General features: G+C 56.3%; 50 protein-coding genes, 1 tRNA gene and 1 pseudogene. 24 read left to right on the plus strand and 28 right to left on the minus strand.

The window, feature by feature from the left end; translation table 11 throughout:
• Positions 1-184 (plus strand): hypothetical protein (locus RC85_RS28420; RefSeq protein ID WP_238383114.1); only part of this gene is annotated, 184 nt, incomplete at its 5' end.
• Between the two features lie 52 nt (positions 185-236).
• On the opposite strand, the gene RC85_RS09365 is transcribed toward RC85_RS28420, so the two are convergent.
• Positions 237-962, minus strand: coding sequence for a YggS family pyridoxal phosphate-dependent enzyme (locus RC85_RS09365; RefSeq protein ID WP_068261620.1), 726 nt, complete (start codon positions 960-962; stop codon positions 237-239).
• Positions 959-2,917, minus strand: coding sequence for a hypothetical protein (locus tag RC85_RS09370; protein WP_068261623.1), 1,959 nt, complete (start codon positions 2,915-2,917; stop codon positions 959-961). Before RC85_RS09370 ends, RC85_RS09365 begins: the two co-directional genes overlap by 4 nt.
• A 116-nt stretch (positions 2,918-3,033) precedes the next feature.
• Here RC85_RS09370 and RC85_RS09375 point away from each other — a divergent pair, with 116 nt between their 5' ends.
• The gene (locus tag RC85_RS09375; RefSeq protein ID WP_068261626.1) at positions 3,034-4,044 is read left to right on the plus strand and encodes a YdjY domain-containing protein; all 1,011 of its coding nucleotides are present in this window, start codon (positions 3,034-3,036) and stop codon (positions 4,042-4,044) included.
• Between the two features lie 162 nt (positions 4,045-4,206).
• Here the strand turns inward: RC85_RS09375 and RC85_RS09380 are convergent, their stop codons facing one another.
• Both RC85_RS09380 and mutL read right to left on the minus strand, forming a co-directional pair.
• Positions 4,207-5,097, minus strand: coding sequence for an aldo/keto reductase (locus tag RC85_RS09380; protein ID WP_068261629.1), 891 nt, complete (start codon positions 5,095-5,097; stop codon positions 4,207-4,209).
• Positions 5,097-7,112: a DNA mismatch repair endonuclease MutL gene (mutL, locus tag RC85_RS09385; RefSeq protein ID WP_068261631.1), complete on the minus strand. Its 2,016-nt coding sequence runs from the start codon at positions 7,110-7,112 to the stop codon at positions 5,097-5,099. Before mutL ends, RC85_RS09380 begins: the two co-directional genes overlap by 1 nt.
• 170 nt (positions 7,113-7,282) lie before the next feature.
• On the opposite strand from mutL, the gene RC85_RS09390 reads away from it, so the two are divergent.
• Positions 7,283-8,701, plus strand: coding sequence for a HEAT repeat domain-containing protein (locus tag RC85_RS09390; RefSeq protein ID WP_068261634.1), 1,419 nt, complete (start codon positions 7,283-7,285; stop codon positions 8,699-8,701).
• A gap of 151 nt (positions 8,702-8,852) precedes the next feature.
• On the opposite strand, the gene RC85_RS09395 is transcribed toward RC85_RS09390, so the two are convergent.
• Complete coding sequence (locus RC85_RS09395) at positions 8,853-10,544, minus strand: S41 family peptidase (RefSeq protein ID WP_068261637.1); 1,692 nt, start codon at positions 10,542-10,544, stop codon at positions 8,853-8,855.
• A gap of 148 nt (positions 10,545-10,692) precedes the next feature.
• Here RC85_RS09395 and RC85_RS09400 point away from each other — a divergent pair, with 148 nt between their 5' ends.
• Entirely contained in the window at positions 10,693-10,872 is a 180-nt protein-coding gene (locus RC85_RS09400) for a hypothetical protein (protein WP_068261640.1), read from the plus strand.
• Positions 10,873-11,245: 373 nt separating this feature from the next.
• Positions 11,246-11,318 (plus strand) — tRNA-Asn (locus RC85_RS09405).
• Here RC85_RS09405 and RC85_RS29160 read toward each other — a convergent pair.
• From RC85_RS29160 to RC85_RS09430, 5 genes are all read right to left on the minus strand, one after another.
• A complete protein-coding gene (locus tag RC85_RS29160; RefSeq protein WP_476707515.1) occupies positions 11,280-12,794 on the minus strand; it encodes a tyrosine-type recombinase/integrase in 1,515 nt (504 codons plus the stop codon). The two genes, RC85_RS09405 and RC85_RS29160, sit on opposite strands and share 39 nt — an antisense overlap.
• Complete coding sequence (locus RC85_RS09415; RefSeq protein WP_149752589.1) at positions 12,710-13,051, minus strand: hypothetical protein; 342 nt, start codon at positions 13,049-13,051, stop codon at positions 12,710-12,712. Before RC85_RS09415 ends, RC85_RS29160 begins: the two co-directional genes overlap by 85 nt.
• A 167-nt stretch (positions 13,052-13,218) precedes the next feature.
• Entirely contained in the window at positions 13,219-14,883 is a 1,665-nt protein-coding gene (locus tag RC85_RS09420) for a DUF3631 domain-containing protein (protein WP_068261648.1), read from the minus strand.
• Between the two features lie 9 nt (positions 14,884-14,892).
• Positions 14,893-15,951, minus strand: coding sequence for a primase-helicase zinc-binding domain-containing protein (locus tag RC85_RS09425; RefSeq protein WP_068261651.1), 1,059 nt, complete (start codon positions 15,949-15,951; stop codon positions 14,893-14,895).
• Positions 15,948-16,178: a helix-turn-helix domain-containing protein gene (locus RC85_RS09430; protein WP_068261654.1), complete on the minus strand. Its 231-nt coding sequence runs from the start codon at positions 16,176-16,178 to the stop codon at positions 15,948-15,950. Before RC85_RS09430 ends, RC85_RS09425 begins: the two co-directional genes overlap by 4 nt.
• A 632-nt stretch (positions 16,179-16,810) precedes the next feature.
• Here RC85_RS09430 and RC85_RS09435 point away from each other — a divergent pair.
• The 5 genes from RC85_RS09435 to RC85_RS09460 all read left to right on the plus strand — a co-directional run bounded on the left by RC85_RS09435 (position 16,811) and on the right by RC85_RS09460 (position 26,005).
• On the plus strand, positions 16,811-18,073 hold the full coding sequence (locus tag RC85_RS09435; protein ID WP_149752590.1) for a trypsin-like peptidase domain-containing protein: 1,263 nt from the start codon (positions 16,811-16,813) through the stop codon (positions 18,071-18,073).
• A gap of 213 nt (positions 18,074-18,286) precedes the next feature.
• A complete protein-coding gene (locus RC85_RS09440; RefSeq protein WP_068261660.1) occupies positions 18,287-20,020 on the plus strand; it encodes a hypothetical protein in 1,734 nt (577 codons plus the stop codon).
• A gap of 220 nt (positions 20,021-20,240) precedes the next feature.
• Positions 20,241-22,640: a site-specific DNA-methyltransferase gene (locus RC85_RS09445; RefSeq protein WP_200836741.1), complete on the plus strand. Its 2,400-nt coding sequence runs from the start codon at positions 20,241-20,243 to the stop codon at positions 22,638-22,640.
• Positions 22,640-25,324 carry a DEAD/DEAH box helicase family protein gene (locus RC85_RS09450; RefSeq protein WP_068261663.1) on the plus strand — a complete coding sequence of 895 codons (2,685 nt, stop codon included), beginning with the start codon at positions 22,640-22,642 and terminating at the stop codon, positions 25,322-25,324. Before RC85_RS09445 ends, RC85_RS09450 begins: the two co-directional genes overlap by 1 nt.
• Before the next feature lie 375 nt (positions 25,325-25,699).
• Positions 25,700-26,005, plus strand: coding sequence for a hypothetical protein (locus RC85_RS09460; protein ID WP_068261668.1), 306 nt, complete (start codon positions 25,700-25,702; stop codon positions 26,003-26,005).
• A 942-nt stretch (positions 26,006-26,947) separates the two neighbouring features.
• Here RC85_RS09460 and RC85_RS26735 read toward each other — a convergent pair.
• From RC85_RS26735 to RC85_RS09480, 3 genes are all read right to left on the minus strand, one after another.
• On the minus strand, positions 26,948-27,145 hold the full coding sequence (locus RC85_RS26735; protein WP_149752591.1) for a hypothetical protein: 198 nt from the start codon (positions 27,143-27,145) through the stop codon (positions 26,948-26,950).
• Between the two features lie 252 nt (positions 27,146-27,397).
• Positions 27,398-27,709 (minus strand): type II toxin-antitoxin system RelE/ParE family toxin, encoded by a 312-nt coding sequence (locus RC85_RS09475; RefSeq protein ID WP_068261676.1) that lies wholly within the window; start codon positions 27,707-27,709, stop codon positions 27,398-27,400.
• Positions 27,706-27,957: a ribbon-helix-helix domain-containing protein gene (locus RC85_RS09480; RefSeq protein WP_068261761.1), complete on the minus strand. Its 252-nt coding sequence runs from the start codon at positions 27,955-27,957 to the stop codon at positions 27,706-27,708. Before RC85_RS09480 ends, RC85_RS09475 begins: the two co-directional genes overlap by 4 nt.
• A 441-nt stretch (positions 27,958-28,398) precedes the next feature.
• Between RC85_RS09480 and RC85_RS09485 the strand changes: the two genes are divergently transcribed.
• Positions 28,399-28,596: a YbbN family protein gene (locus tag RC85_RS09485; protein ID WP_149752592.1), complete on the plus strand. Its 198-nt coding sequence runs from the start codon at positions 28,399-28,401 to the stop codon at positions 28,594-28,596.
• A gap of 30 nt (positions 28,597-28,626) precedes the next feature.
• Positions 28,627-28,965 carry a hypothetical protein gene (locus RC85_RS09490; protein ID WP_149752593.1) on the plus strand — a complete coding sequence of 113 codons (339 nt, stop codon included), beginning with the start codon at positions 28,627-28,629 and terminating at the stop codon, positions 28,963-28,965.
• Positions 28,966-29,003: 38 nt separating this feature from the next.
• Here the strand turns inward: RC85_RS09490 and RC85_RS28425 are convergent, their stop codons facing one another.
• Positions 29,004-29,183, minus strand: coding sequence for a hypothetical protein (locus RC85_RS28425; protein WP_235033169.1), 180 nt, complete (start codon positions 29,181-29,183; stop codon positions 29,004-29,006).
• Between RC85_RS28425 and RC85_RS29020 the strand changes: the two are divergent.
• The 5 genes and pseudogenes from RC85_RS29020 to RC85_RS09515 all read left to right on the plus strand — a co-directional run.
• Positions 29,127-29,288 (plus strand): annotated as a pseudogene (locus tag RC85_RS29020) (very short patch repair endonuclease); the annotation flags it as partial. The gene RC85_RS28425 and the pseudogene RC85_RS29020 overlap by 57 nt on opposite strands.
• A gap of 105 nt (positions 29,289-29,393) precedes the next feature.
• Complete coding sequence (locus tag RC85_RS28430; protein WP_068261687.1) at positions 29,394-29,609, plus strand: hypothetical protein; 216 nt, start codon at positions 29,394-29,396, stop codon at positions 29,607-29,609.
• Between the two features lies 1 nt (position 29,610).
• Positions 29,611-30,603 (plus strand): restriction endonuclease, encoded by a 993-nt coding sequence (locus RC85_RS09505; RefSeq protein ID WP_068261689.1) that lies wholly within the window; start codon positions 29,611-29,613, stop codon positions 30,601-30,603.
• 82 nt (positions 30,604-30,685) lie between these two features.
• Positions 30,686-31,825, plus strand: a complete 1,140-nt coding sequence (locus RC85_RS09510; protein WP_068261693.1) for an ImmA/IrrE family metallo-endopeptidase — start codon at positions 30,686-30,688, stop codon at positions 31,823-31,825.
• A gap of 2 nt (positions 31,826-31,827) precedes the next feature.
• On the plus strand, positions 31,828-32,343 hold the full coding sequence (locus RC85_RS09515) for a DUF4411 family protein (protein ID WP_068261696.1): 516 nt from the start codon (positions 31,828-31,830) through the stop codon (positions 32,341-32,343).
• A gap of 932 nt (positions 32,344-33,275) precedes the next feature.
• Here the strand turns inward: RC85_RS09515 and RC85_RS26755 are convergent.
• The 4 genes from RC85_RS26755 to RC85_RS26760 form a co-directional block, all read right to left on the minus strand.
• Positions 33,276-33,428: a hypothetical protein gene (locus tag RC85_RS26755; protein ID WP_157593907.1), complete on the minus strand. Its 153-nt coding sequence runs from the start codon at positions 33,426-33,428 to the stop codon at positions 33,276-33,278.
• Between the two features lie 93 nt (positions 33,429-33,521).
• Positions 33,522-33,833: a type II toxin-antitoxin system RelE/ParE family toxin gene (locus RC85_RS09530; protein ID WP_068261705.1), complete on the minus strand. Its 312-nt coding sequence runs from the start codon at positions 33,831-33,833 to the stop codon at positions 33,522-33,524.
• On the minus strand, positions 33,830-34,081 hold the full coding sequence (locus RC85_RS09535) for a ribbon-helix-helix domain-containing protein (RefSeq protein WP_068261708.1): 252 nt from the start codon (positions 34,079-34,081) through the stop codon (positions 33,830-33,832). The genes RC85_RS09530 and RC85_RS09535 overlap by 4 nt, the downstream gene beginning before the upstream one ends.
• A 51-nt stretch (positions 34,082-34,132) precedes the next feature.
• A complete protein-coding gene (locus tag RC85_RS26760; RefSeq protein WP_157593908.1) occupies positions 34,133-34,282 on the minus strand; it encodes a hypothetical protein in 150 nt (49 codons plus the stop codon).
• A 480-nt stretch (positions 34,283-34,762) separates the two neighbouring features.
• Between RC85_RS26760 and RC85_RS09545 the strand changes: the two genes are divergently transcribed.
• Positions 34,763-36,016 (plus strand): class I SAM-dependent methyltransferase, encoded by a 1,254-nt coding sequence (locus tag RC85_RS09545; protein WP_235033170.1) that lies wholly within the window; start codon positions 34,763-34,765, stop codon positions 36,014-36,016.
• 137 nt (positions 36,017-36,153) lie between these two features.
• Positions 36,154-36,669 (plus strand): hypothetical protein, encoded by a 516-nt coding sequence (locus RC85_RS09550; RefSeq protein WP_068261713.1) that lies wholly within the window; start codon positions 36,154-36,156, stop codon positions 36,667-36,669.
• A 20-nt stretch (positions 36,670-36,689) separates the two neighbouring features.
• On the opposite strand, the gene RC85_RS09555 is transcribed toward RC85_RS09550, so the two are convergent.
• The 5 genes from RC85_RS09555 to RC85_RS09575 form a co-directional block, all read right to left on the minus strand.
• Positions 36,690-37,385, minus strand: coding sequence for a metallophosphoesterase (locus RC85_RS09555; protein WP_068261716.1), 696 nt, complete (start codon positions 37,383-37,385; stop codon positions 36,690-36,692).
• 20 nt (positions 37,386-37,405) lie between these two features.
• Positions 37,406-38,704, minus strand: a complete 1,299-nt coding sequence (locus tag RC85_RS09560; RefSeq protein ID WP_068261718.1) for an MBL fold metallo-hydrolase — start codon at positions 38,702-38,704, stop codon at positions 37,406-37,408.
• 257 nt (positions 38,705-38,961) lie between these two features.
• A complete protein-coding gene (locus RC85_RS09565) occupies positions 38,962-39,327 on the minus strand; it encodes a hypothetical protein (RefSeq protein ID WP_068261721.1) in 366 nt (121 codons plus the stop codon).
• Entirely contained in the window at positions 39,324-39,674 is a 351-nt protein-coding gene (locus RC85_RS09570) for a hypothetical protein (RefSeq protein ID WP_068261723.1), read from the minus strand. The genes RC85_RS09565 and RC85_RS09570 overlap by 4 nt, the downstream gene beginning before the upstream one ends.
• Positions 39,675-40,113: 439 nt before the next feature.
• Positions 40,114-41,166: a helix-turn-helix transcriptional regulator gene (locus RC85_RS09575; RefSeq protein ID WP_068261726.1), complete on the minus strand. Its 1,053-nt coding sequence runs from the start codon at positions 41,164-41,166 to the stop codon at positions 40,114-40,116.
• Positions 41,167-41,378: 212 nt separating this feature from the next.
• On the opposite strand from RC85_RS09575, the gene RC85_RS09580 reads away from it, so the two are divergent.
• Together RC85_RS09580 and RC85_RS09590 are read left to right on the plus strand one after the other, a co-directional pair.
• Complete coding sequence (locus RC85_RS09580; protein WP_149752595.1) at positions 41,379-42,104, plus strand: hypothetical protein; 726 nt, start codon at positions 41,379-41,381, stop codon at positions 42,102-42,104.
• Positions 42,105-42,306: 202 nt separating this feature from the next.
• Positions 42,307-43,041, plus strand: a complete 735-nt coding sequence (locus RC85_RS09590) for a phytanoyl-CoA dioxygenase family protein (protein WP_068261735.1) — start codon at positions 42,307-42,309, stop codon at positions 43,039-43,041.
• A gap of 111 nt (positions 43,042-43,152) precedes the next feature.
• Here RC85_RS09590 and RC85_RS28235 read toward each other — a convergent pair whose 3' ends face one another.
• The 3 genes from RC85_RS28235 to RC85_RS09605 are packed head-to-tail and all read right to left on the minus strand — an operon-like array spanning position 43,153 to position 46,680.
• Entirely contained in the window at positions 43,153-44,877 is a 1,725-nt protein-coding gene (locus RC85_RS28235; protein ID WP_068261738.1) for a BCCT family transporter, read from the minus strand.
• 10 nt (positions 44,878-44,887) lie between these two features.
• A complete protein-coding gene (locus RC85_RS09600) occupies positions 44,888-45,727 on the minus strand; it encodes a methyltransferase domain-containing protein (protein WP_068261741.1) in 840 nt (279 codons plus the stop codon).
• The gene (locus RC85_RS09605) at positions 45,724-46,680 is read right to left on the minus strand and encodes a glycine/sarcosine N-methyltransferase (RefSeq protein ID WP_068261744.1); all 957 of its coding nucleotides are present in this window, start codon (positions 46,678-46,680) and stop codon (positions 45,724-45,726) included. The genes RC85_RS09600 and RC85_RS09605 overlap by 4 nt, the downstream gene beginning before the upstream one ends.
• A gap of 147 nt (positions 46,681-46,827) precedes the next feature.
• Here RC85_RS09605 and RC85_RS09610 point away from each other — a divergent pair, with 147 nt between their 5' ends.
• The 3 genes from RC85_RS09610 (at position 46,828) to RC85_RS09620 (ending at position 49,269) form a co-directional block, all read left to right on the plus strand.
• Entirely contained in the window at positions 46,828-47,421 is a 594-nt protein-coding gene (locus tag RC85_RS09610; protein WP_200836743.1) for a MarR family winged helix-turn-helix transcriptional regulator, read from the plus strand.
• A gap of 131 nt (positions 47,422-47,552) precedes the next feature.
• The gene (locus tag RC85_RS09615) at positions 47,553-48,539 is read left to right on the plus strand and encodes an epimerase (protein ID WP_068261747.1); all 987 of its coding nucleotides are present in this window, start codon (positions 47,553-47,555) and stop codon (positions 48,537-48,539) included.
• Positions 48,523-49,269, plus strand: a complete 747-nt coding sequence (locus RC85_RS09620; protein WP_068261749.1) for a YqjF family protein — start codon at positions 48,523-48,525, stop codon at positions 49,267-49,269. Before RC85_RS09615 ends, RC85_RS09620 begins: the two co-directional genes overlap by 17 nt.
• Before the next feature lie 189 nt (positions 49,270-49,458).
• Here RC85_RS09620 and gcvP read toward each other — a convergent pair whose 3' ends face one another.
• Complete coding sequence (gene gcvP / locus RC85_RS09625) at positions 49,459-52,461, minus strand: aminomethyl-transferring glycine dehydrogenase (protein ID WP_068261751.1); 3,003 nt, start codon at positions 52,459-52,461, stop codon at positions 49,459-49,461.
• A gap of 336 nt (positions 52,462-52,797) precedes the next feature.
• Complete coding sequence (gene uxaC, locus RC85_RS09635) at positions 52,798-54,213, minus strand: glucuronate isomerase (RefSeq protein ID WP_068261757.1); 1,416 nt, start codon at positions 54,211-54,213, stop codon at positions 52,798-52,800.
• Positions 54,214-54,502 lie beyond the last annotated feature (289 nt).

The following is a 54,502-nucleotide window of genomic DNA, read 5'->3' on the forward strand; positions in this document are numbered from 1 at the left end:
TGACCAGCAAATACCGCTTCCCAAGAATTTTCAATTTGCAATGTTCATTTTGCAATTTGCAATGTTCGACTGGTTCGCGAATAACATCACCCACCGCATTTTCATCAGCCCAGCCGTGGACTTCCCCGCGCACTGTGCGGCCACCCAACGCGCCGGACGATCCCCACGCGACCAAACGAACTAACAAGTGTTTACCGGGCCCAAAACTCTTCACACGTTGGGCGGCATGATCCGGGCTAGTGAGCGTCCATGACGCCTTCAAACAACCGGCTGCCGATCCGCACCATCGTGGATCCTTCGGCAATCGCCGCTTGAAAATCGCCGCTCATCCCCATCGATAACTCCGTCAGCGGATGTTCGGTTTGATCCTTTAGCTGATCGCTCAGCGCCCGCACCTTCGCAAACTGATCGCGAGCCTGATCGACCTCGGTGCCCCAACCCGCCATCGCCATCAAGCCGATCACGCGTACACCGCCAGCACTTGGCCCAAACTTCTCTAGCAACGACTTCAACTCGTCCACATTCATTCCCGTCTTTGCATCATCGCCGCTGATGTTCACTTCCAACATCGCGTCAGTCGTCTTGTTCTGTGCCACTGATTCAGTCGCAATCGCATCGAGCAAACGACTGCTATCGATTGAGTGAATGATCGGGGAATGACGCAGCGTTCGTCGAACCTTGTTGCGTTGCAGATGACCGATGATATGCCAGCGAACCGAATCATCGATCCACTCGGATTCAGCTTTTTCCCAAAGCACCTGCGGACGGTTTTCGCCCAAGTCATAACAACCCGCATCGACCAGCGCCGCGGTCGTTTCTGCGTCAACATACTTGGTCACGCCGATGATCTTCACGTCACCAGGCGATCGACCAGCCGCGGTCGCTGCATTGGCAACATCATTCACGACTGCCGCCCAATTCGCCGCGATCCGATCGCGATGCTGCTGACCCAAACCGCTCATGGCCGCCCCTCATCTGCATCATCGACCGTGATCAACGCATCATGAGTCCCATCGCCGGTGTCGAATTTAGAGACGTAGAAATCGGCCATGATGTGTTTGCCCAAAAACGACCGGCATCGCTGGTCGTTCAAGGATCGATAGACCACCCATTGTTCTGATCCGACTTGAATACGAAACGCAGCAGCTTCGCTCTTTGGAACAAGTTCAAGCGCGTCGCAAACGGTCAATTGACGCCAAGTTCGCATCCTTTTCAAACGACGACGATTGAAATCAATCCACAGCGGCGCGTAAAGTCTTTCACGTCCACTCGCTTGAAAAACAACTTGATCGGGATTCGCCAAAATCAGCTTCGACGACGTTGGTCCCATCTTCCATTCCGACGCGGACAACGGAAGCAGCATCGCTTGTTTTCCGCCCGTCGTTCCGCCACCTGATCTCAAAATCACTTCGCGGGTTTCCTGTTCCTCGATCGCCGCGGCGTCGTGGGCAAGCGGCAGCGAGACCTGGTAATCGATCTTGTTCAGGTCTTTCGTTTCGTTCACTGAATCAGAGCCACTTGATTCCGTATTTTTCGGAATCACGGCGTCTGCAAGCATCAAGCAACGGTCTTCGCGCATCAGCAAAAATTGTCGTTGGATCAGATAGTCGGATGTCCAAGACTGTTCCAGTTCCAAATAGTGAACATCGTCGTCCGTGTACCGGCAAATTTCATCCCAATCGCTCGTCGCCTGCTGCTGTGTACCGTCGATTTCCAAACTGGACTTCAACCGGCCAGCGATCATCGCGGTCCGACCGGCAAAGACTTCCACGGTGACATCCGGTCCAGAAAAATCAATATGCGTTCGACCTCGTGAAGCATCCCATTCGGGCAGCAAGACCGCCATCTTGTTGGTTTCATCGCACCACATCGATTCGGGCAACGAGACTTCCCAGGCCAATCGACCGCCGCTGTGTCCCTTGCCCATCGCCGCGTCCATCGCCAGCCCGATCGCTTCCCGGTCAAGCGACTTTGCAGCCGACAGCAATCCGTGCTTGCCGCAATCATCTTTGACAGCTTTGGGACCCGCGTTTGAAAACGCCGAGGTACCTCGGTTGCCTGTCATCGCGGCAACCCAAGTCGCCAGTGATTCTGCGACCTCGATGTTCTGTTTGCTGAACTTTCGTTTCGCCACTGCCTTCATCAAACAGCGGCATCGAATCAACGACGCCAGCGCCAGCCGAACCGACGTCGCGCCGGCAACCGCTGCGGAAATTGAGTCTTCATCCGACGCCGCCCAATCGGCAACAGCATCACCCGCACTCTTCAGGATCGCAGCACGACTTCTTAGTCCCGGCATCCGCCAAGCCAACGTCAAACCAAGTTCACCACCAAGGATTAAATGGCTGATCGAGCTAACGTCGGACCTCAAAAGAACCGATTCGCGAAGTTCCAATAACGCATGAGTCAGGTCAGCTAGGACGGTCACATCCAGATGTGTTTCAAGCTTCGGAATTGCCGCCGCCCAAACCACGGCCATCGCCGCCTGGTCCGCCGTCGGATCTTTCAGCGATTCAAATTGGCTGATCGCTTGATGTGCAGATTCAATCCAATCGATGGAAGATTTTTTTGACTTGCGTTTCAGATCACAGCCCAACCGGCTGAGCGATTTCAGCAAGGCGTTATCCAGTTCGCCATCCGGCTCTTCGCCCCACTCCGTTAAACAGATTTCGTCGTCATCAAAATCAAGCGCCGACGGTGACTTGGCAACCGCCATGCCCCAGCGGTAAACCCCACCATCCTTGGCCGCGTCACCAAACACCTTTTCAGGCGATTTCGATTTGCCCACAACCAAAGGCGGCCAATCCAGCGATTGCCGGGCCATTGGATTTTCACGTCGCTTGTTCGATGCTAGATCCGTCACGGCGGAATCGGATTGCGATGACGGTGGCTTGATGGGGGAGTGGTCGATCGACATGAATCGAGAAGCTAGCTGAAAATGAGTGTGCGTAAAGTTTTGCATCAACGGGGTGGATCAAAATCTAAGATCAGCCGCTAGAATAGCCACAACTCCAACGAATAAGAACGGGCCAAATGAACACATCGAAAACACTTGTCGGATTTCTCGTCTTCTCACTAGCCGCCTTCCCGGGATGTAGCAAACCTGCAAACACGCAAACCGATTCGACGCAAAACACAGCGGAGATACCATCGCCGACTGAATCGCCCTCTAAATCATTAGCGAATACCGACGACAACACTTCGCCGCGGATGCTGCCAACCGCCCAGTCGATGACTGATTCTGAGCCGGCTGAAACAGACGATCAAACCGCCGATAGCAAAGAGCCTGAAAGCAACGAAGAAAGCAGCGAATCCAGCGAATCGATTGACCTAGAAGAAGTGGAAACGCCCAGCGTGATCGCGGCGAAGGCTTTCACTGCACCATCCGGTGCAAAATCGCTGAGCAAAAGAAATTTGTGGATCGACCGTGCCGCTGGTCGTGTCTATGCAGACGGTTACATCGCGATGAATGACGGGCCACTGGAAATGTTTGCCTGCCCATCAGGAACCAAGGAACACGAAACGATCATCGCAACCTTGGCCAAGGCGAGCGAACTGCATGCCGGATTACTGGCCATCGGCGCACAAGTCGGAACGCCCGTGACGTACAACCCAAGTTTCATTCCCGCGACCGGGCAACGAATCCGAGTCTGGGTGTGTTATTTTGACGATGACGGAAAGTACCAAGTCGTCGACGCACGAGATTGGATTGTCAGAACCGGGACGACTGAAACGTTAAAAGAAGACTGGGTTTTCGCGGGCAGCTACGTCTGGACCGATCCCGTGGACAATCGCAACTATTACCAAGGCGACGTTGGCGACATGATCTGCGTTTCAAACTTCACCACCGCAATGATGGACATCCCCGTCGCCAGCAGCGCCGACACCGACCAACTGCAGTACTCGCCGAACACCGCCATCATCCCCAATCGCGGCACCGCCGTGCGACTAATCCTAGAACCAATCCCGCTACCCGCCGACGGCCAAGAACAACCAAGTGCACCCGAGCCGCCAACCGAAGACGTGCTGCAAAAACAATCCTGAATCAGCGAGCTGATCGAGTATCAGGACAGTGGTAAATCGATTTCAGGACAAAACGATGAAAGTAAGCAACAAATTTCTCACTGAAAATCGAACGCTGTAATCGTTTTGCCCCCACATCGTTTTGCCCTTTCCGATCCCACCAATCGACCCTTCGATCCCTTATCAGCTATCCAAAACCAGTGAATTGATTCGCGAAACCAAACTCGGTTCCATCAGTTTCGCAGCAGCAAGTTCGCGGATCTGACTTGGCCGGCGGGCTCCGACCATGACTCCGGCAACGCCTTCCTGAGCCAACGTCCAGCCGATCGATAACTGAGCCACCGTGGCCCCCGTTTCCTGCCCAAGCTTCTCCAGTTGATCAACCACACGGTGAGCTCGCTCTCTGGCTTCGCCTTGGAAAACCGCGTAGCCGGGGCGGCTGTCGCCTTCGGCAAACTGGTGATCTCGAGTGATTTTTCCCGCCAACATTCCTTTCATCAAAGCCCAGAACACAAACACCGATGCGCCGTGTTCTCGGCAACGTGGAATGAATGCCTCCAGTGCATCTTGCTGCAACAGATTCAGTGGCGACTGCACCGCATCGCATTTCGCCGTGGCACAAAATTGATCCAACTGTTCCAAGTCAACATTACAAACGCCGATCCGTTTGCACAAACCTCGACGACGCAATTGCTCCATCGCGTCGGCCGATTTTTCGATCGGGACGTTCGGATCAGGACTGTGCAAGTACAGGATGTCAAACGCATCGATGCCGATCCGCGACAGCGACGTTTCGGCGTCAGCAATCAACTGTTCCGGCGATCCGTTAACCACGCGGTTTCGATTCGCATCCCAGCGTTGACCAACTTTGCCCATCACTTGAAATCGATCGCGTTGATTTGCGATCGCGCGGCCAAGATGACGATCGCTTTCGCCGTCGTAGCCGTAACTAAACGCGGTATCAAATGACGTGATCCCCGCATCGATCGCGGCTGCGATGGTCGCGGTCGCGTCACTGTCGGTCACACCGATCGTTGTGATGCCTGCAATCGGCCACAGTCCAAGCGTGATCACTAGACGCGACCTCGGGGCCCCAACCGACCGAACATGCGGTCGAGTTCATCGCGGCTGAAGAACAATGCCGTCGGGCGACCATGCGGACAATGGTGCGTGTCGTGATACAGATCTTTCTGTTCCAGCAAAGCCGTGATCTCTTCGGGTGACAGCGGATCGCCCGCCTTGACCGCTGCTTTGCACGCGATCGTTGACAGTAAATGGTTCAGCAAATCTTTGGCGTCCGGATCTTTCCCCGCCGACATCAACGATTCCAAAACCACTCGCAGCATGTCGGCCGGCGGCGTGTGAGGCAACATCGCGGGATAAGCACTGATCACGATTGAATCGCCACCGAAGTCGTCAATCTCCAACCCGATTTTTGCCATCGTTTCCTTGGCATCGATCGCGGTCGTCCGCTCGGCCGGTGTCAACGAGACTGGTTCAGGTACCAGCAACCGCTGAGATTCAAGCGAACTGCCTTCGCCCAAAACTTTCTCGCAAACCCGTTCGTACAACACGCGTTCGTGAAGAGCGTGCTGGTCAATCACGACCATTCCGGTTTCATCCTGAGTGACCAAGTAACGGTTGTGAACTTGGAACCCCAGATAACAAACGCTCGGCGATTTTTGAGCGTCCTGGTTTTTATCAGAAGACTCAGTGTCCAAAGACTCAGTGTCCCACGGCGCAGCATCCGCCGGCGGCTTGCTCGGCAGGCGACCGTCATCGAACGGCTGAAACGCTGGCGTGCCAGATGGAAATTCTGACGAAAATTCTGATGGAGTGTGCGTTGCTGCTGGATTTCCCAACGAAGGCGGAAGTGCAGCCGATCGAGTTGTCGAATCATCCTGCCCCGTCCTCGCCCAATTGATCACCGCTTGGCGTTGTTGGTTTTCTACCTGTGTACTTGAACTAAAACTCTGCGGTGGATCCGGCGCACGATGAACGTGCGGATCTTCGCGGCCAACACCCGGACCTGACCCAGTTTCCTGACCCGTCGATGCCGGGCCAACTCGCTGAGTCATGTCGGTCCGCAAAAACTGATGCCTTAGCGTTTGCAACAGACGCCCATAAACCTTTCCGCCGTCAGTAAAACGAACTTCCAACTTCGTCGGATGCACGTTCACGTCGATCAATTCCGCTGGCATGTCCAATCGCAAGAAACAAACCGGAAACCGACCGACCATCAACAAACCACGATAAGCCTCGCCCAACGCATGCTGCAGCGAACGGTCGCGGATGTGCCGACCGTTCAAGAACAAATACTGCATTCGGTTGTTGCCGCGATTGACCGACGGATCGCTGACGTAACCGCTGATTTTGATCGCGTCATCGGCGTCGCTGATCGGGATTAGCGACTCCGCAATCTCATCGCCAAAGAACGCTCGAATCCGCTCGGACCAATTCTTGGCTGCCGGTAAATCGTGCATCACCTTGTCATTGTTGGACAACACAAAATGGATGTGCGGATTCGCCAGAGCCAGTCGCGTGAAGGCTTCGACGATGTGTCCGCGTTCGGTTCCCGCTGTTTTCAAAAAGCGATGACGCACCGGCGTGTTGAAAAACAGATTGCGAATTTCGATCACCGTTCCGGTCGGACAACCCGCCGGAGAAACCGGCTCGATCACTCCGCCACGCACCACCATTTCGCTGCCCACCGATTCGCCTTCGGCGCGGCTGCGGATCGTCATTTGTGAAACGCTGCCGATCGACGCCATCGCTTCGCCGCGAAACCCCAACGTGCTGACGCTGAACAGTGAATCGTCGTCAGGCAGCTTACTGGTCGCGTGCGACGCCACCGCCAACGGCAATTGTTCAGGCAGCATGCCGCAGCCGTCGTCGCTGATCCGAATCGATTCGGTTCCGCCGCCGGTGACGGACACTTCGATGCGGTGCGAACCTGCATCGATGCTGTTTTCGACCAATTCCTTGACCACCGATGCGGGGCGTTCAATCACCTCGCCGGCGGCAATTTGATTGATCAGGTTGGCGGGCAGTTGGCGAATCGTCGGAAAGGCTTTGGTGGTCGCATTCATACCCCAAATGTATCGCCCCGAATGCCCATCGCAACGCTCAATTGCGGCCTGACCAGAAATGACCTTGCCGTGGCGGGCCGTCTGTCGGCAGAATCGCTCAAGCTGATCAAGATTCCCGGATCAGTATTACAGCCTGCTCAACCCTCATTTCCCCAGTTCTTCCCCACTCGATGTCTCGCAGCGACCTTTCCGATCAGCCGAATCCCTTCGCTTTTGCAGCGATCGAGGGCTTCCAGACGGCCAGTTCGAGCGGGAAAAACAGTCCGAGTGGGAAAAGTCATACAGAATCCATCCGATCGAGGTCCAGCGGCTCGAAATCGGCTGTCATCAAGGCGGCGAAGTACCTGTTAATGATTGCATTGGTGTTCGCAGGCTTGATCGCGGTCCGGCACGTCAGCGGCAAATGGCTGTTGAATCAACTGACGCACGATTTTGACAACTTGTCTGCCGCCGACCAGCAAAAACGCCTCGCACAGATCGAAGGGTTTGGCCCAGCCGCGATTCCCGCACTCGTTTCCGCGATGGCTGCCCAGCAGACCACGACCGGACGAACTGCCTACGATATTTTGCGGCGTTTTCAGAACCAGTGGACCGTGCTCAGTGAAAAAGCATCGACGAAGCGGCACAGCGAACTGGTCGCGGCGATCGCCAGCGTCGCCCCACGACTGCCAGACGATCGAACCGGTTGGGCCACGGCACTCGTTCAACAATCGATCATGGAATCGGTCGGTCAGAAAACCAGCGAAGAGAAGTATCTGTACCGCAACGCCAACGACGCACTGGCGATCTTGGCACACGACCATCGCAGCGGCCCCAGTATTTTAGGTTCACAAGATTTCGCTGCCGATTCAACCGATCAATCACCACGACGACTGGTCGCCAAAGCCCGTCCGTTGCCCGTCGAAAAAACCGACGCCGGCGGACAGTGGACCGACTGGCCGCCCGGCAGCGGAAACAACATCGCACGCTCCGACACACCATCGATCTATCGATCCGGCAGTTCGAAACTAAATAGCTCAAAACTAAATAGCTCAAACTCTGGCAACCAAACTTCTGTTCGCTTGCGACCGGTCGTGCCGAATCAACCGATCGAACTCAAACCGATCGAAAAGATCAACAACACTGCGTCCACCGGTTCTGCTTTCGACCAACCCGTCAAGCAAGCTCAATCGGTCGAGACCTTAGTCGAAACGGCTCTGGAAGTTTACGACGATCGATCGGTCATGCATTGGTTAAGCAGTGACGATGCTCAGCAACGTGACGCAGCACGATTGGAACTGCTTTCGCGAGGCTTCAACGATTCACAAATCGATTTCTCAATCAACCTGGCTCACCCCGACGCCAGCGTCCGGCTTCACTTCGTCAACGAACTCAGTCGTCATCAAGACATCGATCCACGACCGTGGTTGAAACTAATGTGGGGCGACGAAAGCCGCGAAGTTCGCCTAGCCGTGATTTCAGTTCTGGGAAGTCTTAGAGGCCACGATGCAACCAGCGAGTTGCGGCAACTGATGTCGCAAGAACGCGACCCGATGGTCGCCGCAAAAATTCGCGACACACTAGAACTCGGAAAACAAGTTCGACGCTAGCCGTAGGCCGGAACAAGCTCCGCGCAGTTCCGGCAATCCAACGCCGTCTGATGCAATTGCCGGAACTCGCTCCACTCGCTACGGCCTACTTGAGAGGCTCTCGCCGTTAAGCATTTCGGCAGTCCCTAGAACTCGGAAAACAAATCCGACATTAAGGCAACTGGCTGATCATCGTTCGGCCGTTGATCTGCTGAACCGCTTTTTGCAGCACAGCGTCCTGAACGTCCGTCGTGATTTCACCGTCGCGATTCGGACGAGCGGCGATGTAAGTCGGCTCGACTTCGATCGTGGGCTCGACACCGTTTAAGCTGATCGCTCGGCCGCTTGGTGAGTAGAACTTGGCCGTCGTCAAACACAGCCCGAACTTCGCCGTTTGCATTCGGAAAATTCCCTGCACGCTGCCTTTGCCGTAACTCGTTTCGCCAACGATCTCACCGCGACCACTATCGTGAATCGCACCAGCAAAAATCTCGCTCGCACTCGCACTGTCGCTGTCGATCAAAACAGCCAACGGAACGTTCCACGTGTTGGGACGATGAGCCTTGTAGTCAAAGTTCTCGCGAACGTTGCGGCCTCGTGTCGTCACGATCGGGCCTTCGCCGATGAAACGATCCGCAACTTCCACTGCGGCCGAAAGCAAACCGCCTGGGTTACCGCGAACGTCAATGATCAGCGAACGCATGCCTTGACGATGCAAGTCCCAAAGAGCCTTCTCGATGTCGCGAGTCGTCGTCTTTTGGAAGTTCGTCAGACGCAAGTAACCGATGCGTTGATCAACGTCCGCGAAGTGAATGTTCTCAACACACGGAACCTCGACGCGGCGACGTTGAACTTCGATCGTTCGTTCGTTCCCGTTCACATCCACAATGTCGATCGACGCGTAGCTGTGTTCTGGACCACGAAGCAGGTCAGCAACATAGTCTGGTTCATGTTCGGTCGTTCGGCTTTTGTTGACACCCACGATCGATTCGCCACCGCGGATACCAGCCTCGGCCGCTGGTCCACCAGGAATCACCGACAGAATTTGCAAGCGATCTTTCTTGGACTTCAGCTCCAAACCCAGCCCGACAAAATTGCCCTCGATGTTCGAGAACATTTCGTCCAATTGACTCGGCGACAGCAAACGTGTGTAAGGATCCAGCGTCGAAACTGCACCGCCAAGGTACTCCATCGCGACAGCGGTTCCCGACAATCCCAGTTCAGCCTGAGCCCGTTGAGCGACCATCGAAACGGAAGCTCGCAGATCGAACCGAGTCGCCGTGCTGCGGTTTTTCAATTGTTGATGGATCGTATTTCGGAAGTGCGTCACTCGGTCCAGGTCAGCGTTGGGAAGCACGTGGTCCAAGAACTTAGGTTCGTTCAGTGCGACTTCCAAAGCGGCCGTTCCGTGAATCAGAACGCGTGACCAGTCCACGTCTTCAACGTAGTGCGTTTGCAGGTTGGCAAGGATCTCGGAATACAGATCCAAAGCCGACGTCGTGCTCATCTGGGCAGTCGATTGCAGGAAGCTTTCGTCTTTGTAGCGGCGGTTCACGTCGTAGTACAAACGACTGATGATCATCCGCTGGTACAGTTGCGTGTTCGCGGGATACTTGCGAGTGAACTTTTCGTAGTGACGAATCGCTTCGCCCCAACTTCGGTTTTGCTCGAGTTCTAAACCAGATGCAATGGCCGCATCAATTTCCTCAGCAGCTTGCAACGGAGCGACGTCGGCATCAGCACCGCGAGCGACGTCCGCCGTGGCGGAGCTGGCAACGAAAGAAGAAAATAGAATGAATAAAACAGCGACCGAAAAAATCGGCGAGCGTTTGATGCGACAATTCGACTGGTAGACGAAATCCATGCGGTAACAGCTTCCATCGAGCATCCAAAGGGGAGGGGGCCTTGTCGAACGCCGCGTCAACTTGCGTTGAAGCGATCATCGGGGCGTGCCGAGTAAGCGGATACTCAGGAGGGGGAATACTCGGCCAGGAAAACATAGGTCACGTTTTGTGCCTGGTCAAAAAACCGATGCGGTGTTTAACCGGCAGATTCGGTCCGACTGGGACAGCTTCAAGGTCGCTGGTTCAGTCGATTCGATCATTCCGATTTTGGCACTCGAGGTGTTTCACGCAGCACGCGTTTCACAGCCCAATGCCAGTCCACCGCCCCCTCGCATCCTGGCGAAGTAAGAAAGCGAACCCAGTCAAAACCTGGTTCACTTTTGGCGTCAGACAAAACATAGACACTGTCCACCTCGCAGGCAACGAGCGTTTCACCCCGGACATCACTTCCCCCGCCAGCACAACCCCGCCATTTTTTCAGGCCAGTTATTCAGGCCAGCTTCTCGGGCCATGAAAATCGCAAACGCAACAAAAGTCAAAACGCCACAGGATCGCCCCCGCCGACCCCGCATCCGCTGCGTCACCTAAAAACACGAACACCCGCCGTAAAAAACCAGTCCTCGCAAGAAAACAGTTCCCCTTGCGACGAACCGCCTCGTTCATTAAATTCCGCCTCTCGCTGGAAGAGATGCCCAACAGCATCCGCGCTCCAGCCTACCAATCCCCTGTAGCTCAGTTGGTAGAGCAGGCGGCTGTTAACCGCCTTGTCGCAGGTTCGAGTCCTGCCGGGGGAGCTGATGGTCGGTGTCACAAGTGGCACCGACTAGACCGGACTCGCCATTAAGCCCGCTTTTTGCGGGCTTTTTCTTTTGGGGGCGTCTCGTGGCGGCTGCTGACTGCTTCGGGTTTTGTGACTCTGAATCGCCCGTTTGGGAATTTACTGCTTCGCCTTTTGCTGCGCCTTCCCCTGGTGTTTGGGCATTTGGTGTCTCGAAAATGCTTCGGGTTTCCATCGCCGCTTTGAAAGTCGCTTTCGTGGCCATCGCGTAGTGATCCATGGCGACCGCGATGCTGTTGCCGCACCATTCAGTCACGTCCTTGGCCGGGAAGCGGGCGAGTAGTTCTGTTTCGCGACTCGCTCGCAAGTTTTGCAACAACTTTGGCCACGGTTTGTGGCCGGCTCGCTCGACAATCTTCTTGAACGTCGTGCCCAGGTTTTGATCGTGGCGGCGGTATCGGTTGATGACGTGAACGGCTCCCTCGGGGGCCGCATCCCAGGCGGCTTCCAGGTATGGACTTAGCTCGGGAAAGATCGGGCACACTCGGACGCCACCGCCCTCGTGATGCTCGACCTTCGGTTGCCTGAGCACCATGAAACCTTCCGGCAAGTTCACGTCGGTCCATGCGAGGTTGACCACTTCGGTCGGACATCGCAGCGCTCCGAAACGGCATAACGCGATGATCGTTCGCCAATCCAAGCACGGAGCGGCTTCGATGCAGTCGTAAGCAACGTCGGCGGTGACGAAGTGTTGCCGTGCCTTGTTGCCTCGTGTGTGCGTGACGATGTCGGCGAACGGGTTTTCGATCGCATAGCGGCGGCGGATCGCTTCTTTCCACAACGCTTTCGCTCGTCCGCACCGGCGGCGGACCGTGTCGTCGGCGTGTCCCTTGCCGCCGGTTTGCCGGTTGAAGCGTTCGGTGAGCAACCATTTGCGAAAGTCGTCGGCTTCGTGCGGTTTGATCGTGTCGATGATCCGATCGGCTTTGAAGAATTCAAGCAGTGGGCCGGTCGCGGCTTCGTAGTTCTCGACCGACGAGGGTTTCCATTGCGGGTTGAGTTTGCGGAACTCGTCGATCCATGCTTCGAGCGTTCGCCGCTGTCGCGGAGCTTCGCACAAACCGAGCGTCACCATCCGATCGCGGATGCTGCCTTCGAGCGTTGCCAACCAGCCGGCAGTGCTGGCGTCGAGTGAATCGCCGGAAGTTTTGGCGGCGATCAATCGTTCGACGCGGCGGCAGACTTCTTCGGCGTTCTTCTTGGTGACTTGGCCGAGGCGGAGCGTTTGGCGTTTGCCGTCGCTGTCGGTGTATTGAATCCAACGATGCTTGTTGGGGCGGTTGATGATCGAGGCCATGATTCCGATTCCTATTGAGTTGGTTTGATTGTAAAGATTGAGTTTGAATGTCAAATGTTTTGTTGCCGGATGCGGTTGGTTTGTCGCAACCAGCGTTGCGTTCGTTTGCGGCGTTCTTCTGCATCGGGGTCGCATTGCGAACAGTGCCAGGCCAACCCGAGTGTTTGCGAATCGCAGTAGCGACCGCACGAACAAACGGGAACTTCGTCAATGTCAACTTCAATCAGGTCGTCGAGTTCGGTGGCGGCTTCCGCGTTGATGATCCAGGTGCCGTCGTCGTCGTCGGGTTCCGCTTCGATACGTTCTTCTTCTTCTTCGAGCGGCGATAAGACCTCCGGTGCGTTGGGTGGTTCGTTGTCGGTTGGCAACGATCCGGCGAAGCGGTGGAACATCACCGGCACTCCCCTGGGGACCGGCACTACCGGCACTTGCGGCACTGTTTTGACGTGTCGTTCGTGTCTGGGAGTGACTGGAGCGGCAGAATCGCCGCGATCAGTGCCGGTAGTGCCTGTAGTGCCGATGTCTCGGCAGTGCCGGTGTTTGTTTTCGGCGACCATGACTAGAAACCTTCCAATGATGAATTGGCGGAAAGTTCGTAGCCGTATCGCTTCGCGACATCGGCGACTTCGCTTGCGTTGAGCCGATACCAGCGTTTGCCATTGGATCGCTGAACGCGGAAACCGTAGCGACGAAGCACCGCCGAAACTCGGCGTGGATTCCAACCGTCCTCGAAGGCGTCGGGGTCGATGTCCTTGGCGGACTCGAAAACGTCGCCTGGTGTGAAGCGTGGTTTCGATCCGGCCAGTTCATGCAACGCGGACAACAACGCGGGGTCGGCTTCCGGTGTGGCGTCTTCGACTTCGTGTTCGAGTTGCCCGGCGGCGTGTCCGATCACGAAGTCCAACAATTCCGCGTCATCGCAAAGAGCGGCGATGCGAAATAATGGTTCCCAGCGTTCGGCGTCACGATTCGCCAGCGTTGATGCGGGCGACGGCGTGACCAGTAACGTCGCCGAACGTTCCAACATCCAAGCGTGCAGTAAATCGCGGATGCGTTGTTCGTCTTCAGGGGAATCATCAAGCGACCGACCGGCTCGCGGGCTGCCAGTGGAGGCTCGCGACAAACGCACCGTGATGCAACGCGACGACAGAGCGGGCGGAAGCCCACGGATGCAAGCCAGCAGCTTCGGTGCATAAACATCGAACGAAACCGATCGGAACGAATCGCCTGATGGTTCCAGCCGGTTGGCTCGTCCGCCGCGTCGATAGCCCGACAGCAAGATCGACGTGATTTCGGAAACTTCCGGCGATCGGTCGTCTTTCAAGCGTTCGGCTTCGTCCAGCAGCAGCGTTCCACCGCGAGCGTGCAGCGACCGAAACACGTTCGCGGCAGTGGTGTTGGAACTGAACATCGGGCGAAAGACCATGCGGCCGATCAAGTCCATCGTTCGCGTCTTGCCGGAACCGGCGGGACCGGCCAGATACAAGTACGGCACCGCCGGGAACAACGGATAGCAATACGACAACATGACCCACAACGACAGCGTGGCGTTGTATCCAACGCAGCCGCTTTCACCGTCGCTTGGCAATTCGACGTAGCGGTCGATGCGATCCATTACGGCGTTCAAGACTTCCGCCGTCGTCGGCGTCAGTTTACCCGCCGTCCATGCGTTGCGAGATTCCATCGACCATCGGCAAAGCTCGGTCACATCGGCGACCGATGGCAGCGGCGGCATCGGGTGAACGTGCAACGCTTGGTCGCCGCAGACCACCGAGGTTTCCAATTCGCTGGCCGATCGTTTGCCGCCGGACTTGGCGTACAACGTCCAGACGCAATCGGTTCCGTTGCGACTGCCCAGCAGACGCGGAACGACGATGCCCGAAAAGTCGCGGCGGATGATGAGTTCCGGCCGCGTCAATTCCATCGCGTTCAGTTCGTCGCCCCGCGATTGCTCCGGTGCGTCGGCTTGTTCGCGTTCGCGTTGCCGTTCGATGTCGGCGAGCAACTTCAATAGCTGCGTGTCGATTTCCAGCGGCGTGAAGCGTGGTAGCTTCGCGTGAATCGCTCGGCCAAACTTCGACCGATCCGATGCTCGGTTCAGATCGAGTTTGTCGCGGTGCACTTCTTCGTCGCCCAGCGTTGCGATCACGGTCACGGTGTCACCGCGTCCGTGGCGTTCGATGGCGAGCGAAAGCGGTTCGACGATTTCTTGTTGTTCTTCCATGATCGTTTCCTAGTTCCTTTCCGTGGAGTTTGGGACGCTGCGGCGGACGGCCAGCATCAGAGCGTCGGCTTCGTGCAACAGTTGATCGAAGTGACCGGGCGTGCCGCCGCCGGCGATGAACTTGCGGGCGTCGTCACCGGGGTTGCCGGGTGTGATGATGCGAACCGTGTTCGCGACGGTGACCAGCAACCGTGCCAACCGTGTCGCTCCGTTGCGTCCTGCTTCGTCATGGTCAGCAACGATGGCGACATCGTGGCATCCGATGCGACGAACGAAGTTCACCGTCGCGGGCATCGCCCCTTGGCAACTGGGGCGACCGATCGCGGGCAAACCGATCGACAACATCGCGGCGGCATCGCTCGGCCCTTCGCAGATGAACAGCCGGGGAATCTTCGTTGCGATTCCGTCGGGAACGAACAGCCCGCCGCGTCCACCGCGATAGCTCCATTTGTCGCCATCGTGTCCCCGAAGCCGCAATCCGATGCAGCGACCGCCCGAATCGACCATCGGCCACGTCGTCGCTTGGTCCGCTTCGCTGTAGCCGACTCGCAAACGAACCAGCGTTCGCGGTTCGACTTGCAGTTTCTTGGCCAACGACTCTCGACGTTCGCGGCTCATTTCGCAGAAGAACTGTTTTGCCAAATCGTCGAAGTCGATCGACGGTTCAAGCGGTTCGGCGTTCGTTCCGCGTTCACTGGTCACGGTTCGGCGTGCGATCGGTCGCGGCTTCGATTGGCTTTCGCTTTTCACGCCAAGCCAATCGGCCAACCATCCCAGCGTTGCCCGAAAGTCCAAACCGAGAATCCATTGCAGCGTTGCCAAGCCATCGCCGGGCGACGGACTGGAACCCTTCGTGAAGCAGTGGCGACAATGAACCGCTCCGCGTCCATTGATGTTCGGGAACGCGGCGAAGCGATCACGTCCACCACACTTCGGGCACGGATGCCCTTTGCCGTTGAGCTTGTCGGCGTCGATGCCGGCGGCGATCAGAATGTCAAACCACCGACCGGCCGCGAGTGATTTCAATTCCGCAACGCTCGGAACCGTGTTGTTGATTCGCTGGTTCATCGCTTGCCCCCATCGGTGGAGGCGGCGAGTTCACCGACGACGTAGCGATCGAGTTCCGCGATGGGAAACAGAACGCGACGACCAAACCTGATCGGCCGAATGGGGCCGTGCGGGACGGTCCGCCGATCGAGCGTGCGGACGCTGATGCCAAGACGTTTGGCGGCTTCGGTTCGACTGATGCAGTCGATGGTTCCGTGTTGCAACGGAACGGAGATAGCTTCGGCCATGGGATTCCCCCCTGTAGGTGACCAAGACAACGGAAACGGAAAAACCGGCAGCCCGTTTCCACGTCTTGCCCATCGCCGACGCCGCAAAGCGTTGACGAATGGAGCCGAAACGTCACAATGGCGTTACCACACGGCGGCACTGTGATGCGTTTCAGACGTGTCCGGGACCGTCCGAACTTGAAGCCCCGCGGGACACCAATCCTGCGGGGCTTCTTTCGTTTGGCGACGCGAAAAACCGGGAATCCGCCCCGGTGTTCACCCGTCCACCAACGCCAGCAATCCTACCAGACCGCCGGGGGCTGTCCAGCAATGCCAGCAAAGTGACGAGGTTCGCTTCGCCTTCCGTTGCCACCCAGTGCTTCTCCTGTCTACTCCGTTCCACTGGGGTCATCCCGAAAAATCTTTTCGGGAAAGTTCCATGGTCGTGGACATCGGTGACAAGTTAGGTCACAGCCGGCAGAAACTTTTTCTCGAAATAGTTTGGCGGCTCAGTTCAACCCGGTTCGTCGGCAGTCTTTCACAGTCGCGAGCGACCCAAAACGGGCGTGAACTCGACCATTGAAACGGCGTCAAAACGTGCGACTCTTGCAGGAGGAAACCCTGTTTGCTTGTTCGTTCACGGAGGACGTTTGATGTGTCGCGTTGCTACTGCTGTCGCCCTGTTGTTGATTCTTCCCGCCGTCATTTTTGCGGTTCCGCCCGAAAGCTCGACCGACATCGCGTTGCGTGCGTCGTGTCGGATTTTCGCCGGCAACGCCCGAGGCAGTGGAGTCATCTTCGATGCCGACGCGGACAACTACCGCGTGCTCACAAACGCTCACGTCGTCGGCAAAACCGGCAACCGCGTGAAGTTGGAATTTGAACACTCGGGTTATCGGTCCGATCCGATCGTTGGTCGTGTCGTTCGTTCGCACATCGCCCCCAACACTTCGATTGACTTGGCGATTGTCGAACTGCCGCGAACTTCGTTTCCCGGTCCGATGCCCGTTGTGCCGCTTGCAGGTGTCGCCAGCAAGGATGCTGCGACCGTGCTGACGGTGGGTGCCCAAGGAGGGGCCGCCGTCAGCCTGCAACGCGGTCACATCGTTAGGCAAACTCGCGGCTTGATCTACTACAAGCCCGAAGCACTGCCCGGTCGATCTGGTTCGCCGTTGTTCGACGCCGATGGCTCTCGCGTCGTCGGCTTGGTCGCATGGCGAACCGGCGATGGCCACGGACTCGCCATGAACGCCGCTCGGGTGCGTTCGTTTGTTCGCGGCGAGGTGTCCCACGACGACATCGAAGCCGACTTGCCCGACGATGCGATTCCGCTCTGGCAATCCCGCGTGCGTTTGGTCCTCGTGACCGCCGCCGGTTGCCAACCGTGCGAACTGCAAAAGCGTTCGATGCCCGACGACGTTCGCTACGAAACGGTGGACATCGAAAAGGCGAACGCCAAAGGCTACCGCGTCCGCACGACACCGACGCTGATGGTGTTCGTCGATGGCAAGCTGGAAAGCCAATCCGCCGGACTGCTTCGCGGCGATGCGTTGCGATCGTTTCTGGACCGTTGGGGTTTCGGCAAAGACCACACCCAGCCCGACACTGAAGCCCACGACAACGACGACTTCAACCCGTGGACGAACCCAGGCCGCTGGGAACGCGGCCCGATCCGCGACCGCATCGACAACGCCAAAGACCGCTTCGCATGGTGGCTGCTGGGCAAATGGCTCGGCTTCGCCGCTGGCGGAGTAGCGATCGTGTTCCCGTGGCTGTTCTTTATCTATCGAGCGTTACGCAAACTGCGTAGCGACGATGGCGGCGGCTGCCCCGCGAACAAAGCACGAACCCGACGCCGTTCTCCGCGAGGACCGCGAAAGTCCCAACAGACCAACCGGCGGGGGAACGGGCCGTAAGTCATTTCCTGGAAATCGTTTGTGGCGACGAGCACTGTTTGCGGGAGGAAAATCCTGTTGACTGAACCCCATTCGTCCGATATGATTCAGGCGTACTTACCAATCTAGCAAAGGGCCTTCGGGGCGGATTGTGCGTGCACTTCCAAACCCTCGGCCCTGACCATACGAAAGCACCTGTCCCGACGGCAGGTGCTTTTTTTATGCTGAAACGCCATGTGGCTTCCCGACAATCCTGACGACGCGAACGATCCCGGCTCGGTCTTTCTTCTAGCCGCTTGGCATGAGCTTTTCTTTGGCTTCACGCCCGATTCTTTCCAGCCCAGACTGCACAATGTGCCCTCGCTTGTTGAAGAACTCATCGACATGGGGGGACTTTGGCAGAATGAACCCCGCAATGTCGCACACGTCGAGAAGCTGAAAGCTGAACTCAATGCGGCCATCAAGTCCGAAGACGCGATTCTTTCACAGATACCGACGTACAAATCGCGTGCGATGTCGCTTGCCAAAGCGAAGACACCCGAAGCGATCATTGCGGGTGGTGGAATTCTCGCCGGCCAAAGCCGATCCTACTGGCGAGCGTTTGAATCGCTGTTGCTCAGTACCGTCAGCGAATTGCCAAATCGAAAGCAAGATGCAATCGAGAATCTCCGTCGTTTGGCGACGTTCGCGTTTCAGCACGGCAAAGAGGACGACGACGTTTGGGAGCCGTTGGACAAATCGGCCAACAGATGCCCGGTTGACGTCCTTCGTCAAATGATTGCTCTGACGCGGGAATCAGAGAAAGAATACTCCTGCACGCTCACAATTCTTGGTGAGGTTGCAGGGATGCACTCGACTGTCCGCAAGTGCGGTCACAAGGTCGTGTCCGTAAGAGACCTGCCCGATGATTACACCGCTGCGTTGTCGAATTACGACTCGAAACCGCTTCACGTTCGCGTTGATGTTGATGCGAAGTCCATCCGCCATGCAGTTGCCGATGCACGCGAACGTCTGGAACTTGCGATCGGCATTGCCAGTTTGTATCAAAACCCTCCCGAGTTGCGATTGCATCCAACAGCGTTTGTTTCTTCGAGCGGGCAGGACAAAGTCTTCGTACAAAGCGAACAGGCATTTCGTCGGCTCTACCCCCGAACCAACGCGAAGCGAGACATCAAACACGCGATTGAACTCGTTTCAAAAACCAAAGTGGATCGACGCATACTCGCTGCCGTCAAGCAACTTGCCCTTGCGTCGGGCAGCAGCGACACGCGAACTCGGTTCGTCAATCTTTGGTCGTCCGTCGAAACGCTGGCGGGTTCACACGAAGGCGAAACAACGATGGAACGGGTTAGCGAGCTAATTGTTCCGCTAGTTATTTCGCGGCATGTTCATCGAACGACACGTTACATGACCATCCTTACCCAGCGTTTCGGCAACACCATTGGCAGTACCCAGTATGGATCAGGGTTTCGGGAAACAGAAAACGGAGTCATCTTTTCAGACGACATGCTCGTTGCGCTCACGTCCAAATGTCGCGACCCCAAGATTGCCGACCTGCTGAGATTCGCCGACCATCCGCTGTTGCGTTTTCGGTTGTACGACACTTGGAAGATCTTCCATGATCCAAAGCAACTACGATCCAGATTGGAAACGTCGAAACAACGCCTGGAATGGCAAGTTGCCCGAATCTACCGGGCACGAAACCTACTGGTTCACGAGGGACGCGAAGTCCCACACATTGTCCCGCTGCTCGACAATCTTCAAAACTACTTGTCGATGCTGGTTCAGCGGTTGATTCACGAAACCAAACGGAATGCCACTAATGAATGGGGCGTGCGGCATTGCATCGAATACTGGAAAGGGCGAATGCACCATTCACTTGATGGACTAAAAGAAAATCCGTCGAGCCTGACCACTCGCGATTTCTTGGAAAAAGGCCAACGCATCCAATTGTGGAATGATCGGTAGGCGATCCACGGAACGATCCCTCTGATTGCGGCCAGATGCCGTCGCCTTCCCCGTCGTGATACGGGCTTGATAAACTCGAGCCTCACAAACCTCGGGCCGGCGTCCGGCGGCTGATTTCGCGGGATACCCCCAATCTGCCGCCACGCGTTAGCGTCCGGTTACGACGACACGAACACAGAACCGTGGGCAAACGCCCGGCGGCTGATAACGGGAATGGGCTATGGTCAAGAAGACGGGTGACGGCGCAACGCACAGCGGCGGCAAGATGCAGTTGAGCGATGCGGAAAAGCAGGATGTGATTCGGCATTTGGATGCCGGTCGGCCGTTGCCGGACAAGTATCGGTTTTTGTTGTTCGAGGACAAACGCGAAGTCGAGTTGGTTTGGAACGGCAAGACCAACGAGGTTTGCAATGTCGTGCTGCCGTTTCAGACGATCGAACAAGTCGATGAACCGCGAGCGGAAACCGAAGCCGACGCGGTGGCCGAAGACAAGGCGACCTATCAACCGACGTTCTTCAGTTTGGACGAGCGAGGCCGGCAACTCAAAGGCTGGACCAACAAGCTGATCTGGGGCGACAACAAACTGATCCTCTCGTCGCTCAAAAACGGCCCCATGCGAGAAGAGATCGAAAAGCAAGGCGGCATCAAACTGATCTACATTGATCCGCCGTTTGATGTCGGGGCGGACTTTTCGATGGATATTGAGGTGGGTGATGGTGAAACGCTGACCAAGCGTCCCAGTATCTTGGAGGAGATTGCGTATCGCGATACTTGGGGGAAGGGGGCTGATTCATTTATATCAATGCTTCATGAAAGGCTGGTTTTGCTCCGAGACTTACTCGCCCAAGACGGAAGTATCTACGTTCATATGGGACCTCAAGTTTCGCATCTAGTTGAAGCTGCAATACGAGAGGTGTTTGGTAACTCAGGAGCAAATGCAGCCATCACTTGGAAGAGGGTTACAGCACATGGAGATAGTAAGCGTTGGGGGATAATTCACGACAACATCATCTGGCAATCTAAATCTGCAAAATTCATTTGGAACCCACAATACAATCCTTACGAAGAAAAGTATTTAGCCTCGAAGTACACGCACAAAACAGAGGACGGAAGACGTTACCGGCTAGACAATCTAACGAGCCCGCATGCACGACCAAACATGACTTATGAGTGGAGGGGGCACCAGCCTCCGGCAATGGGTTGGCGTTATGAATTCTCCACCATGGAGCGATTGCATGGCGAGGGGAGGATTGAGTTGCCGAAGAAAAAGGGAGGTCGACCTCAACTTCGACGCTTTCTTGACGAGGGACAAGGCGTTCCAGTTGGTTCGATCTGGACACGTATCTCTCCAGTCAACTCCCAAGCAAAGGAAGACACTGGCTATGATACACAGAAGCCTGAGTCTCTACTTGAACGGGTAATCAACGCGTCTTCCAACCACGGAGATTTGGTCGTCGATGTCTTTTGCGGCTCCGGAACCACCGCCGCCGTCGCCGAAAAACTTGGCCGCAAGTGGATCGTCAGTGACCTTGGCAAATTCGCGATCCACACCACCCGCAAACGTATGATCGGCGTTCAGCGTGAACTCAAAGAAGCCGGACAAGACTACCGGGCTTTTGAAATCCTGAACCTGGGCAAGTACGAACGGCAACACTTTGTCGGCGTGAACCCGAACCTTCGCGAGGAAGAGAAACAGCAGCAACTCGAGGCCAAAGAAGCCGCGTTCCTGGAATTGATCTTGAACGCCTACAAGGCGGAAAAGACCGACGGTTTCGCCACCTTTCACGGCAAGAAGTCGGGGCGACTGGTGGCGATCGGACCGGTCAACTTGCCGGTGACCCGGTTGTTTGTCGAAGAGATCATCTTGGAATGTCGCAAGAAGCAAATCACCAAAGTCGACATCCTGGGCTTCGAGTTTGAAATGGGCTTGTTCCCCAACGTGCTCGACGAGGCTCGCGGCAAGGGCATCGACATCGCTCCCAAATACATCCCCGCCGAAGTGTTCGACAAACGGGCGATCGAAAAGAACCAAGTCGTCTTTCACGACGTGGCGTTCATCGAAGTCCGACCGCACCTGAAAGAAGAATCCATCGGCGTCGAATTGACGGACTTTTCGGTGTTCTATTCGCAAGAGTCGATCGCGGCGGCGGAAGAATCGCTGGGCAGTAAAAAGAAGGCGGGCAGCAAGATCGTCGTGGATCGTGGCCAGATCGTGAAAGTCATCAAGGACAAAAAAGGAGTGATGAGCCGCGAAGTGCTGACGAAGACTTGGACCGACTGGATTGATTACTGGTCGGTCGATTTCGACTACGAGAGCAAACGCGAGATCATCCGTATCCAGTCGCCCGAAACGGGTGAATCGACCGAGGAATGGACGGGCGAGTATGTGTTTGAAAACGAGTGGCAGAGTTTCCGGACTCGCAAGGACCGCAGCCTGGAACTGAAAAGCGTTTTCCATTCCTGTAAACCCGGTCGCCGCAAAGTCGCCGTGAAGGTGGTCGACATCTTCGGCAACGACACCATGACGATCGTCGACGTGGACGTGCCGGCGTCGTCAAAGAAAGGCGGCAAGAAGAAGGCCGCGTCGAAAAAGACCACCGCAAAGAAGGGAGGCAAGTAATGGCTCTGCATCCAGAATTCCCCTCGTCGCCCCATGCGATCTTGGCCCCCGAGATTCGTTGGTTTCCCGCTGACGAAGCGATGCGGGAAACGACCAGCGATAAACTGATGCCGCCGTTGGTGGCGATGCTGCGTCGCAAGGTGCAAGAGTTTCGCGATAGCGATTACGTCGGGGCGTCGGCGACCAGTGCGTCGCTGCTGCGTTGGTGGTTCAAGACCGAACACCTGTTGCCGCAAGCCGACGGCACAACGGCCGCGTTCGAGTATTACTTTGCCCAGCGGGAAGCGATCGAAACGATCGTTTACCTGATGGACGTAGTTGGTTTTCAAGACAAACACGACCTGATGCGTTTCGATAGCAGCGGCATTGTCTCGGGCGGCATGTTCGATGAAACGTGGCGGCGGTTGGTGGTGAAGATGGCGACCGGTGCCGGCAAGACCAAGGTGATGAGTCTGGCGCTGGCGTGGAGCTATTTCCATCGACTGTACGAAGAAGACTCGCAAATGTCGCGAAACTTCCTGGTGATCGCTCCCAACATTATTGTGCTGGACCGCATCTATAAAGATTTCCAAGGTCTGAGGATCTTTCACGAAGACCCGGTGTTGCCCGACAACGGGTTCGATGGCCACTATTGGCGAGATGATTTCCAGTTGACGTTGCACTTGCAGGACGAGGTGCGAGTCACGCAGTCGACGGGCAACATTTTCTTGACGAACATTCACCGCGTTTACGACAACAATACACCCGACCCGTCGCCCGATGACGACGACACGATGGATTATTTCCTGGGGAAGCGGCCGACGGGCGAGACGACGGATTCCAAAGTCGACCTTGGCGTGATCGTTCGCGACATCGACGAATTGATGGTGCTGAACGACGAAGCTCATCACATCCACGACAACAAGTTGGCGTGGTTCAAGTCGATCGAGGACATCCATAACCGACTGGTGCAAAAGGACGGGCGGCTTGCGCTGCAAGTTGACGTGACGGCGACACCCAAACACAACAACGGTGCGATTTTTGTTCAAACGATTTCGGACTATCCGTTGGTCGAGGCGATTTCGCAGAACGTGGTGAAGCATCCGGTGTTGCCCGACGCGGCCAGTCGGACGCGGTTGTCGGAAAAACAGTCTTCGCGTTTCACCGAGAAATACGCGGACTATCTGGACCTGGGCGTGATCGAGTGGCGATCGGCTTACGAGGAACACGAAAAGCTGGGCAAGAAAGCGATCCTGTTCGTGATGGTCGACGATACGAAGAACTGCGACGAGGTGGCGGATTACTTGTCGGCGAACTATCCGGACTTGGCCAGCGATGACGCGGTGTTGACGATTCACACGAAAAGCAACGGTGAGATTTCCGAGGCGACCAGCGGCAAAAAGAAAGAAGAGCTCGAGGAACTTCGCAAGATCGCCAACAACGTCGATGATCCGCTGAATCCGTGCAAGGCGATCGTTTCGGTGTTGATGCTGAAAGAGGGCTGGGACGTTCGCAACGTGACAACGATCGTGGGCCTGCGGGCCTATTCGGCGAAAAGCAATATCTTGCCCGAACAAACGCTCGGTCGCGGTTTGCGAAAGATGTATCCCGGCGACACCGAGGAATACGTCAGCGTGATCGGCACCAACGCGTTCATGGAGTTCGTCGAAGGCATCCAGGCCGAGGGCGTTGAGCTGGAACGCAAGGCGATGGGCGAAGGCACGAAGCCCAAGACGCCGTTGGTGGTAGAAGTCGACAACGAGAATGAAAAGAAGGACGTCGATGCACTAGATATCGAGATTCCCGTGCTGACGCCGCGACTCCGCCGCGAATACAAGAACCTGGCAGATATGAAGACCAGCGGACTGGGCAACAAGCCGGTCGAGTACAAGAGTTTCTCCGAGGAAGAACAACGCGAAATCGTGTTCAAGGACATCACGACCGACGAGATCACTCACACGACGATCTTGGATACGGCGGGGATCGCGGATTGGCGTAGCGTGATCGGCTACTTTACCCAAACGGTGATGCGTGAATTGCGTTTGGTCAGCGGCTACGAAGTGCTGTACGCGAAAGTGAAGGCGTTTGTCCGCGATGAATTGTTTGGGAAGACGGTTGATTTGGAAGACCCAAATACGCTTCGCAATTTGTCGGAATTGGCAGCCACGAAAACGGTCATCAACGCGATGAAGAATGCGGTGAACGAGTTGACGATCACCGAATCAGGCGACGCTGAAATCCGCAGCACGATCAAACTTCGCGAAACACGGCCTTTCGTGACGAAGGACCAAGCGTACATGCTGCCAAAGAAATCGGTGTTCAACCGAATTGTTGGCGATAGCCACTTGGAATTGCAGTTCGCAGCGTTCTTGGAAGATTGCGATGACGTGGTTTCCTACGCAAAGAACTATTTTGCGGTCCACTTCAAGTTGGACTATGTCAACGCAGACGGGAACATTTCAAACTACTACCCCGATTTCATCGTTCGATTGAAAGACGGACGTATTTTGATTGTGGAGACAAAGGGGCAAGAAGATTTGGATGTTCCACCGAAGATGGCTCGACTGAAACAGTGGTGCGATGATGTGAACCAGGTCGCCAATGGTGCGAAGTATGACTTCGTGTTTGTCGACCAGGAGAGCTTTGAGAAGTACGAACCGAAGTCGTGCCAAGACTTGCTCGATGGATTTACCGAGTACAAGTAGCCACTGAATCGCTTTCGATCAGTCTAGCGTCGACCGTCTTGCAAAAGGCGACGCTACCAGTGCCGCCGAAACGATCGAGCAAGTCTCTGTTCCGATCAAGCGCTTTCACGGCGGGGCAATGCTGTTTGGGTTGGAGTACATCCAGCGTGACGATGCCTTGGAGCATCGTCCGTGCCACCGGGCTTTGAAGCCCGGTTGAGGCTGTCCGCAAGCGGGTAGCCAACTTCTTTCGAGGGTCAACGTCGAACGCGATGCCACCGCTGCGTTCGTCCGTTCCGGTCGTCCGCTCGGGTCAAACATCGGCCCCCCCATCGCACAAGTGCGGGGGGCCGATGTTCGACCTTTCGCTCCCGACCTTCACTCCCTCTCTTCGCTATGCACATTCACGATTCCGACATCCCCGTCTTCGTTCGCCGTCGTCGTCCCTGTCGGGACTTGGTTGTCGCCGTGCTTTCGCACGTTTACTCGGTCCTGCTGCTCGCCGTGTTGTACATCGCTTTCGCGATGCGAATGATGTCCGGTGGGTTCATCCGCTACACGCGGCTCCACCGCGTTCCCGTCGAATGGCTCTGGCTCGTCGATTACGACTACACTCCGCCGTTCTGGGTCCAATGGGCACACATCCGCTACATCGACGCGATCTACGACGCCGTTGAACTTCACTACCCGGTCGAACCGTGACCGGCGGGGCCGGTCGTGACCGGGCCTTGCGGCCCAGTTCGCAACACGGCCCAGAGCGGTCGCAAGCGTTGGTCAAACGGTTTCCCGGTGGAGAGCGTTTCGGTGGTTCAGCCGTTCTCTACCAAGTAGGAACTCCGGCTACGACGTACTGATGTCGCCGTCTCCGTTCGTACCTCACTGCGCCGACAACATCAGAACGTCTCCGCCTACGTCTGTTGTTTTCCCGCTTCGCGGATGGACGTCATCACTTCGCCTCCGCTACTGCCGCCGCCTGCGTTCGTTCCTCACTCCGGCGACGACATCCGCTACGGCTACGCGATGACCACCATCCGCTGCGCTCGGGCCATCCTTGGCCCATCTTTCGGCGGCATCCTTGCCGCCGACGCCAGGCTGTCCGCAAGCGAGATTCAAACGTCAATCGCTTCGGTCGGGTGGGGCCGTGGTGCGAACTGCCCCCGCACTTTCACGAGCGGTGCTGCGCCATCCATGGCTTCGCCGTTTCCTTGCGGGCATCCTGCCCTGGTGCCCTCGGCGGCTGGCGGGCTGGCGATTCAATGTTGGTTCGCTTCGATTCAGTTCATTGGTGGTTCAGACCGTTCCCCGTTGGTCCGCCGTCGGGATCGGCAACGCTCCCATCGTTCGTCGTGCAAACCTTGTTCGTGTTGGAGAATCAATCGAGGTGCAAACTCTTTCGCTTCGGTCGGTCGCTTCCCTGCCGATCCCGATGCCCTCGGGCACGGGCGGCCGGCTCGCTTCGCTCGGCCTGCACTCCGGCCACCGCTCGCGGTCTGGTGATTCAAACCGTGTTCGCTTCGGTCAAGTTGATTGGCGGTTCAAACATTGTTCGTGTTGGTCCGCTTCCATGGCCTGCGTTCCGGCGGCATCCATGCCCCGACCGCCCATTCTCCGCCGACCCTCCATGATCGGCGTGCCTGCCGGCAGCTACCAGCGTGCGGGCATCGTGCCCAATGTGGGCGACGGCATCCATGCCGTCGCTGCCGTCGGCTTCGCCGCCGCGAGTCCAGTCAGTCGTCCAGCGTGGCGGGCATCGTGCCCGGTGTGCGGCGGCATCCTGCCGCCGAAGAAAAACCGATCGCCTTCGGCGACCTCAGCTTTGTGATCGCAGACTAAATTCAGCATTGCAAGAATGTTTCGCCGTGCTTCATAAGACGGCCGACGCACCGTCCGTTGGAGTTTTCGACCTGGAATATACCAAATTGGCTATCAACTTCCGTTGCGAGGTACCGAACCCGATCGCCGGACAGAACCAGGTAGCTATGTTTCCCGTTGTCGTACAGGGTGACTTTCCAAGATCGACCATCAAAAGCTACGCGATCGGGCAATTCGAGGCCTTCGTCTCTATTCGGCGTGCTCAACCGCGGCTCCAACAAACTATCTACTCGATTTTGGTACGCCGTCAGAAAACATCGTGATCCAATCTCGTGACCCGTGGATCACGTTGGCGACTTCGATGCCGCCAGGCATCGGGTAGAAGAAAATGACATAGTCGTTCGCCGGTCGCGGTGGCGAGAACACGCGAATGCCGGGCAGCAGGTCTTCGCGGAGCGTGCCGACGTTCGGGTGATCGGCAAGCACTTGAAACGTGCTATGCAACGCTTCGAGAATCGCAACGGCGTTGCTCGGGCAATCGGCGATCTCGTCAAGATTCGCGTTGGCGTCGTCGGACAGACGATAGCGGCTCACGACTGCGACCGAGTCGCCGCCTTCGCTTTCAATTCATCGAAACGAGCAGCCAATGCGTCGTCGTCGTACTCCGTGAACTGTCCATCATCGAGTTGTCGTCGGCTCTCTTTCAATCGCTGAACCAACGCTTCGCGTTTGCGGAGCAAACCAACGCCCGCGTCGATCGCTTCGTCACGTGACGCGAACACGCCGCCGGCGACCTGTCCATCGACGTAGGCTTCGTTTTCGGGGGAAAGTGATTGGCTCATTTGCGATTTCTCCTGGGACACTTGGGCGACCTTCATTCTATCAAGCAGCAATCATCGCGTCGAAGCCCGATTCTGAACGATCGTTTTGATGATCCCTTTGGTCACGTCGTCCAGAGTGGACCACGATTGCAGAACGATGCGCAAAGTGGAGCAATTTGAGATTGCTTCGCATTCTGCTTCGGGTATACTCTTGCCATCCCCTTTTCGTTGGGAAACACCGAGCAGGTTCGAGTCCTGCCGGGGGAGCCTTCGTGGACAGTAGCGAAATGCTGCTGCCCACCAGTTAACGCCAAAGGCCGATGCACCCGCATCGGCTTTTTTGCGTTTCGACCCGTGTTTTACGGGGCTTTCGCTCGCGGGTGTTTTTTTCGGTTGCGTCTTGGACCAGGAAAAGGGGAACGGGGTAATTCTTCGGTTTTGCAAGCAGTACGAGTTTTCATTTTGAAAACTAGCCTTTTCCCTCTTTCCGGAGCCGACATCGACTACGTCAACGAGAAAGGATACCAAGTCGATTCAACGCCGACGTTCATGGTGTTCGTTGATCGCAAGTTGCAAGAGCAGCGTTCGGGCTTGCTTCGCGGCGATCGATTGCGAGCGTTCTTAGATCGCTGGGGGATTTACCGACAACGAAGGCGATGACGCCGACCGTACCGACGACGATTTCCACCCTTGGAACAATCCCAGACGCTGGAATCGCCGCCTAATCCGCGACCGCATCGACAACGCCAAAGACCGCTTCGCATGGTGGCTGCTGGGCAAATGGCTCGGCTTCGCCGGTGGCGCAGTGGCGATCGTGTTCCCGTGGTTGTTCTTTATCTTCCGAGCGTTACGCAAACTGCGTGGTTTCGAGAGCGACGGCTGCCCGGCGAACCGACCCGCATCTCGGCGACGATCGCCAAAACGATCGCGAAAACCATCGACACGGCGAAAACAGGCAAACCGCAGCAATTAGTGGCGGTCGCTGGCACCTGCCATAGCGTACATGCGTACGCTAAAGTGTATGCCTAGTTACCCCGTTGTTCGTGTGATCGCTCTTGGCTGACTCGCTATCCAAGGCCGAACGCAGTCGGCAAATGTCGCTGGTTCGGTCCAAAGATACCAAACCGGAATAGATCGTTCGCCGCGTCACGTTTTCGCTCGGATATCGTTACCGATTGCACGGCCGAGGCTTGCCCGGTCGCCCCGACTTGGTGTTCCCGAGTCGCCGCAAGGTGATCTTCGTTCACGGGTGTTTCTGGCACCGCCATCGAGGTTGCCCCCAGTGCCGAACGCCGAAAACCCGCGTTCAATTCTGGACGGACAAACTCGAGGGCAACAAACGTCGTGACTCCCAAACGAAACGAAAGCTGACCCGGTTGGGTTGGCGGTATTTGGTCGTTTGGGAGTGCGAGACGAAGGAGTCACAGGAAACTAGCCGAACGGAGCGTGGGGATCAGATGACCGATAAAGAAGTGATCGAACGTTTGCGAAGCGAATGTGAAACAATGCGATCGAGGGTAGACGCATTGTTGTCTTGCGAGGAAGCGATTGAACATCTCGTTGAGCCTGATGTTTTTGGCGAATCGTATCGCGACCTATTAAAGAGTGACACTAACGAACTGGCCGAAGCGATAGGCATGGCCGAGGCATCTTTGCTTGGCGGCGACGAGTAATATGGAGTCGTTTGTCTTTCGTGTCGGCGAGCTCTATTCCAACGAAGAAATCTACACCCAACTATCGGTTGGCAACTCGGGCGGGATTCGCGTTTCGCTCGGTGAAGACAAGCTACCGCATCGGTTGGTTGTGATGACCCAATCACACTCGCGGCAATCGACTAGCGAGAATCCGTACTCGGACCGTATCGAAGGTGATGTTCTCGTCTACACGGCTGCGGGCAAAGAAGGCGATCAAGCGTTGAGCGGCGTCAATCAACGGATACCGCAGCAGGTCGAACATCGCTTTCCGATCTATTGTTTTTCACGCATGACATCGCGGCGTGAGAGCCGTGGCAATCCAAGGCAATGGAAGTTCATGGGACTGCTACAGTTCTTGCGCTATTTCCCGAGTAAACAGATTGATGTTCGGGGCGACCTGCGATCCGTGTGGCAATTTGACCTGCGTGTTCATGCGATCGACGTTCCTGTTGACCCGTCAGACGATCGGGTAGTTGGTGAGTCCGTGTTGTCAGAACCAACCGACGACGATGATCGCGAGATTGATTCCCACGAAGATGGCTCGATGGACCCTGCAATCGTCGAAACAGAGCGAAAGCGTTTGCTCGAACTTCATCCTGAAGCGTTCGAGCGAACAGTGCGTGATGTTGTCGCCGCGAGCGGCTTTCGGGACGTCTGCGTAACGAAATATTCAAACGATGGCGGAATTGATGTGACGGCTTTTGCTGGCGAGGCGATGTGGCCGCTGGGCGACATGCAACTGCAAATTCAAGCTAAACGTTGGCTTCACGCGGTCGGTCGTCCCGACGTTGCGAACCTGCGTGGCAGCTTGGCACCGTTCGCGAGTGGTGCGGTGGTTACGACTGGACATTTCTCGAAAGCCGCAATTCGGGAATCTGTCGCTGAAGGAAAGCGACCAATTGTCCTCATCGACGGATACCGATTTGCCGCGTTAAGTTACAGTCGATGCAATCCCGCCAATCCGCGAAATTGACCTGAACTTTGACTTCAACCCCCGACTCGACGAAAATAGACTGATAGCCGTAAACCAATCGCCAGAATTTTCCGAAGCCTGAATGCCAAACTACGTGGAAGTCGAACCGAGAATCCTTGAGTGGGCGGTCGAAAGATCGGGACTACTTGCGGATGACTTTCGCCAGCCCGTTGGTGACTGGATCGCGGGCAATATGCAACCAACGTATCGCAAGCTAGAAGATTTTGCGAAGAAAGCTCGCGTTCCATTTGCGTACTTGTTCCTTACAGAGCCCCCCGAAGAAACGCTGCCGGTGCCGGACTACCGGACTCGCGACGACGAAGGAGTGCGTCGGCCCAGCCCAGATTTGATTGAGACGATCTTCGAGATGGAGGATCGCCAAGTTTGGATGCGAGAATACCTGCTTGAGAACGGCGTTGAAAAATTGCCTTTCGTTGGTCAGTTTACGGTGCAAGATGACGTTCCGGATATCGTTCAATCTATCCGACGCTATCTAAAGTGGGACACGGATTGGACGCGAGGCCTTTCTGGTAGCGAGGACGCCCTTCGACGGTTGCGAGGTCTGATCGAAGAGGCAGGTATTCTAATCTTTATCAATGGCGTTGTTGGCAACGACCCAACCCGAAGCCTTGCCCCTGATGAATTCCAAGGGTTTGTTTTGATTGACGACTTTGCCCCGCTGGTATTTGTCAACGGGGCCGATGTGAAAGCCGCCCAGTTGTTCACCGTTGCCCACGAGATCGCTCACGTGTGGTTGGGCCAAGGTGCAATTTTTGACGAAGACAATTTGTTTGATCCCACGGACGAACTCGAAATCAAGTGTAATAAGATTGCTGCTGAACTACTTGTTCCGGCGGAACGGTTTACAAGCTTGTGGCGTGACCAGCCGCTAGAAGATGCGTTTGGCAGCTTGTCCAGGGAGTTCAATGTCAGCCCGATCGTCATCGGGCGGCGTGCTTTAGAATTGGGGCTCGTCAATCAACGAGTGTTCTTCCGCTTCTACAACGATTACATGGAGCGTCTTCCAGCGAAGAAAAAGAGTTCCGGCGGCAACTTCTATTTGAACCAAAACACTCGTTTGGGAGGGCGGTTCGGTCGAGCCGTTGTCACCGCTGTTCGTGAAGGGCGACTGTCTTACACGGACGCGTACTCTCTTACTCGAATGCGTGGAAAAACCTTTGATCGTTACTCGAAGAATCTGCTTCAAGGCGGGAGCGAATAGACTTGCCCGGCTTTCTGCTCGACGCTGATGCGTTCATTCGATCGCACCACGATTTCTATTCTCCCGACTTTTGCCCTGGCTTCTGGGAGGCGATCTTGAGGGCGCACGACTTAAAGAGAGTCGCGTCGATCAAACAGGTGCGTCGAGAGCTGATCAGCGGGAAGGATGAGTTAGCGGATTGGGTAAAAAGCCAGACGCCGGCCACTTTGTTCAAAGAGGAACGTGATGTCAAGATTCAACGAAAGTTCACTGAAGTCATCGAGTGGGTTCGCCAGAACGACCAATATCATTTGACCGCCCGCAACCGATTCATTCGCGGTGCTGACCCGTGGCTGATTGCTTACGCATCGGTCAACGACTACGTGATTGCAACCTTTGAAGTCTCAGCCCCTGACTCGAAAGCAAAGGTCAAACTTCCGGACGTCGCCGACGCGTTCGATGTTCAGTGCGTGAATCCGCCTGAGATGTTGCGGCAACTTGGCGTCCGTCTTCGCCTGGCTAAAGAGAGCTTCAAATAAGAAGCTAAGCAACTCTCGTCGTTTGGGTTGGAGCTAACGTGCAGCCGTGTTGGTGTTGGAACACGCTACCGGCGATGGAGACTCCGCTTGCGGCGACAATCATCCTCCGGCGGCTCGTTCCTCGCTTGAAGCGCCTGCGGATGATTCACGCCGCTGCGCTCATTCGCTTCGGTCCTGCTCCTCCGCCGCGACACGTGGCCTCCGCTGGTTCCTCACTGCGCTGACAACATCAGAACGTCTCCGCCTACGTCTGTTGTTTTCCCGCTTCGCGGATGGACGTCATCACTTCGCCTCCGCTACTGCCGCCGCCTGCGTTCGTTCCTCACTCCGGCGACGACATCCGCTACGGCTACGCGATGACCACCATCCGCTGCGCTCGGGCCATCCTTGGCCCATCTTTCGGCGGCATCCCTGCCGCCGACGCCAGACTGTCCGCAAGCGAGATTCAAACGTCAATCGCTTCGGTCGGGTGGGGCCGTGGTGCGAACTGCCCCCGCACTTTCACGAGCGGTGCTGCGCCATCCATGGCTTCGCCGTTTCCTTGCGGGCATCCTGCCCTGGTGCCCTCGGCGGCTGGCGGGCTGGCGATTCAATGTTGGTTCGCTTCGATTCAGTTCATTGGTGGTTCAGACCGTTCCCCGTTGGTCCGCCGTCGGGATCGGCAACGCTCCCATCGTTCGTCGTGCAAACCGTTTCGCGTTGGAGAATCAATCGTGGTGCAAACTCTTTCGCTTCGGTCGGTCGCTTCCCTGCCGATCCCGATGCCCTCGGGCACGGGCGGCCGGCTCGCTTCGCTCGGCCTGCACTCCGGCCACCGCTCGCGGTCTGGTGATTCAAACCGTGTTCGCTTCGGTCAAGTTGATTGGCGGTTCAAACATTGTTCGTGTTGGTCCGCTTCCATGGCCTGCGTTCCGGCGGCATCCATGCCGCTGTCACCGAAGTAACAGTCGCCCATTCTCCGCCGACCCTCCATGATCGGCGTGCCTGCCGGCAGCTACCAGCGTGCGGGCGTCCTGCCCATTGTGGGCGACGGCATCCATGCCGTCGCTGCCGTCGGCTGCGCCGCCGGGAGTCCAGTCAGTCATCCAGCGTGCGGGCATCGTGCCCGGTGTGCGGCGGCATCCTGCCGCCGAAGAAACACCGATCGCCTTCGGCGTCGGGGTTTTGATTCGGCGTGACTACTCGTTCGATCCGCGTCCGCCACTGGAAAACATCGTGATCCAATCTCGTGAACCGTGGATCACGTTGGCGACTTCGATGCCGCCGGGCATCGGGTAAAAGAGAACGACGTAGTCGTTTGCCGGTCGTGGCGGCGAGAAGACGCGAATACCGGGCAGCAAGTCTTCGCGGAGTGTGCCGACATTCGGATGATCGGCTAGAACTTGAAACGTGCTACGCAATGCTTCGAGAATCGCAACCGCGTTGCTCGGGCCGTCGGCGATCTCGTCCAGATCAGCGACAGCGGCGATCGCCAGACGATAACGGTTCACGACTGAGACCGGGCTGCCGCTTTCGCTTTCAGCTTTTCAAAATGTGCGGAAAGTGAGTCATCGTCGAAGTCAACAAATTCGCCGTTGTCGAGTTGTCGCCGACTTTCTTGCAGTCGTTGAACCAACGCTTCGCGTTTGCGGAGCAAGGCAACGCCCGCGTCGATCACTTCGTCGCGTGAAGCGAACAGGCCACCAGCGACCTGCCCATCGACGTAAGCTTCGTTTTCGGGTGAAAGGGATTGGCTCATTCTTCGTTCTCCTGGGACACTAAGGTTCACAACCATTCTATCAAGCGGCAATCATGGCGTCGAAGGCCGATTCTGAATGATCGTTTCGATGATTCCTTTGGTGACGTTGTCCAGAGTGGACCAACGCTGCACTAAGCCGCGTAGGTTGGAATCGGTGGTGAGTGCTTCGCATTCCGCTTCGCCTATGCCGCAAGAGTCCATTTTTTCCAGGGAAAACCCGCGTTGATTCGTCTCCTGCTGGGGGAGCCTTTGTGGACAGTAGCGAAATGCTGCTGCCCACCATTTAACGCCAAAGGCCGATGCACCCGCATCGGCCTTTTTGCGTTTGATCCCGCAATTTGCGGGACTTTTGCACGCGGGTGGGTTTTTCGCTTGCGTCTTGGACGGTTCGGGCACTGTACCAAACCATGCCTTTCCCGCCGTCTAGGCCCGCCAGGACGACCGAATCTCTCGAAGTCTCTGGGTTAACATGGGCACCCCAGTTAACGAAATTCGGCGGGCAGAGAAATAGAGTTCGAGACGTTTGCCAAATTTGCTTGGTAGCCTCAACGAAGTCGTTTTTCACGGGACGGTAAGATGAACCTTGGGCGAATCTATAGGCTCTTAGGTTCGGTAACGGTGGGTCGCTGTTTTGCTGATGAATTTTCCTTCTTTGACGATGTGGGCACGGAGCCAACGACGATGAGTGATGAACTTTCCAAACGAGAGCTTTCTGAATTGGGTATTCGCGATGATTGGGATGACTCGCAGCCGCAGGTGTTGTTTTCTACCGATGGTCGGGGGCGGTGGTGGAAACGGGTTTGGGCGGTTCAGTGTTCGCAGTCGATTTTGATTCGTGAACGATGCCAGGGTGCCCAAGGTCACGATGGCGATCATTGGTGCTTCCAGTCCGACGGGTCGTATTTCTACAAGCCGCACGCATCGGACCCGCGAAGTCAAGAGACCGGTTGTGCGAGTGTCCCGCCAGGGAGTTCGAGTTATCGCACGCCACTGGAAATGAGTCGGTATCGCTACAGAAAGTTCTATGAAGACTCCGAGGTGACGGACCCGGCGGAGATCGAACGGTTGGAACGTGGTGAGTTGGGTGGGAATGAATCGTCAACTGGCCCGGCGTCGGCCGAAGACGTTGAAGAACTTCGCAGACTCGGGCGACTGCCAAGCGATGAACGGAAGGCACGTCGCGATCGGGCATCGGCGATTACCTTGCGGACCAAAGATTTCTCCGACAAGTCGACGGTCACCGACATCGAAACTCGCTTTGACGCCGAAGTGGAACGGTTTAGCAACTTGGAGACCGGACAGTCCGCGACGATCGACGCGCCGCTGTCGATGCAATTGATCACCGAAGCCGCCGTGCGATTGACTCCTGAAATCAGTCGCGTGCTCGACATCGGCTGCGGTGCTGGCAACAACACGTTGAAACTGCGAGAAGTTTACGGCAAACCGTTTGCGAGTGACTTGCTGGACTTGAGCCAGCCGATGCTCGACCGGGCCAAAGAGCGTGTCGGACAAGTCGGGATTGAAACGGCCCGACTTTGGCAGAGCGATTTTCGTGAAGCCGATTTGCCGACCGAAAGTTACGACGTGATCCTGGCCGCCGCAGTGCTGCATCACTTGCGAGACGACGAGGATTGGCAAGCGGCGTTCGGGAAGATTTGGTCGCTGCTCAAGCCCGGCGGGTCGGTTTGGATTACGGATTTGGTCGTGCAAGAGACCGTGCCGGTTCACGAATTGATGTGGTCACGTTACGGCGATTATCTCGAAGGGCTTGGCGGTGGCGAGTACCGTCAAAAGGTGTTCGACTACATCGATCGCGAGGATTCACCCCGCAGCGCAACCTACCAACTCGAACTACTCCGCCGAGTCGGATTCGATCACGTTGAACTGTTGCACAAAAACAATTGCTTCGCCGCGTTTGGGGCTTGGAAAGAATGAGCGGTCGAGATGCCTGGTCGAACCAAGCTGAAATTCGGGGACCACGAGAAGCGTGATTTCCTATTTCTCGATCAGCGATGACCCAAGCTTGTCAGATGTCTGTGGTATTCGTGAGTAGTCTCTTGAATCGGATAACGATGCTCAAAGAAAAATGGCGATGTTCTTTTCGTGACCAAATCGACTCTCGCACGCTTGCTTCGTTGTTGACGGCGCACCAGCGTTATCGTCATGACTTGGCGAGGCGGCGAGAGTTGCCGTTTGCAGGAGCTTACTACTGGATTCCGACCCCAGACGGCGATTGGTGCTTGTCGGTGTGGCCAAATGCGTTTTACGAAGACGGCGAAGCTGGTCATGTCGATGTTTGGCGAGACTTGGCTTTCATTCTTGCCGGGCGATTTCCGGTCGAACCGAACGAGATAATTCCAGCGATCGAGAATTGTCCGTACGGCTTGCCACGGGGACGTGTCGTGAAAATGGGCGACGGGCGTTGGGGGGTGGCCCATGGGAATGACCATCCGGTCGGTCTTGATTTGGAAGCAAGCGTGGCGGATGCGTTCTGCCTGGGCGATGTGAAGCCAAAATTCTTTTTCGACGACCATGAGCAGATGCTTTCTTGCGATCGCGTCACCGTTCGCCGGGCGTTGGGAATCTGAGCACGACAGCGTTTATGCCGCTACTTGGATTTTGAATCTGACTCGTTCACCCACCAAGTCATACCGGTCGCGGGTTCGTGGGCCGTCAGGCGTCCTTCAAAACCGCAAGCGGTGTCGATGCACATCACGTGTCCCCAATGCCTAACGGACTGCCTAGCCGAGTGTCCGATGATGACAAGCTTGCCGGACATGTGAGGCGCCGGCGGTTCGTCGTCGATGCTCGTCCAGCGGAGCAATCGGGAAGGTTGCTGATTCATCGCGATGAATGGGTCGTAACATGCGTGCGTGAAAATGTGGTGCTCAGTTTCAAAGAACGGCAAGCATCGGTTTAGGAAATCCCAGTGTTCATCAGGCACGTAGGAAAGGTTGCTGCCGTGGAACCAAGCATCGTAGTCATAGGAAGCGAGTGTTTGATCGCCGCCTTCGTATCGGAACCGGTCCAGCGAATGTTCGTTGTGCCGCGATTCGAGCATCATCTCATCGTGGTTGCCGAGGATCGAAAAGACACGGCAGTGTTCGCCAAGTTCAATCAACGTTTGGATCACGCCGCAGGCATCAGGCCCGCGGTTCACGTAGTCGCCCAGCGGAATGATGGTGTCTTCCACTTGCGGCTGAATCTCGTCAATCAATCGTCGCAAGGCGTCGGCGTGACTGTGAATGTCACCGATCGCAATGGTGCGGCCCGCGGCGGTGGTTTCTGATTGCTCAAGCGTCATGCGATTGGTACTTCCGTGCGTTAGAGGTAGATCAGCTGGCCGTCCGTTGCGGTGACCACGTTCTCGAAGTAGTCGCGGAACCGCTGCGGATCGAATGTGTGATTAGGGATGATCGCTTTGGCGTCGATCGCTTGAGTGAACTCGACAATGTCCGATGACAAAGCATGGCCGCTGGTGTGCGCATGAACGATCTGTCCGCCCGTGGCCGCCAGTGAGGTTCCGATCTGCTTCCATGACTTGCTTTCGCTGTATCCCTTCCATTTGGAATAGATGCAAAGCGAATCATTGGGAAAGCGACCGTCGAAGTCTTCGAGCATGCTCTCACGAAAAACCATCACAAAATCGCCCGGCGTTTCCAAGATTTCATCCATCTGAATCTCGAGATCGCGAAACATGTTGGTCACCTTTGTGTTTCCTCGCCGCTCAATTTTCCTTCGTTGCGAGAGTGGGTAGTAAACTCGTCCACAACCGTGACGCAGTGGGTTCTCGAGTTTGGCGTCGCGACTGACCATGTGAAGTGCGAACGCGGTGTATAGGTCAGCAACAAAGGTTCGCTTCGTTTCCTTGGCCGCATGAATGAATGCTCGCAGACGGTCGATGTGCTGTGGCGAGAAAGCCGCCAACACCAGCCCGAGCGTGTCTTCGGTATGCCAAGCGATTTGCGTTTGCAATTCCGTTTCCGTGGTCTCGCTTCCGTCATCGAAACCAAAATGTGTCCCTTCAACAATCAACGCGTCCAAACTCGATCCACCCAAGGCGTCGATCATCGCTTCGTGATCCTGCGGTCGGTTACCGTGCAAACGCAAATCGCCCGTGTAGAACAATCGCTTGCCATCGGCTTCGATCAAAAATGCCAAGCAACCATGGATGGAGTGATCGACCGAAAACGGCGTGATGGTGAAGTCACCAATCGTTTGCCGCTTTCCGGATCGCAGTTCACGAAACCGGTCCCTGGGGATCTCTGTCTGGTTGGCAAACACCTCTCCCACCAGCATCATCTTGCTGGTTCCCTTGCTGGCGTACACCGGAATCGTCGGAACGGTGTACTTCAGCAGGCCAACGTGATCGAGGTGCGCGTGCGAGAGCAAGATCGCATCAGGCTGGTCGTCGCCGGAGAACAACCCCGAAACACTCGGAGCAATTCCGCTGGTTTCGAGTTGGGCCGCTGTCTTTTGGCGTACCGTGGACGTATCGAAGGGATTTCGATTCTTGTCGAACAATGGCATGCCGACATCGAGAACGATGCGAGTCGTGCCGGATTGCACTTCGATGCAAGTCCCGCCGACTTCTTGGCTTCCGCGATGGATCGTGACTTGCATTTTAGGATTGATTCTCGCCAGTACGTGGAATTGAAAAGAGACTCCCGGAGGACCATGCGTTGTCTTCAAGCTTGATGTTGGCCGTCACCCCAAGTCGTGCCGGTCTGATCTGCTTGTCGCTTGCGGTCTGAATGGAAAACAGTTTGCGAACGAGGCAGCCAGCCGGCGGGATTGCACCAACAAGCTTCCCAAAGCGGGAACTGCCTGCCTCCGGGAGTCTCACACTAAGAATACCAGGCGACACTGACGCAGTTGGGTCAGCCCGACATCGAGCCGTGCAGGATATCTATCAACGCGGCGAGAATGACCAGTGTAAAAACGCTCATTGCAAAGATTCCTCCAGACCGATCTTTCGGGTTTAATAACGAAGTCGATCCGAAACCGGCAACGACGAACAAAACAGCGGCCGTCCACGCACCGATATAGGGAACATAGTCCTCGCCTTGGATCATTCGATCAAGCAGCGACGCGACTGCTCCGATCAAGCCACAGACGTTGAAGAGGACAACGACGACAAGCAGCCAGGCCGCACCCGCGAATCCACGTTGCAGCCCCGCTTCCAACGATTGCGAGATATCCGGCCGATCGGATCGACGAGAATTCCATGGATCTTTTCGCGTCATGATTCTGCCTGTTTGCGAATGAAGCATGTGATGTCCGCAGGTTCTGAATCGTTCCGGCGAATCCAGTCTGTCAGTTCGCCATCACGTTTCCGAAACGCTTCCTGGCTGGCCCATGGGCAGAACCCAACCGTGGGAGGCTCGCTGCTGGCATACAATCTTTCCAAATATTTGTCTTGGCAGATCGTCAGAACTCGGTTGAAATTCTCGATCGCACCGTTGGCCAATCCCAATTCCCAAAACTTTGGTTCGGCAGACTTCTTGATGTCTGCATCGAAGTTCAGCGTTTCAAACAATAGGCGGTACGTGAAGCACTCTTCGTCGGGCATCAAAGGCGATTGCTGGGGCATATCAACGTTCCTTCAAAACAGGGTTGTGGAAAGCCAAGTTTTGAAGGACGACGCCGACACGGATGGGTCAAGAGTGGACTGCGAAATTTCTGGGGTTTCCTCGCGTTTTACTTGCACGGGTTTTCATCCAGTACGCCAACGGCGTTAGACAACATAGCCCAGGGTTAAAGCCGTCAATCGCTTTGGCGATTTGACGCTGCAACCCTGGGTGGCGGAACGTCAGTACCATCTCCCGGTCCGCTCGCTTTTGGCGGCTTCGCCGCCAAAAGCGAGCAGACCGGGAGCGGAATGTGTGACCATCATCAACCCAGGGTTGCGGTTTGCTTCGCTACGCTCGCAAAACCTTAACCCTGGGCTATGTTGTCTAACGCCGTTGGCGTATTCGGCTAGGAACGGTAATCGAACTCGCACACTCGATTCCTGTGTCAGCTACGAAGATTTAGCAGTCCACGGTAGCGTTTGTGTCGGAATTATCTGAGATTGCTTTGCGAAGCTTTTCGATCACCGACAAGCGAAGCTCTTTCGGCTCGATAATTTTGACGCTGCCAGCCCATCCCAGAACCCAACGCTCGATTTCATCCAAGCCGTCCACCGTGAACTTCAGCGTGACGCAGCCATCACGGTGGTCGGTCGTCTGCTGGGTGTGGTGCCACTGAGTCTCAACAATCGTGCGGGCGACCGACGCGTCGAAACGCAGTTCAACGTCATAGCTTTGCTCGCCACGGTACACCGACCAAGCATTGCCGAAATATTCGCGAAGATCAAAGTCGTTGGGACGCTCGGCAACCGCACCCATCTGCCGCAGACTCTTAAAACGCGCGGCACGAAAAGTCTTCGGCTGCGATTCACCCTCGATGTGACCAATGACGTACCAAGCCTGTTTCAGCAGACAAAGCCGGTAGGGATGAATGGTCAGCTTGACCGGCGAATCCTCGTACGGCGACTCGTAGACGCCCGTCACTTGGTTCGCCCCCAGCAAAGCAAGCTGGATCGTCTTCAGAATTTCCCCGTGCCGACTGTGATCCGCCAGTTTCAAGTCGAAGACATCCACCAAACTCATCGCATCGGCAATGACTTGTTTGGTTTCATCCTTCGATGCCGATGCCAAACGGGTTGTCGTCGGAGTCGCCCCCAACCCAATGTCGAGTCCTGGTGCCCGGCTAATCGCGGTCGCAACCGCCTGCCCAAGAGCTTCTTCGTCGGTCAACATCAACGTTGGAAACCGATAATCCGACCGAACCCGATAGCACTGTTCTTCTTCGCTGAAATAGAACGGAACGCCACAAAATTCCAACACGTTCAGATCGCGATGAACCGTCCGCGTGGAGCACCCAATCTCCTGAGCGATCGCCGTCACATTCCATCTTCCCCGCGACTGGATCAAATTCAAAATCTGCAAAACCCGAGCAATTCGCTCGCTCTGCCGCACCCGCCGATCCGCATCCCGCCGCCCCGGAATGTTCGCCGGCACCGTCGTTTTCTTCTTTCCCATCGGAGCATTGTAGCAGTCGGGACTGACACGGTTGGGTCAGGGCAGGTGGTTCGCCGAATGATTGCCTCTGTTTCCTCATGGTGACGAAACTTTGATAAACTCAAGGTCGGCGATACCAGCCAAACCCTTCCCCGATCAAAGCTGCTTTCATGACAAGCGACAGAGAAACAATTGACCTTCATTTGGGTCTGCACGAAATCCCAAAACACACGATGACAATCACCCGAATCAATGGAGCGATTGAACAGCTTTTTCCAAACTTGGAGGAGTTCATCGAAAACACCGAAGCGAAAGTACAACCGCGCAAGGATTACCCAATTGAGCGAGACGACGTGGGTGGTATCACTTCAAAAACTCAATTTGAAATCAAGATCGAGAGAGCACTTTGGTCTAAATACCATGAGCATAAATCTTCCGAGGCGTCGCCGTTTCTGCCGACTTGTCCTCGAATCGTTGGATATCAAGTTCCCTTGTTTAATCAAGATAACCAGCAAGGATGGGGCGAGATTGACCTAATAGGGGCTTCGCCGAACGGAATGCCGGTGCCTATCGAATTGAAGCAAGACACCGGAGAGAATGTTTTGAAGATGATCGTGCAATCGGCTGCCTACAGCATTGCGGTCCGGAAGGTCTGGAACTTACCGAATAGCCCGTTTCAAAAATGCTGGCAATCTTTGGCACTAGGAAATGAACTGCCAAAGGAGATGAGCGAAATCAACTGCATTTGCCTGGCGACGGAAGCCTACTGGAAACGTGCTCGTGGAAATGCGAGTGGAAGAAGGAGTGAGGGGCAAATCATGCCCGATTCATGGCCTTTGATAAATCGTCTGGTCGAGAAGTTCAGCGAACATGGAATCCAAGTATCTTTTGCCTCGGTAGTTCTCGCGCCGGAGTTGCCGACGATATCATCGTGCTCGCAAGAGCAACTGCCCATATAGGATCTGCTTGTACAAAGAATGAACATGCTGTTTGTGTGCAGCAAGAACCAGTGGCGGGCTTCGACGGTAAAAGTGATCTATTTGTGTGACGAGCGGATGTCCGTTCCTGCGGCAAGGCGAGGCATTGAATTTGCCGGATTGGAACTTGTCAACGCGGCGTTTTGTTCGGCGGGGGAGCGTATGATTTCGCGAGGCGGGCGTGATGGTTGAGGGTGATTTGGAGCGAGACGGGTTCTGTTTGTTGCGGAACGCGGTGGACGCGGGCACGGTTTCGCATCTGTTGGACGTGTGTCGTGATGTCTTTGAAGATGATTCCGACAACGTACGTGCTCGATCGAGCCGCGGGCATGTTTACGCGGCTCGGAATTTGATCGAAACGGTTCCTGATGTTTCGACGGTTTGGCAAAGCGATGCGATGTTGCGGTTTCTTCGTGAGCAGCTTGGGGATGAGGTTGGTTTGGTGCGAGCGTTGTTCTTCGACAAGCCACCGGATCGGACTTGGGCATTGGCTTGGCACAAGGACACTTCGATCGCGGTGAAAGACAACTCGATCGCATCGAGTTCGTTTTCAAGGCCGACGGTGAAGGCTGGTGTGCCTCATGTGATCGCTTGCGACGAGGTGCTGCGTCAGATGTTGACGCTTCGGATTCATCTTGATGAAGTGACCGAGGAAAACGGACCGCTCCGAGTGATTCCTGGTTCGCATGTTTCGAGTGACAGCGAAGGCGTGGGAATTGACGCGGCTGTTGATGTTCATGCGGCAGCCGGCGATGTGTTGGCGATGCGTCCGCTGATCAGTCACAGCAGTGGTTCATCGACGCCGGGAACGAAACGTCATCGGCGCATCTTGCACTTGGAATTTGCTTCTTCGCCGCGGTTGCCGGATGGGATGCAGTGGCACGACTTTGTTAGCCCGACGGCCCGTTTGGCTAGGTAGCTTTCGATGCGACTAGGCATTTCCAGGCGGTGCGTTGTTTAAACCAGTCGTATTCGGTTCACGAGCTTGGTGCGAGGCACGGCAGAACTCAGCGTCTTCGCGGCCCGTCGCTCAGCTAGCCTGCTGGCTCTTTGCTTCGTTTCGCAATTCGCGAAGCAAACCGATGCATGCGAGGATGACGATGAAGGTCATCGGCAGAGCGGCGGTGATCGACGCCGCCTGCAAAGCACTCAATCCGCCGGCGACCAACAGCGTTGCCGCGACGACACCCTCCGTGATCGCCCAAAACAAACGTGTGCCCAGAGGAGGGTTGGGATTGCCGCCCGACGCGATGATGTCGATCACCATCGACGCCGAATCGGACGAGGTGACGAAAAAGAGCATCACGCATGTGGTGGCAATCCCGATCGCCAGCGGGCCAACCCACGACGACGTGAACAACCCGGACAACATCGCGAACAAAGCGGTCGGCAACGTCGGTAGGATCGAATCCCCGTCCTGACTGATGATCGTGGCGTCCATGTACTGCACGGTGGTGAGGGATTTTTGTTGGCTCAATAACTGGCCTTCATCATTTCGTTTGACGCTCCCAGACTCGTCGAGCACGGCGACGTGATAAACGGGCAATCTGCTTGCATCGTTTTGGCCGTCTTCGATCGTTTGCACATGGCGACGATGTTCATCAAGGGTGGTGTTTCCGAACGCCGTCAACCACAAAATGCCCACCGCGGTTGGCATCAACAACACACCGATGACGAATTCGCGGATCGTCCGTCCGCGAGAAACCCGCGCGATGAACATGCCGACAAAGGGTGACCAGGAAATCCACCAAGCCCAATAGAAGACCGTCCATGAATTGAGCCACCGGCTTCCTTCGCGCGAGAACGCACCGGCTCGAAACGAACTGCTCGGCAGATACTGAAGATAGGCACCGATGTTGTCGCTGACCCCGCGCATGTACGACGACAATCCCGCCGCAGCAATGACCATCAGCATCAACAGCATTGCCAAGCCGATGTTCAGTTCGCTGAGGCGACGGATTCCCGTCCCCAGCCCGAGCATGACCGAAATCGTCGCGACACCGGTGATCCCGCCGATCAACGCAACTTGAACGCCGATCCCAAGCGGCATGCCGAACAAAAAAGCGAGTCCCGCGTTGACCTGCTGCGCGCCGATGCCGAGCGAGGTCGCCACGCCCAACAGAGTCGCCACGATCGCCAACGTGTCCACCCAATGTCCGACCCAACCGTTCACTCGATCGCCCAAAAGCGGATGCAACAGCGATCGGAAACTCAGCGGTAACTGCTTGCGAAAACTGAAATAGGCTAGCGACAAGCCGACGATCGCGTAGAGCGCCCAGGGGTGCAATGCCCAGTGAAAGATCGTTGTCGCCATCGCCAAACGGGCCGGCTGGACCCCGGCAGATCGTCCCGGCGGTGGATTGACCAGATGCTCAATCGGTTCCGCAACGCTCCAAAAAAGCAGTCCGATTCCCATGCCGGCGCTGAACAGCATCGCGAACCAAGACAGCCTTCCGAATTCGGGCCGATCATCCTCTTCGCCCAATCGGATGCTACCGTAAGGCCCCAGTGCCAAATACGCTGCCAACGCCAACAACCCGTTCAACAAAAACAAATACAGCCAACCGAAAGCATCACCGATCCAGTCGCGCACGCCGGCAAAGGTTTCCATGGCGGTCGCGCGGGGCAAACTGAGGCTGATCACCACCAGGGCCACGATCAGCGCGCTGGCCAGCGGGAAGACCACCCGGTGGAAATGGAAGTGCTTGCCCCAGTGAACGATCGGGCCGCCGGATCGACTGCAGTTGCGGGACATTCCCACGCCGCTACGACTTTTGGAACAAGAAAACGCCCCAGTTCAAACGACCGGCTCGACCGCCATCGATCCAGTGTCGCAGTCCAACCTTCATTCGCTCGAGGTAAGACGCCGAAACTTTTTCCGCCAGGGCAACCGAACTCGCGTCGGTCATTTCCAGCACCCGTGAGTAATGATTGATTAACTGCTCCGGCATGGCTTCGAAGCCGCGGTCTTGCCACCCCAGTTGCTCGGCCGCACGCTGGTAAAACTGTGTCGAGCCCAAGTCTGATAAATGAATGCGCTGCAGGATCGCGGTGAGCGATTCGGCGGGGCAATCATCCGCTCGCATCGGATCAGTAAACACAAACTGGCCGCCGCTGCGCAGAACGCGGTTCACTTCCCGCAAAACCCGCTCGCGATCACCGCTGTGCAAAATCGCGTCCTGCGACCACACCACATCAACGTGATCATCGTCCAGCGGGATCGATTCGAAAGCGCCGTCGATGACCTCAATTCGGTCCTCCAAACCGGCTTGCTGGTTCAATTGGCGATGCCGCGCGTTTTCAGTTTCTGAAAGATTCAGACCGATCACGCGGCACCCGAAATGGCGAGCGAGGTGCCGTGCCGCGCCGCCGTAACCGCTGCCGATGTCAAGGATGACCGACGATTCATTGATCCCGCTAAGTCGTTGGGTTAAATGTTCCACCGTGCGATGGCTGGCGCGGCTGATCGGTTCATCAGGTGATTGATAGATACCGATATGAATGTCCTCGCCACCCCATATTTCGGCGTAGAACGTGTCCGCGTCGCTGCTGTTGTAGTAGCGTCGGGCCGTTTCGGTCGCGGTGTCATAAGCGGACAAACTCATCGAGCGTCCTTTCGGCAGGATTGGTCGGTGTTTGATTGGTCGGTGTTTGATTCGTCAGTGTGTTCAGCAACGTTTTCAGCAGCATCCACGTGCCCGCCATCCGGCTTGGCTTGCAGCGCTTCGGGCACGAGCGAGTCGTAACACTTCTCTGCCACGTGGATGAAGAAATCCGGATCCGGTTCGTGATAGGTCTCTTGAAAATCGCCAAAGGTGTCAACGCGTTGAAAACCGACCTGTTGCATCAGTTCGCAGGCGTAATGCTTACGCAGCGGAAACATATTGAGGTGGTATTTCGATCCATCCGGAAACGAATAGCAGAACCGGGCCAGACCGTCGTCAACGTGCTCGGGTAGGGCCGAAATCTGCTCGCCACAGTAGTAGAATTTATGCTTAGAGTCGAAACCATGATCGAGGATCGCATCGTAGTTTCGCTGATCCAGAATCAGCACACCGTTGTGCTTGAGCGCGGAATAGAACTCGGCGAGTGCCTTTCGCCGATCACGTTCATTGAAGAGGTGAGTAAAGGAATTCCCCAGGCAGATCACGGCGTCGAAACGGCCGATCACATCTCGATTGAGCCATCGCCAATCCGCCTGGATCGTTCGCAGCACGTGGCCGCGTCGGCGTGCATTTTCAAAGGCTTTGGCCAGCATGTAGGGGCTGCCGTCGGCGCTGACGACCTCAAACCCGGCTTCGATCAACCGCACGGAGTGGAATCCGGTCCCGGTGGCCACGTCCAGAACCCGCTTCACGCCTCGCTTGCGGAGTTCTTCGATAAAAAACGAGCCTTCGGTTTCACTCCGCTGATCCCAATCGATCAGGTCGTCCCACTTTTCCACAAATCCGCGAACGTATTCATCTGTGTACTTATCGGTGTCGCGGACAGCGGTCGGGTCATCGCCATAGCTTTGCTGGCGATACTCCAGCAGCGAGGTCTCGGTTGAAATACTCATCTTTCACCGTTTCTTGCGGGTAGATTTCCATTGTCGAAGCTGATGGTCGGGAAGCCGCTTTTATGCTTTGCGTTCAAAGCTTCTCGATCAAGTGTCGGCAGCGTATCATATTGGTCGAGGAGCTACCAGTCGGATGGAAAATGGTCCATGCTGGCCAGCCAATTCCCGATCGCGTGCTCCGCAGAAAACATGAACGAACCGAACGACCCGCCAACCAAGATCCCGCCCAGTACCCCGCTCAGCCAGGAAGACCAAGTTGTCGCCGCGATTCGACAGATCATTCGTGCGGTTGACCTTCATTCCCGGCAATTGGTCGGTGGCCATGGTTTGACGGGGCCTCAACTGGTGGTGCTTAAGGAAATCGCTTGCCACGGCCCGATTGCCCCCAGCAACGTCGCGCGACAAGTCCACCTCAGCCACGCTACGGTCACGGGGATTGTGCAGCGATTGGAACGACGCGGTTTGGTCGGGCGTTCGCGGAGCGACAAGGACCGGCGCAGTGTCTTGATTCACGTCACACCTGACGGCGAGTCGCTACTGGATCATTCTCCGTCATTGCTCCAGGAACGGTTTCGATCAGCTTTGTCCGAATTGCATTCCTGGGAACAGTTGCAGATTCTGTCGACGCTGCAACGGGTCGCCACCTTGATGGACGCCGATACGATCGACGCTTCCCCACACTTAACGCCGGGTGAAATCGGCGGGGCCGAACCCGATGCCGATTTGGATCAAGTTGAGTAGCGAGCCTTGGCTGGATAGCGCATTGAAGAATGCGTGGGGTGATTCTTGCGAAACATCGAGCCGAACGTGAAGAACGGCTGTCAACTGATCGCGGGGAATGCGGTTAGCAAGAGAAACACGAAAGGTAAGAAATGAACGCGGACCAACAGCTCGCCGGTAAACGAATCGTCATTGCGGGCGGTAGCGGGTTTCTGGGGTTGTCGATGGCGGCGGCGTTTGGTGAACGCGGTGCGGAGGTGACGATTGTTTCTCGTTCGAAGCCGAAGGCGACGGGCGATTGGACGCACCGGGTTTGGGATGGTCGGACGTTGGAACCTGATAAAACGGGCGACTGGGTGGATTCGCTTGACGGCGCGGATGCGGTCGTGAACTTGGCGGGGCGGACGGTGAACTGCATCAAGACGCCGGATCACTGTGATGAGATTTTGCGGTCGCGGGTCGAGTCGACTCGGGTGTTGGGCGAGGCGATGCGGAGCGTGGCGAACCCGCCGCCGGTTTGGGTGCAGATGAGTACGGCTCACCTGTATGGCGATCCGCCGTCGGCGGTTTGCACCGAGGAATCGGCCGAAGGTTTGGGGCTTGCTCCGACAGTTGCTCGGGCTTGGGAGGCGGCGTTTGAGGAGAGCAAGTTGCCGCAGCAACGTGGCGTCGTGATGCGAACCAGTTTTGTGGTCGGTCGCGATCGCGGTGGTGGCGGCGGAGCGCTCGCGACGTTGGGTTTGATCGCAAAGCTGGGCTTGGGCGGACGTGTCGGGAAGGGTTCCCAGGGGATGTCTTGGATTCACGAAGACGACTTGAATGCGATTTTTGCTCGAGCGATTGTCGATGACTCGATGCCAGAACGTTTGATGTCAGGCCCGTACATCGTTTCTTCGCCGAGCCCGAAGTCGCAGGTGGACTTCATGCGGACGCTTCGCAAAGTCATCGGAATGCCGATCGGCTTGCCGGCGACCGAGTGGATGGTCCGTATCGGTGCGCCGCTGTTGATGCGAACCGATCCGGAATTGGTGCTCTACGGTCGCTACGTGTTGCCGAAGCGATTGATCGACGAAGGGTTTGAATTTCAGTTTGCGGAACTCGAATCGGCGCTAACGGATTTGCATGAACGCACGAACTGACCGAACGTGGCCGTTGCCGAACCAGCCTTGGGTGATGCGGATGACTTGGTCGGAGTTGTTGTTTGCTCACTGGCCGATCGAACCCGATGCGGTCGCTTCGTTGTTGCCAGGTGGGGTGACGCTGGACACTCGCGAAGGCAAAGCGTGGGTGGGCGTGGTGCCGTTCTTGATGTCGAACATCGCACCCAGGTGGTGCCCGCCGATTCCTGCCTTGAGTCGTTTTTTGGAACTGAACGTGCGAACGTACGTCACCGTCGATGGAAAACCGGGCGTCTGGTTTTTCTCATTGGACGCGGCCAGTCGTGTTGCCGTGCGAGTCGCCCGGGCGACGTTCAATTTGCCGTACATGGACGCAGCAATGTCGATCGACCGCGACGACGATGGCACGATCGACTACCGAAGTCGGCGGACGCATCGCGGCGAACCATCAGCGGATTACGAAGCGAAGTACGCCGCGGCGGGCGATTTCTTTGAAGCGCAACCCGGCTCGCTCGAGCATTGGCTGACGGCTCGATATTGTCTCTACAGTGCCAACCGACGCGGCCGAATTTTTCGCGGCGAGATCGACCATCCACCGTGGACGCTCGCGCCGGCGACGTACAAAGAACGCACCAACACGATGGGATCACCGTTGGGGTTCGACTTTACGGGCGAGCCACATCTGCTGTTCGCAAAACCGGTCGATGTGAAAGCCTGGTTGACATCACGCTGCGAAACGCAGGTGACGTGAGTTTGTCACTCAATGCAAATGCAGAACTGCGAGACCGAAGTTTTGGATTGCCCAGGTTTTTCCCGAAACCAAATTAGGCCAGAACAAGCCTCGCGCGCAGTTTCGGCAATCCGGCAACGCAGAGTGCAATTGCCGGAACTTCGCTGCGCTTGTTCCGGCCTACTTTGCTACGCCGCTACGCCACAAACATCAATACTCTTCCATCGGCGGGCACGAGCACACTAGGTTTCGGTCGCCGTAGGTGTTGTCGATGCGTCCGACGGTGGGCCAGAACTTGGCTTGACGTAGCCATGGTGCGGGCCAGGCGGCTTGGTCACGTGAATAAGGATGGTCCCAATCGTCGCGGCTGATTTCGTACACCGTGTGTGGTGAATTTTTCAGCGGATTGTCTTCGCGATCCATCGATCCGTCGGCCACCGCATCAATTTCGGCTCGGATTGAAATCATCGCGTCACAGAACCGGTCTAGCTCGTCCTTCGATTCACTTTCGGTCGGCTCGATCATCAAGGTTCCTGGAACGGGCCATGACATCGTTGGGCCGTGGAATCCGTAATCCATTAACCGCTTGGCGATGTCTTCGATCTTGATGCCAGCGGTCTTTTCAAAACTGCGACAATCAACAATGAACTCGTGCGCCACATGCCCACCCATGTCGGTGTACAGAATGTCGTAATGGTCACTGAGTCGTTTTGCCATGTAGTTCGCATTCAGGATTGCCACCTGCGTCGCTTTCCTTAGTCCTGCCGCGCCCATCATCGCGATGTAAACGTAGCTGATCGTCAGAATACTTGGACTGCCGTAGGGTGCCGCCGAAACTGGGCCGATCGCGTACTCGCCTGCCGTGTCGGGTCGTTGGACCGGGTGCGTGGGCAAGAACGGCACCAACTGTTTCGCCACCGCGATTGGGCCCATGCCAGGACCGCCGCCGCCGTGCGGGATGCAGAACGTTTTGTGCAGGTTCAAGTGGCATACGTCTGCGCCACACTTGCCAGGACTGGTCAGTCCGACTTGCGCGTTCATGTTCGCACCGTCCATGTAGACCTGGCCGCCGTGGCTGTGGATCAGTTCGCAAACTTCCTTGACCGTGGCCTCGAACACGCCATGAGTGGATGGGTAGGTGATCATCAACGCGGAAAGTTCATCGGAATGCTTCTCCGCTTTTGCTCTCAGGTCATCCAGGTCGATGTCGCCGCGGTCATCGCACTTGATCCCGACGACCTTCATGCCGGCCATCACGGCCGATGCCGGATTGGTACCGTGAGCCGATGTCGGGATCAGGCAAATCGTTCGCTTGTTTTCGGTTCCCGCCTTGGCCGCCATTTGCTCGTGATAAGCTCGGATGACCAGCAACCCGGTGTACTCGCCTTGGGCACCAGCGTTGGGTTGCAGGCTGACGGCGGAAAGTCCCGTGACTTCGCAGAGCCATCGTTCCAGTTCGCGGAACATGTGGGTGTAACCACGCCACTGGGTATCGGGAGCGAACGGGTGGATTTCTGAAAATTCGGGCCAGGTGACCGGGATCATTTCGCTGGTCGCGTTCAACTTCATCGTGCATGACCCCAGCGGGATCATGGTGTGGGCCAGCGACAGATCGCGTCCCATCAGTTGGAAGATGTAACGCAGCAGTTGAGTTTCGCTGTGATGCGTGTTGAATACCGGGTGAGTCAGGTATTCGTCCTGGCGTGCGAATTCACCAAGATCCAATCGCCCTTCGGCCCGGCATTCTTCTAACAACGCGTCGATATCCAGGCTGGTGTAGTGCCCAAAATTGAACGCGGCCAACAGATCGGCCACCAACGCTCGGTCGGCGGTTTCGTCCAGCGTGACGCCAAGCGTTCCGTCGTCATATTCGCGAAGGTTGATGCCGCGTTCGCGTGCGGCATCGGCAACTTGCCGGGCTGCATGAATCCGGCCTTTGCCAAGACGAATGCGAATCGTATCGAAGACGATGTTTCCGTCGGATCGATCATCGCCAAGGATGGTGTGGCCGAGATTCCGCAGGCCCTGAGCTAACGCTCCGGTGTAACCCGCAGTTCGCTCGGCGATTTGGCGCAGACCTTTCGGGCCGTGGTAAACGGCATAGAAAGAACTGATGATGGCCAGCAGAGCCTGCGCGGTGCAGATGTTGCTGGTCGCTTTGTCACGTCGAATGTGTTGCTCGCGAGTTTGAATCGCCATTCGCAGTGCTCGGTTGCCTGCTGAATCCTTCGACACGCCGATCAGTCGTCCGGGCAGCTTGCGGGCGTACTGGTCATTGGTGGAAATGAAAGCTGCGTGAGGTCCGCCCAGTCCCATTGGCACGCCGAATCGCTGGGCACTGCCCACGCAAATGTCGGCTCCCCAGGTTCCTGGTGACTTCAAAAGCGTCAGCGAAAGCAGGTCAGCGGCGGCGACGGTCAAGCATCCGGCGGCGGAGGCTTTGCGAGCCAGATCGGTGTAGTCAAACACCTGACCATCGGTGGCGGGATACTGAACCAGGACTCCGCAAAGTCCGCCGGTGCCATGATCGAAATCAATTTCTTCGATCGGGCCAATCTTCAAATCGATACCCAAACCGCGGGCGCGAGTTTCCAGCAGCGAGAGTGTTTGCGGGTGACATTGGTCGGAAGCGTAGAAGCCGGTCTTTTTATGGTTGGCGATTGAAACGCACATGCCCATCGCTTCGGCCGCCGCGGTCGCCTCGTCCAACAAACTGGCACCGGCGAGCGGCAAACCGGTCAGGTCGGCGACCATGGTTTGGAAGTTCAGCAGCGCTTCCAACCGACCCTGTGCGATCTCGGCTTGGTAGGGCGTGTACTGCGTGTACCAGCCCGGATTTTCGAGCACGTTTCGCAGGATCACGGGCGGCGTCACGGTGTGGGTGTACCCCATCCCGATGCAGTTTCGGTAGACCTTGTTCTTCGACGCGATCGTTTTCAGAGCCGACAGGAATTCTCGCTCGCCACGAGAGCTGGGAATGTCCATTTCCTGGTCGATCCGAATCTCCGCTGGCACCGTCGCACGAGTCAATTCTTCCAGGCTGGAAAACCCCAGCGAGGCGAGCATTTGCGAGGTTTCGTCGTCGCAGGGCCCCAGGTGTCGGTGAATGAAATCGTCGGCAAAGTCCAAAATACTGGACGACTCCGCACGGCCGCTGGCGTTATCGGACGACGTGTTTTGTTGGGCTGGATCGTGGGTGGGTGCTAAGCTCATGATCGGGCTGTTCGAGTGCAGGAATTTGGTGGACAGCTCTATGATAAACGGTTGTCCAACGCTTGGCGTCCCCCTGGCAGATTCTACCGAGACCGAACAAATTCCGTGTCCGGCAGGCTTTGCCTTCCTGAAATTGAGCCAGTTCGAGCATTGCCCGGCGATTCCGGCCAACGCCGTGAAGGGTTTCTAAACCGTTTAACCGCGTGGGCATCGCCCCGCGCGTCCATGCGGGGCGAAACGCGCGGGGCGATGCCCACGCGGTTAAACGAACTAATACGCGTTTTTTCCGAGGCCAAAACTCTTCACGGCGTTGGATTCCGGCCCCCGGCTGGCCGGCTAGCTGTCGAAATTAAAATACTCCACCGCGTTGTTGTACGCGATGTTTTCGACCATGCCGCCGACAAGATCAAAGTCATGGGGCACAAAGCCCATGGCCATATCGCTGCCCAAGAGATTACAGAGGATGCGACGGAAGTATTCGTGCCGCGTGTAGCTGAGAAAAGATCGGCTGTCCGTCAGCATTCCAACAAAACGGCTAAGCGACCCCATTTGCGACAACGCTTCGATCTGGCGTTCCATGCCGTCTTTCTGATCCATGAACCACCATCCCGATCCCATTTGCATTTTGCCCACGACCGGTCCTTCTTGAAAGTTACCGATCATCGTGGCCAAGACTTCGTTGTCGCGAGGGTTCAGGTTGTACAGAATCGTTTTGGGCAACGCGTGTTCATCGTTCAATGCGTTCAGGAATCCACCAAGTTTTTCTGCATAAGACCAATCGCCAATCGAATCGAATCCAGTGTCCGGGCCGACCTCACCGAGCATGCGTTTGTTGACGCTACGCAGAGGCCCAAGATGCAACTGCTGAGCCCATCCTTTTTCAGAATCCATTCGTCCAAATTCCAGCATCATCGCTGTCTTGAACTGCTCGTCTTCTTCGGCGGTGACTTGTTTGCCGGACCGCACCTTGTCAAAGATCGCCGCGACGGTGCTATCGCTTGTCGGCAAGAAGTACGAATAGCTGAGCCCGTGGTCTGACAAGCGGCATCCGCATTCGTGGAAAAAGTCATGCCGCTTACGAAGTGCTTCGATCAACGCGGCGTAGCTATTGATTTCGATCCCCGCGGCAGCCGAAAGTGTTTGCAGATACGCGTTGAAGGTCGCAGCGTTCTCAACCGCCATCGCCTTGTCCGGTCGCCAAGCCGGCAACATGCGGATGTCGCAACCGGACCGCTGAAATGAAAGGTGATGTTCAAGGCTATCGGCGGGATCGTCTGTGGTGCAGATCAGCTTGACGTTGCTGTCGCGAATAAGCTGTTGAGCCGAAATGCCGGACGTCAATTTTGCCTGAGCACGGTTCCAAATGTCGTCGGCGGTTTCAGGCGACAGCACGCAATCGTCGATGTCGAAATAGCGTGCCAGTTCAAGATGGCACCAATGGTAAAGCGGATTGCGAAGCAAGTACGGCATCACCTCGGCAAACTTATCGAACTTCTCGCGGTCCGTGGCGTCACCGGTGCAGTATTTTTCAGCGATGCCGTTGGTCCGCATTTGACGCCATTTGTAATGGTCGCCGTTGAGCCACACTTGAGTAAGGTTGTCCCAGGTTTTGTCTTGAGCGACTTCCTCGGGCGGCAGGTGGCAGTGATAATCGATGATCGGCATTTTCGCCGCGTAGTCGTGATAAAGTCGCTCTGCTTCGTCGCCGAACAACATGAAGTTGTCATGGATAAAAGGAGTCTTCAATGTCATCTCTCGAATTCTTGCCAGGTTGCTGGAATGGTGATCAAAAATAGATCGTAATCAAAACCAAACGAATCATTAGACATGGCGAAAAGTGTGCCTGCAACAACGCGGCTCTTTACCTTGCAGCAGCCCGCCCTTTGGATGAAACTCTAAGAACGTACGACTTTTTATAGTCGCCTTTCGCTTGGGACGTCGCATCAGTTACTGCGTCTTAGGCCCGGAGGGCCGGCAGCTCCCTGCCGGGTGCGCGAGCACCCGGATGGCTGCCCCACATCAATTCTCTGGCTCGGTTTCA

It is taken from the genome of Rubripirellula obstinata (assembly GCF_001642955.1).
GTDB classification, from domain to species: Bacteria; Planctomycetota; Planctomycetia; order Pirellulales; family Pirellulaceae; genus Rubripirellula; species Rubripirellula obstinata.

Excerpts from the sequence above, each read along its gene's own strand:
- RC85_RS09365 (WP_068261620.1), bottom strand. The coding sequence starts at position 962 with ATGAGCGGTTTGGGTCAGCAGCATCGCGATCGGATCGCGGCGAATTGG.
- RC85_RS09370 (WP_068261623.1), bottom strand. The coding sequence starts at position 2,917 with ATGTCGATCGACCACTCCCCCATCAAGCCACCGTCATCGCAATCCGAT.
- RC85_RS09375 (WP_068261626.1), top strand. The coding sequence starts at position 3,034 with ATGAACACATCGAAAACACTTGTCGGATTTCTCGTCTTCTCACTAGCC.
- mutL (WP_068261631.1), bottom strand. The coding sequence starts at position 7,112 with ATGAATGCGACCACCAAAGCCTTTCCGACGATTCGCCAACTGCCCGCC.
- RC85_RS09390 (WP_068261634.1), top strand. The coding sequence starts at position 7,283 with ATGTCTCGCAGCGACCTTTCCGATCAGCCGAATCCCTTCGCTTTTGCA.
- RC85_RS09395 (WP_068261637.1), bottom strand. The coding sequence starts at position 10,544 with ATGGATTTCGTCTACCAGTCGAATTGTCGCATCAAACGCTCGCCGATT.
- RC85_RS29160 (WP_476707515.1), bottom strand. The coding sequence starts at position 12,794 with ATGCGACCCCGATGCAGAAGAACGCCGCAAACGAACGCAACGCTGGTT.
- RC85_RS09415 (WP_149752589.1), bottom strand. The coding sequence starts at position 13,051 with ATGTTCCACCGCTTCGCCGGATCGTTGCCAACCGACAACGAACCACCC.
- RC85_RS09420 (WP_068261648.1), bottom strand. The coding sequence starts at position 14,883 with ATGGAAGAACAACAAGAAATCGTCGAACCGCTTTCGCTCGCCATCGAA.
- RC85_RS09425 (WP_068261651.1), bottom strand. The coding sequence starts at position 15,951 with ATGAACCAGCGAATCAACAACACGGTTCCGAGCGTTGCGGAATTGAAA.
- RC85_RS09430 (WP_068261654.1), bottom strand. The coding sequence starts at position 16,178 with ATGGCCGAAGCTATCTCCGTTCCGTTGCAACACGGAACCATCGACTGC.
- RC85_RS09435 (WP_149752590.1), top strand. The coding sequence starts at position 16,811 with ATGTGTCGCGTTGCTACTGCTGTCGCCCTGTTGTTGATTCTTCCCGCC.
- RC85_RS09440 (WP_068261660.1), top strand. The coding sequence starts at position 18,287 with ATGTGGCTTCCCGACAATCCTGACGACGCGAACGATCCCGGCTCGGTC.
- RC85_RS09445 (WP_200836741.1), top strand. The coding sequence starts at position 20,241 with ATGGTCAAGAAGACGGGTGACGGCGCAACGCACAGCGGCGGCAAGATG.
- RC85_RS09450 (WP_068261663.1), top strand. The coding sequence starts at position 22,640 with ATGGCTCTGCATCCAGAATTCCCCTCGTCGCCCCATGCGATCTTGGCC.
- RC85_RS09460 (WP_068261668.1), top strand. The coding sequence starts at position 25,700 with ATGCACATTCACGATTCCGACATCCCCGTCTTCGTTCGCCGTCGTCGT.
- RC85_RS26735 (WP_149752591.1), bottom strand. The coding sequence starts at position 27,145 with ATGCTGAATTTAGTCTGCGATCACAAAGCTGAGGTCGCCGAAGGCGAT.
- RC85_RS09480 (WP_068261761.1), bottom strand. The coding sequence starts at position 27,957 with ATGAGCCAATCACTTTCCCCCGAAAACGAAGCCTACGTCGATGGACAG.
- RC85_RS28430 (WP_068261687.1), top strand. The coding sequence starts at position 29,394 with ATGACCGATAAAGAAGTGATCGAACGTTTGCGAAGCGAATGTGAAACA.
- RC85_RS09505 (WP_068261689.1), top strand. The coding sequence starts at position 29,611 with ATGGAGTCGTTTGTCTTTCGTGTCGGCGAGCTCTATTCCAACGAAGAA.
- RC85_RS09510 (WP_068261693.1), top strand. The coding sequence starts at position 30,686 with ATGCCAAACTACGTGGAAGTCGAACCGAGAATCCTTGAGTGGGCGGTC.
- RC85_RS26755 (WP_157593907.1), bottom strand. The coding sequence starts at position 33,428 with ATGACTGACTGGACTCCCGGCGGCGCAGCCGACGGCAGCGACGGCATG.
- RC85_RS09535 (WP_068261708.1), bottom strand. The coding sequence starts at position 34,081 with ATGAGCCAATCCCTTTCACCCGAAAACGAAGCTTACGTCGATGGGCAG.
- RC85_RS26760 (WP_157593908.1), bottom strand. The coding sequence starts at position 34,282 with ATGGACTCTTGCGGCATAGGCGAAGCGGAATGCGAAGCACTCACCACC.
- RC85_RS09545 (WP_235033170.1), top strand. The coding sequence starts at position 34,763 with ATGAGTGATGAACTTTCCAAACGAGAGCTTTCTGAATTGGGTATTCGC.
- RC85_RS09550 (WP_068261713.1), top strand. The coding sequence starts at position 36,154 with ATGCTCAAAGAAAAATGGCGATGTTCTTTTCGTGACCAAATCGACTCT.
- RC85_RS09555 (WP_068261716.1), bottom strand. The coding sequence starts at position 37,385 with ATGACGCTTGAGCAATCAGAAACCACCGCCGCGGGCCGCACCATTGCG.
- RC85_RS09560 (WP_068261718.1), bottom strand. The coding sequence starts at position 38,704 with ATGCAAGTCACGATCCATCGCGGAAGCCAAGAAGTCGGCGGGACTTGC.
- RC85_RS09565 (WP_068261721.1), bottom strand. The coding sequence starts at position 39,327 with ATGACGCGAAAAGATCCATGGAATTCTCGTCGATCCGATCGGCCGGAT.
- RC85_RS09570 (WP_068261723.1), bottom strand. The coding sequence starts at position 39,674 with ATGCCCCAGCAATCGCCTTTGATGCCCGACGAAGAGTGCTTCACGTAC.
- RC85_RS09575 (WP_068261726.1), bottom strand. The coding sequence starts at position 41,166 with ATGGGAAAGAAGAAAACGACGGTGCCGGCGAACATTCCGGGGCGGCGG.
- RC85_RS09580 (WP_149752595.1), top strand. The coding sequence starts at position 41,379 with ATGACAATCACCCGAATCAATGGAGCGATTGAACAGCTTTTTCCAAAC.
- RC85_RS09590 (WP_068261735.1), top strand. The coding sequence starts at position 42,307 with ATGGTTGAGGGTGATTTGGAGCGAGACGGGTTCTGTTTGTTGCGGAAC.
- RC85_RS28235 (WP_068261738.1), bottom strand. The coding sequence starts at position 44,877 with ATGTCCCGCAACTGCAGTCGATCCGGCGGCCCGATCGTTCACTGGGGC.
- RC85_RS09600 (WP_068261741.1), bottom strand. The coding sequence starts at position 45,727 with ATGAGTTTGTCCGCTTATGACACCGCGACCGAAACGGCCCGACGCTAC.
- RC85_RS09605 (WP_068261744.1), bottom strand. The coding sequence starts at position 46,680 with ATGAGTATTTCAACCGAGACCTCGCTGCTGGAGTATCGCCAGCAAAGC.
- RC85_RS09610 (WP_200836743.1), top strand. The coding sequence starts at position 46,828 with ATGCTGGCCAGCCAATTCCCGATCGCGTGCTCCGCAGAAAACATGAAC.
- RC85_RS09615 (WP_068261747.1), top strand. The coding sequence starts at position 47,553 with ATGAACGCGGACCAACAGCTCGCCGGTAAACGAATCGTCATTGCGGGC.
- RC85_RS09620 (WP_068261749.1), top strand. The coding sequence starts at position 48,523 with ATGAACGCACGAACTGACCGAACGTGGCCGTTGCCGAACCAGCCTTGG.
- gcvP (WP_068261751.1), bottom strand. The coding sequence starts at position 52,461 with ATGAGCTTAGCACCCACCCACGATCCAGCCCAACAAAACACGTCGTCC.
- uxaC (WP_068261757.1), bottom strand. The coding sequence starts at position 54,213 with ATGACATTGAAGACTCCTTTTATCCATGACAACTTCATGTTGTTCGGC.